Origin of the sequence: Xanthomonas sp. 3793, assembly GCF_024806835.1 — a bacterium.
Taxonomy (GTDB): domain Bacteria; phylum Pseudomonadota; class Gammaproteobacteria; order Xanthomonadales; family Xanthomonadaceae; genus Xanthomonas; species Xanthomonas arboricola_F.
In genome coordinates, this window is sequence record NZ_JANTYU010000001.1 from 1,151,474 (window position 1) to 1,209,144 (window position 57,671).

Sequence of the window (57,671 nt, forward strand, 5' to 3'; positions counted from 1 at the left end):
GAATGCAGCGGCAGCGCCACGCCGATCAGGTTGCCGGCCAGCGCGGTGGCGGCGGCTACGTTGCCCTGCCGCAGCAAGGTGAAATCCTTGTGCGGGGTGACCAGGGTCACCAGCACCACCGAGACGATCAACACGCCCAGGCCGGTGCCGAAATAGGAAAGAAACGCGAGAAAACTCTGCAGATTGATCGGATTCATGACGGGACCGGTTGGGTGAAGGGCGAGCACGCGCTCAGGTGATGTCGAGATCGGCGACGGTGACATCGATGCCGACCGCATAGGTGACGCAGAACTCGTTGGGGCCGGAATCCTCGCCGGTCACCAGCAAAAATTCTTCGCGCTGCAGCTCCGGTACGTCGCGGCTGTAGAGCATGGCGTAATGGGTCAGGTCGCCATCGCGGCGCGGCGGCTGGTAGCGGTACAGCACCTCGTCGTAGGCGATCGGCGGGATGCGCGCACTGTCGTCGGTGGATTGGGTGGCGCGTTCCCAGCGCTTGCCGGCGTACTCGATCTGCGCTGCGCCCAGGTGCGGGTGCTGCATCACGAACTCCTGGAACGCCTGCTTGCTCGGCGGGTTCACCGTCTCGCAGTACACGAACGCCTTCATCGCCTCCAGATCGCCGCCCACGGTCGTGACCTGCAGGAACGCATCGTCATCCAGATAGAACCGGTGCAGCGAATAGCCATCGCCCAGGTTGACGTGGCCATAGCACGGGATGCCCTGATTGCCACCCGGCAACTCGGCGGTCATGGCCTCCGGCGCCATGCGGTACAGCGTGGTATCGATGGCGACCTGGCCGCCCACACGCAGGCCCAGCGGCAGTGCGTGCCCGATGGCGCCGGTGCCAGAGCTTGGCAGCGGCGGCGGTTGCGATTGGCCGAACAACTTGCTGAAGAAACTCATCGTCAGACACCTCGTGGCGATGCAGGAATGGGGGCAGTGGCCGCGCGCAGTGCCTGCCACGCAATTGCGTGCGCAGGTACGCGCTGATCGGCCAGGTAATACAGCATGGCACCACCGGCGACAGTGGTGCGTGCTGGCGGATTCAAGCGCAACGCGCCATCGGGCGCTCGCACGCCCAGCAGCAAGGCGCCGCGCTGGCTGAAATCGGCGGCGAGCCGGCTGTAATCCAGCGCATCGATCTCCACTGGCACGGCAACACTGAACTGGGTGGGGCCATCGTCCACCGACAACAACTCGGCGGTGATGGCGGCACTACCCGGGTCCTGTGCGGCACGCGCCAGGATTTCGGCGGTCATCGGCCGCGTGCACTCGATGGCCGGGTAATGGTGGTTGACCAGCCGCGCGGCGCTGGCCGAGTCGAAATGCGCAACCACATGCGCGCCCGGCGCATGCGCCATCAACGCGAACACTGCCGCCAGGGTCTGGTCGTCGGACGGCGGGTTGACGATCACCCGCGCCGCGCCTGCGATGCCGGCGCGCAGGTACACCTCGGTATGCGTGTACGACTCGGCCGCGACAAAGCGCATGTGGTCGGGCATCGGATTTTCAGCGACGCCTTCGGCGATCAGCACCACGCCTTCGTCGTCGGTGGCGGTGTCAGATAGCAGCAGCTCGAGCAAGCGTGCCGAGGCTGCGCCCTGCCAGCCGATCAGAATGGTATGCCCGCTCAAATCGGCGTAGGCCATCTTGCCCATGTAATGGCGCCTCCAGAACGTGATGAGTACGCCGCTGGTCTTGGCCAGCACCGTGGCGAACAAGGCCACCGCGCCCGGCATCAACACGAACGCGGCGATATAGCGCCCGGCCACCGAGCCCGGCGACAGGTCGCCATAGCCGATGGTGGTGGCGGTGGTCATGTAGTAATACGGAAACGCGTCCAGGCCGACGAGCTTGTGCTCGCCGGCCAGCCACAGCAACACCCAGCTCAGGCCCATGTGGGCCAGCAACGCCAGCGCCACCATGCCCCAACTGACGCGGCGCACGTGGCGCCGCAAGACCCGGAACAGTTTTCCGACGATGATCATGGCGCGTCCTGTGCCGTGGCGTTGCGGATCAGCTGTCGCTGCGCGGAACCTGCTGCACTTCGCGCACCTGGCCGATCAGCGGCGCGCTGCCGCTGGCGGTGTCGTGGCCGAGCTGGGCCGGCTTCTTGAAGCGTGCCAGCACCGCGGCGGCGTTGGATTCGCCTTCCATCAGGCCAGCCGCGGCCAGGCGCCGATTCAGATCGCCATCGCCGGTGGACGATTCCAGCTCTTCGGCCGATTCGATGCGCGCGGAGGTTTCGGCCTGACGCGCCTTGATCCGCTCCAGCGATTCCAGCGCCGAGCCCATCTTGCTGCTGGCACCGGAATGGCGCGCGGCAATGGCGGCCTGCGCCTTCTGCACCGCGTCGGTGGCCTTGACGGTGTCGATCTGCTGGCGCATGCCGCGCAGCTGGTTCTCGGTCTTCTGGATGGTGGCCTTGAGCGTCACCACCGATTGGTCCAGCGACGTCTTGGAGGCCTTGTCGCCGGCGTCTTCGCTTTCCAGCGCGGCCAGCTTGACCGCCACGTCGTGCGCCAGCGCCTCGTCGTTCTTGGCCAGCGCACCTTCGATATAGCGCGTGTACTCGGCCATCTTGCCGGCACGCGCATCGATTTTCTGCTGGGCGAGCTTGCTTTGCGCCATCAGTTTGGTCAGCTCTTCGCGCGAGCGCGTGAGCTGGGCGCCGGCATCGCGCATTTCCTGGTCCAGGATGCGCAGCGCATTGGCGTCGACCGCCTTCTGGCCGGTTTCGTGTGCAGTGCCACGCAGCAGCGTGATCAGCTTTGAAAAGATACTCATGACAACACGCCTTTAGGAAAAGTACGGCTTGAGAGATTCGGCGGCATCCAGCGTATTGGCCGCCAGGGTCTGGATTTCCTCGTCGATCTGGTCGAGGGTGGACGAGGCCGACAGCTCGCCGAAGACCACATAGCTGTCCTTGCCGTCGACCTGCACCAGACCCAGGTTGGATAACGGATTGAGCGGATTGAGCCGCAGGCAGGCGTCGTTGAAGGCCGCGCGATCGCTGACCTGGTCGGCGTTGGCCAGCAGGGTGGAAACGAATACCTGCGAGCCGGAGGCAGCGACCTGGATCTGCATGTCGCCGTGGTCGGCCAGGGTGAGGTTGATGGCCGGCTCCAGCCCGTCGATCAGTTCGACCTCGATCAGCTGGTCGCGGTAGCGCTCGGCCAGCAGGCCGTGCAATTCGACAGTGGTGTACTGCGTCATGGGATGTCCTGTCCTTCGGTCATGGGGCGATGTGATGCAGCAAGCGTCGTGCAATGGGCGGACATACTACAGACTGTCTGCGACCGGCAGAAAGGGCCGGAAGTCAGCGGGTCAGGCAAGCTGCAGGCGGAAGTAGACCACCCGTTCAGTTGGCTCGAAACCGCACGACGCATGCGCGGCCTGGGCATTGCCGTCTTCCAGCTGCGCATCGGAGGCCAGCTCTGCACAGCCCTGTTCCCGGGTCCATTCGGCCGCCGCTGCCACCAGCGCACGACCAAGCCCGCGGCCGCGCCAGGCCGGCACCACGTACCACCCTTCAAGAAAGCCCACCGGCGTGCTGTCGGTGCCATTGACGTAGTCGTGGCGCACCGACACCTCGGCAAACCCCAGCGCCGCATCCGCGTCGTCCACTACCACCAGGTGGCTGGTCGCTGATTGCGCCAGCGCGGCCTGCAGGTCGTCGAGGCCATCGTCGGCATCCGGCCATAACGCCAGGCGCAAGGCCAGCAAAGCCTGTGCATCGGCAGCGACCGCCGCGCGCACCCGCCACCCGGCCTGCGCGCTCATGGGTACAGCATCCGCTTGGTCCAATGGCTCGCCGCATCGGCCTCGTACCGCCAGCGCTCGTGCAGCCGGAACTTGGCCCCATACCAGAACTCGAACGCTTGCGGCACCACCCGGAAGCCGCCCCAGCCGTCCGGACGTGGCACCTCGCGGCCGTCGAAGGTGGCTTCGACCTTGGCGATCGCCGCATCGAACTCGGCGCGCGAGCCCAGCGTCTGCGATTGCAGCGACGCCCACGCGCCGATCTGGCTCATGCGCGGGCGCGAGGCGAAATACGCATCCGATTCGTCCGCGCCGACCAGCTGCACGCCACCTTCGATACGCACCTGGATGCCGGCTTCGCGCAGGCTGCGCCACAAGAACAGCAGCGCCGCCTGCGGATGGGTCTGCAGATCGCGGCCCTTCGCGCTGTCCAGATGCGTGTAGAACACGAATCCGCGCGCATCGAAGGCCTTGAGCAGCACGGTGCGCGCGCTCGGCCGCCCATCCACGTTGGCGGTGGCCACGGTCATTGCGCTGGCTTCCAGCTCCGCGCCGTTCTGCGCCTCGGCATACAACGCGGTAAAGGTGGCAAGCGCTTCTGCGTATAGATCGGGCATGACGGTAGGTGGCAGCAGGACAAGCCCCCATTGTGGGCGCATCGCACGCGCTTGTCGCATGGCCCGGTGGTCGCACCCGGCCGCATGCGCATCGTGATCGGCGCAAATTGCGCCAACCGGCCAGCGTGTGCGGGCCGCACCGATGTCGAGCTGCCTCGCGCGCCCGGTACGCGAGTGCGAAGGCGAATGCTACGATCCCTGCGCATGAACCCCGCACCCAATCTCGTGATGATCGGCCCGATGGGCGCCGGAAAAAGCTGCATCGGCCGCCGCCTGGCCGAGCGCTTCGGGCTGGAATTCGTGGATGTGGATCAGGCCATTGTCGAACGCGTGGGCAGCAGCATCCCGGCGATCTTCGAACAGCACGGCGAAGCGCGCTTTCGGCAGCATGAAGCCGAGACCTTGCAGGCGCTGCTGCAACAGGACAACAAACTCATTTCCACCGGTGGCGGCGCGGTGCTGGATCCGCTCAACCGCGCGCGTATCCAAGAGCGCGGGTTTGTGGTCTACCTGCACGTGAGCGTGCCGGCACAACTCACCCGGCTGGCGCGCGACCGCAATCGCCCGCTGCTGCAACGCGCCGACCGCGAGCAGGTGCTGCACGCGATGGCCGCGCATCGCACCCCGCTCTACCAGGAGGTCGCCGACCTCACCCTGGAAACCGACCACTTCTCCCCCGCCGAGGCCACCGCGCAGCTGGTGCTGCGCCTGGCCGCGCAATGGCGCATGTCGAGTACCCCCGCATGACACTTCCCCGTTCCTCGCGCAGCGTCGATGTCGACGGCGCGCAGCCGTACACCATCACCATTGCACCCGGCCTGCTGGCCGATGGCTCCCGCCTGGCCAGCCATGTCCGCGGCCGCCACGTGCTGCTGCTGAGCGACTCACAAGTGGCCCCGCACTACGCCGCCGGCGTGCGCAGCGCGCTGCTGCAGGCACGCCCGGACCTGCAGCTGGGCGAGTTGGTGATTGCCGCCGGCGAGGCCTCCAAGACATTGGACAACTTAGGCGCGGCAATCACCGCGCTGGCCGAGCTGGGCGCCACCCGCGACGCCTGCGTATTCGCGCTCGGCGGCGGCGTGGTCGGCGATCTGGCCGGCTTCGCGGCCGCCTGCTGGATGCGCGGGGTGGACTGCGTGCAACTGCCCACCAGCCTGCTGGCGATGGTGGATTCCTCGGTCGGCGGCAAGACCGCGGTGGATATCCCGCAGGGCAAGAACCTAGTCGGCGCCTTCCATCCGCCGCGCGCGGTGATCGCCGATACCGACACCTTGCGCACCCTGCCCGCCCGCGAACTGCGCGCCGGCCTGGCCGAGGTGATCAAGTACGGCGCCATCCGCGACCCGCTGTTCTTCCAGTGGCTGCACGCCGAGCGCCGCGCCTTGTTGGACGGCGATGCGGCGGCACTGGCGCAGGCCATTGCCCGCAGCTGCGAACACAAGGCCGAGATCGTGGCGCGCGACCCGCTGGAAAAGGGTGAGCGCGCCCTGCTCAACCTGGGCCACACCTTCGGTCACGCCATCGAAACCGAGCAAGGCTACGGCGCGCCCGGCAACGACAACCTCAACCATGGCGAAGCGGTGGCGGTGGGCATGGTGCTGGCCGCGCGGCTGTCGGCTGCGCTGGGCATGAGCGATGCAAAGGACACCGAGGCGCTGCGCAGCTTACTGCAGGAGTTCGACCTGCCCACCGACATCCCGCCCGGCCTGTCGCCCGACGCCCTGCTGGGGCGCATGCGCCTGGACAAGAAAAATGTCGCCGGCCGCCTGCGCCTGGTGCTGTGGCGCGGCATCGGCAAGGCCGAAGTGGTACCCGATGTGGACGAGGCGGCGGTGCTGCAGATCCTGGCGGGCTGAGGTGGTGATGGTCAGTTGGATGGAGTTGGTCGGTTGAGCTCGGGTCGAGCGCTGCCGCGCCGGGATGACGTTGCACGATTGCGCTCGAACCTCGCCGGCCGGGCGTGAAGTCCGCCAGCCAGCCAATGCAAGCCCGGATTGCCAGCCAGTAACGCAACACCACGGTTGATCGCCGCCCCTGACGCCCACCGTCCCAGAACGCAAAGACACCGCCCTTGTAGAAGCGCACCTGGGCGCGATGGGTCTCGCCGGTAACCCCCGTCGCGCCCGGGTGCGCTCCTACATCACACCTGTGCCTCGATCGGCCGCCCCCATCCGGCCTGCCGTCTTCTCGGCAGCGCAACTGGTTGACAGTCACCAGCCACACTCATCCGACCGCGCGACGCCCGCCTTTGTAGGAGCGCACCTGGGCGCGATGGGTCTCGCCGGTAAACCCCCGTCGCGCCCGGGTGCGCTCCTACCAAACGCCTGCACGCTGCTGCGCGGAGAACGCTCAGCGACGGTCGCGTAGGAGCGCGCCAGCGCGCGAGGGCCTTGCCGACAATCCTGCCGCGCCCGAGCCCCCCTTCACCATCGCATCGGCCTTGCTCGAACAGCCCTGCTGCTGACCGCAGCACGCCGCACCGGCCTCCAAGCAGCTGCCGCACCACTGCCGCCCACCTACCGGCTAGACCTTCGCTACCGGAGCAGCGCAGCGCGCCCACTGCCCCCAGCCTTCAGCACTGCCCGGCTACAATCGGCCGCATGCGCATCCTCCTGCAACACGATTCCGGCGGCAACGAGCCGCTTCGCTACGTCCAGCTGACCTTGCAACCGGACCTGTTCGGTGGCTGGGAACTGCTGCGCGAGAGCGGCCAGATCGGTGGGCGCACGCAACTGCGACGCGACCAGTACCTGCTGCAGGACGAGGCCGACCGGGCCTTCGAAAAGGCCCGCGACACCCAACTCAAACGCGGCTTCCAACTCATCACCGGCGGCGCCGACGCGCCGCGCTGAGGACACACCTCCCATGCTCAAGAACGATCGCCTGCTGCGCGCCCTCAACCGTCAGCCCGTGGACCGCACCCCCGTGTGGCTGATGCGCCAGGCCGGCCGCTACCTGCCGGAATACCGCGCCACCCGCGCGCGCGCCGGCAGCTTCCTGGGCATGGCCAAGAACCCGGACATCGCCTGCGAAGTGACCTTGCAGCCGCTGCAGCGGTTTCCGCTGGATGCGGCGATCCTGTTCTCCGACATCCTGACCATCCCCGATGCGATGGGCCTGGAGCTGTATTTCGTCGAAGGCGAAGGCCCCAAGTTCCGTCACCCGGTGCGCGATGCCGCCTCCATCCATCGCCTGGGCGTGCCGGACATGGAAACCGAGCTGCGCTACGTGATGGATGCGGTGCGCCTGATCCGCCGCGAGCTGGATGGCGCGGTGCCGCTGATCGGCTTCTCCGGCAGCCCGTGGACGCTGGCCTGCTACATGATCGAAGGCGGCGGCAGCAAGGAATACGCGCGCATCAAGGCGATGGCCTTCAACGCCCCGGAGGTGCTGCACCACCTGCTCGGCACAGTGACCGACGCGGTGATTGCCTACCTGTCGGCGCAACGCGCCGCCGGTGCGCAGGCGCTGCAGGTGTTCGACACCTGGGGTGGCGTGTTGTCGCCGGCGATGTACCGCGAATTTTCGTTGCCCTACCTCACCCGCATCGCGCGCGAACTCGAACGCGGCGACGGTGCGCAGCGCACCCCGCTGGTGCTGTTCGGCAAGGGCAACGGCGCCTACGTGAGCGAGCTGGCCGCCAGCGGCGCCGAAGCGGTGGGCGTGGACTGGACCATCGCGCTGGCCGACGCCGCCCAGCGCGCCGGCGGCCGCGTCGCCCTGCAGGGCAACCTGGACCCAGCCACGCTATACGGCTCGCCCGAAGCGATCCGCGCCGAAGTCGGCAAGACCCTGGACAGCTACGCCCAGGGCAACGGCGGCTCGCGCGAAGGCCATGTCTTCAACCTCGGCCACGGCATGTCGCCGGACATGAACCCGGAGCATGTCGGCGTGCTGGTGGAAGCGGTGCAGAGCCTGAGCAAGCGCTGATCCAGGCACGACCGACAGCGCGCGGTCAGCGCTGTCGGTGGCTCGCTCAGACCGATCATTCAAGCAGCCGCAGCTTTTCTTTCAGCCACCGGCAATGATCGGCGGCGCCTGCACGCAGGCCGGCGTTGGACTTTCTGCGGCATGGATGCCGCGCAAGCGCTTACGAGGACATTCTCGCGACGTATCCGACGCAGGTACGCGTGCAAGCACCCGCGTCGCGAGTTGTTGACTGCGTGGCTTCGCCTCGCCCCCTCTCCCGCAGGAGCGGGGCTTGAAGCACGGTCTCGGCCCCCGGATACGACATCGCGCTCCCACTCAGGACTGGCACGCAGCAGGCGCGCTCAGCGGCCGAAGCACACGCGCAAGTTTTTCTGAGTTCGTGCACACCAGCGCGGGGATAATGCGCCGTCCCTTCGACGGCGCTCACCATGTCTCAGCCCGCCCCCGTCCTGCGCGCCTACGCCACCATCAAGCCGCTGCTGTGGCTGGTGTCGCTGGCGATCTTCATGCAGATGCTGGATGCGACCATCGTCAACACGGCATTGCCGTCGATGGCGCACAGCCTGCACGAAAGCCCGCTGCAGATGCAGTCGGTGGTCTTCAGCTACGCGCTGGCGGTGGCGATGTTCATCCCGGCATCGGGCTGGATCGCCGATCGCGTCGGGACACGGCGCACCTTCCTGGCTGCGATCATCGTGTTCACGCTGGGCTCGTTGCTGTGCGCGGCCGCGCAACAGCTGCCGCAACTGGTCGGCGCGCGCATCGTACAGGGCATTGGCGGTGCGATGTTGTTGCCGGTGGGTCGGCTGGCGGTGCTCAAGACGGTGGCGCGCGAGGACTTCCTGCGCGCCATGAGCTTTATCGCCATCCCCGCGTTGATCGGCCCGTTGATCGGCCCGACACTGGGCGGCTGGCTGGTGGAAGTGGCGTCCTGGCATTGGGTGTTCCTGATCAACCTGCCGATCGGCATCGTCGGCTTCATCGCCGCGCTGAAGATCATGCCGGACCATTACGGCGATGCACGCAGGCGCTTCGATCTGGTGGGCTATCTGATGCTCGCCTTCGGCATGGTGGCGTTGTCGCTGGCGCTCGATGGCATTTCCGAACTGGGGCTGCGACATGCGTTTGTGATGTTGTTGGCGATCGGCGGGCTGGCTGCGCTGGCCGGCTACTGGCTGCATGCGGGCAATACCGGCAACGCGCTGTTTCCGTTGGCGCTGTTCAAGGTGGCGAGTTATCGCATCGGCATCCTGGGCAACCTGTTCGCGCGCGTCGGTAGCGGGTCGATGCCGTTTTTGATTCCGTTGTTGCTGCAGGTGGGCCTGGAGATGAGCCCGATGAACGCCGGGCTGATGATGGTGCCGGTGGCGCTGGCCGGGATGGCCGCAAAACGCGCGGCGGTGAAGCTGGTCGGGCGCTTCGGCTACCGCAACACCTTGATGGTCAATACCGTGCTGGTCGGGCTGGCGATGGCCAGCTTCGCACTGATCGATGTAGGGCAGCCGTTGTGGTTGCGGCTGCTGCAGCTGGCCTGCTTTGGCGGTGTCAATTCGTTGCAATTTACCGTCATGAATACCGTCACCCTGCGCGACCTGGATCGCGATCAGGCCAGTCCGGGCAACAGCCTGTTGTCGATGGTGATGATGTTGGCGACCGGTTTTGGCGCGGCGGCGGCCGGCAGCCTGCTGGCCGCCTTCAACACCCATCTGGGCGATACGCATGGCGCTACGGCGGCACTGCATGCCACCTTCCTGTGCGTGGGTGGCATCACCTTGTCGTCGACGCTGATCTTCTGGCAGCTGGCCGAGACGCGGCCGCACCCGAAAGAGGTGGAAGCGGTGGCCGAGTAATCGGCGACATGCCTTCGATCAGGCGCTACGGCATGCATGGCAGCGGCGCCATCAGTGGCGAACATCGCTAGATGTCCTCGCGCGGGCGGCCCCGGCGCAACGCATCGGCGAGGGTGTCGGCCAGCATGTCGCCGGTCAGCGGCTTGCGCAGGAAACTGTCGAACCCGGCCTCCTTGGCGGTGGGCTCGGCGGCTTCATCGGAACGCGCGGTCACCGCAATCAGCGGCATCTCGTAGCCGAACACGCGCAATTGCCGCGCCAGCGCGAACCCGTCCAACCCGGGCAGATCCAGGTCCAGCAGCGCCAGGTCGAACGTGTTGTCGGCAGCTTCGGTCAATGCGGCCAGACCGTGCGGCGCATGCACCACCGAGTGCCCCTGCGCGCGCAGCAGGCCGACGATGACCTCGGCAATGGTCGGGTCGTCCTCCACCAGCAGGATGCGCTGCGGCGCGATGGCCGCGCCGGCACGCGTCACTTCACCGCTGAGCGCAGCGTTGGAGGTGACCCAGCGCAGCGGCAGGTCCACGACAAACCGCGTCCCGGCGCCGAGACGGCTGATCACTTCGATGTGCCCGCCCATCGCCAGGGCCAGTTCCTGGCAGATCGCAAGACCCAGGCCGCTGCCACCGTAGCGCGAGGTGGTCTTGGCGCCATCGCCCTGCTCGAACCGCTGGAACAGCCGCGCCTTCTGGTCGGCATTGATGCCCGGGCCGGTGTCGGCGACTTCGAAACGCAGGCCCTGATACGCCCCCAAGGTGGTCAGCTTCAGACCGACCACGCCGCGCTCGGTGAACTTGATCGCATTGCTGAGCAGATTGAGCAGAATCTGGCGGATGCGGGTAGGGTCGCCGCTGGCGGTGATGTCCCCAAGCAGGGCGACTTCCAGGCTGAAACGCAGGCCGCGTTCCTGTGCCAGCGGCGCCATCAGGGCCTCCACCTCGGCCACCAACTGACGCACCGAGAACGGCTGCAGATCTAGCTCGAGGCGCCCGGACTCGATACGTGCAAGATCCAGCGCGTCGTTGACCAATCGCAGCAGATGCGCGCCCGCGCGCCGGATCGATTCGGTGTAGCTGCGTTGCCTGTGATCGAGCTGGGTCTTGAGCAGCAGCTCGCTCATGCCCATCACGCCGGTCATCGGCGTGCGGACTTCATGTCCCAGCGTGGCCAAAAAGCGGGTCTTGGCCAACGATGCCTGCTCAGCCAACTCCTGCTTGTGCACGGCCAGCTGCCAGGCATTGAAGCGGCGCAGACGACGGCGATAGAGCAAGACCGCCGTGGCGAGCAGACACACTGACAGCAGGCCAAGCGCTGCCAGCCCCCACGGCGACAGCCACCATGGCGGCAACACCTGAAAACGCAAGGTCTGGCTCGCCGACCAGATGCCGTCTGCGGTGCGCCCCTGTACTTCCAACGTGTAATGTCCCGATGGCAGGCGCGAAAACAGGCGCTCGCCAGTGGCGCCGACATCAATCCAGTCCGGATCGTAACCGCTGAGGCGGAAGCGATAACTGGTGGACTCGGGATTGGTGAACGTGGGCATGCGCGCAACGATATGCAGGTCGCGATCGCCGTCCTGCACCTGCAGTGGCGCCTTGTTGGTGACATCCACTTCGCGTTCACCGCGTCGCAGGCTGACGCGTTCGATCAACAACTGCGGGCGGCGTAAATTCGGACGCATCATGGCCGGGTCGAACACCACGACGCCGTCGGATGTCCCTCCCAGGATCTGCCCCGTGCTGGCCTGCACCAGTGTCGCCACCTGCAGGGGCGAGCTCGGAAGTCCATCATGCACGTCGTACACGCGCACCAGCTTGCTGCCCGGATCGACCCGAATCAGCCCACGGTGACTGGAGACCCAGGCCACACCGCCGGCATCGACCACCAGGCCGGTCGGCGACACCCTTGGAAACTCCTGATCCTTTCCCACCGTATCCAGATGCGTGAGCTGGGTGCCGTCCCAGAGATAACGCCGCAATTCTCCCGCCAATCCAACCCAGACGATGCCGCCATCGCCCTGCCGAAACACATAGGTGGGCAGGGACGGCGCGCCGCGTACCGGAACGAACCGATCGGCCTGCGGGTCCCAGCGCCAGAGACCGGCATTGTTGCTCAGCCAGATCTGTCCATCCGGTCCGACACGCATGTCCAGGACGCTCAGCGCTTTCAGCCCGTGACTGGCATAGTCGATCGTCCTGAGCAGCTTGCCCTCGCTGCTCCACAGTTGCACCCCATACGTCAGCAATGCGACCCAGATGCGACCCTGCGCATCTTCGGCCATCCTACCCGGTCTGCCCGCGATTTCGGGGTCGGCTGCGGGATCTTCCATGTGCTCGAGCAGCGGCCGACGCCTGACCTCGCGGGTTTGCGGGTCGTATCGAATCAGCGTCCCCTGTACACCGATCCAGACAATCCCCTGCCTGCTTTCAATGATGGTGTCGGGAACGCGTTCCGGATCGACCGGGACCAGATATGGCTTCACTCGGCCGGTGGCTGGATCGAAGTGCTCAAGAGCACCTCGCGTGCCGACCAGCCAGATTGCGCCCGTGATCGAAGGCGCTGTCGCAACCACCGAGGGATTGGCGAGGGACTGCGGGTCATCTGCACGATGCGAGAACAGCGCGAAGGTGTCCCAACGCGGGGGCAGATGCCACAGCCCGCCCTCGAGGCTGGCAAACCACAGTCCTCCTTCGCGGTCCTGGTAGGAAGTGATCCAGTTCCGGTTGACCAGACCGTGCGCTGAAAAACTGTAGACCGGCACTCGTTCGATCGCACCGCCGTCGACGCTCATCCCCAGGCCGGTCTTGGTATCCAGCCAGTAGCGCCCGAGTCGATCGCGCAGCAGCACGCCTTTGACCTCCGGCGTGGCCGTGACGCTGTGCCAGGGGCGCGGCGTGGACCGCCCGACGGTGTTGAACTGAACTGTATTGCCCTCAATATCGGCAACCCACAGCACCTTGCCGTCGGGCTCCTGGTACAGCCGGTTGACTGCCTGGGATGGCCCCGGGAGCGGCACGCGTTCCATGCGTCGGCCATCCCAGTGCACAAGTCCGCCCCAGGTGCCGATCCACAAGGAACCGTCAGGCGCAACTTCGATACCGACGACGTTGTCGGACGGCAGACTATCCGGATCGTCTGGCCTGGCGGAAAAGTGCTGCATCCGCCCGTCGGGCCGATACCGATACACCCCTTGCTTCGCAGTGCCGATCCAGACCTCGCCGTCTGGCGTCTGTGCCAACGCCCACACCATCATGTCGCGCAGTTCCGGAAAATGCGGATCCTCCAGCCGCTTGAATGTGCGCGTATTGGCTTCCAGATAGCCAACGCCGCCATCCTCGAAGCCCATCCACACCCGGTCCTTGGTATCGACGCAGACGGTCCAGACCACGTTGCTGGCCAGGCCATCTTCCATTCGCCAGATACGGTAGTTGCGGCCATCGAATCTGGCCAAGCCGTCATCGCTGGCAAGCCACAGATACCCCTGTCTGTCCTCGGCCAGTTCATTGATCGTGTCGGACGGCAATCCGTCTGCGATCGTCAGCTGGATGGGTACCGGGGTCGCTGGCGTACGCGCCTTTACGGGAAGCACTGCCAGACACAGGCACACCCAGAGCACAGCGAGCAGCCAATGGGGCAAGCGGGATAGAGAGCGCACCGGATCAGTTTCACGACAAGTCGGCGCATAGTGCGGGCCACGCGCAATGCGGGCAAGCCCGTATCTGCGCATACGGCTGCGCATGCACCCCGTCTCCAGGATGCGTGCGGTAGCGTCGTTGCAACACCCGCCCTGTGCCGCAGTGGTCGCGACCAGCGAGCGCAAGACTGACAGTGTGCCGACAGGGCTTTGGTGCCCTGGCCAAATCATCACGGCCTTGAATGACGGTTCAAACAGCCCCCTCCCTGGCGAACGCGCTGCATCGCAGCCAATCAGCGTTCGCTCAGTCAGGGGCATCCGCGCTGCCTGTCAGCGCTTGCTGCGCAACGCCTCGGCGATGGTGTCGGCCAGCATGTCGCCGGTCAGCGGCTTGCGCAGGAAGCAGTCGAACCCGGCCTCCTGCGCACCTGGTTCCGCGGCTTCATCCGAACGCGCAGTCACCGCAATCAGCGGCATCTCGTAGCCGAACACGCGCAGTTGCCGCGCCAATGCGAATCCGTCCAGCCCAGGCAGATCCAGATCCAGCAATGCCAGGTCGAACGTATTGTCGGCAGCTTCGGTCAATGCGGCCAGGCCATGTGGCGCATGCACCACCGAGTGCCCCTGCGCGCGCAGCAGGCCGACGATGACCTCGGCGATGGTCGGGTCGTCCTCCACCAGCAGGATGCGCTGCGGCGCGACCGCAGCACCGGCACGCCCCGCTTCGCCGCCGAGCGTCGCGTTCGAAGCTACCCAGCGCAGCGGCAGATCCACCACGAACCTCGTCCCGGCGCCAAGCCGGCTGATCACCTCGATGTGCCCGCCCATCGCCAGGGCCAGTTCCTGGCAGATCGCCAAGCCCAGACCACTGCCGCCGTAGCGCGAGCTGGTCTTTGCGCCATCGCCCTGCTCGAAGCGCTGAAACAGACGCGCCTTCTGTTCGGCATTGATGCCCGGCCCCGTGTCGGCCACCTCAAACCGCAGGCCCTGATAGGAACCGAGCGTGGTCAACTTCAGGCCAACCACGCCGCGCTCGGTGAACTTGATCGCATTGCTGAGCAGATTGAGCAGGATCTGCCGAATGCGGGTCGAATCGCCGCTGGCAGTGATGTCGCCAAACAGGCCGATTTCCAGGCTGAACCGCAGGCCGCGCTCCTGAGCCAATGGCGCCATCAGCGCTTCGACCTCGGCCACGAGCTGGCGCACCGAAAATGGCTCCAGATCCAGTTCCAGCCGCCCGGATTCGATGCGCGCCAGATCCAGCGCATCGTTGACCAGCCGCAACAGATGCGCGCCCGCACGACGGATGGAATCGGTATAGCTGCGCTGCTTGGTATCCAGCGAGGTCTTGAGCAGCAACTCGCTCATGCCCAGCACGCCGGTCATCGGCGTGCGCACCTCGTGGCCGAGCGTTGCCAAAAAACGCGTCTTGGCCAGTGACGCCTGCTCGGCGACTTCTTGCTTGTGCACCGCCAACTGCCAGGCATTCAGGCGTCGTAGACGGCGGCGGTACAACAAAATGGCCGCAACGACGACGCACACGCTCAACAGGGCCAGCAAGCCCAAGCCCCACGGCGACAGCCACCATGGCGGCAATACTTGAAAACGTAAGGTCTGGCTCGTCGACCAGATGCCGTCTGCCGTCCTCCCCTGCACTTCCAGCGTGTAATGCCCGGAAGGCAGGCGCGAAAACAGGCGCTCGCCACCGGGCCCGACGTCGATCCAGTCCGGGTCGTAACCGCTTAAACGAAAGCGGTAGCTGGTTGACTCCGAATGCGTGAAGGTCGGCATGCGCGCGACGATATGCAGATCGCGATCGCCGTCCTGCAGTTGTAGCGGCTCCACACCGGTGACATCCAGTCCGCGCTCGCCACGGCGCAGACCTACGCGCTCGATCAGCAGCGGCGGCTGGCGTGTATTCGGACGCATCTGGGTTGGATCGAACAGCACGACACCATCAGGTGTTCCGCCCAGAATCTGCCCGCCAGTTGCGCGTACGAGTGTGTTTTCCTGAAACTGCTGATTGGGAAGTCCGTCATGAACCCCGTAGACCCGCACCATTTTGCTGGCGGGGTCCACTCTGATCAGACCTCGCGCGCTCGATACCCAGGCCACGCCGGCACCGTCCACCACAAGTCCATTAGGCGCCACCATGGGAAACTCTTGTGCCCTGTCGATCGTGTCCAGATGTTTGAGTTGCGTGCCATCCCAGAGGTAGCGCCGCAACTCACCCATCAACCCGATCCAGACAACGCCCGAGTCGGTGAAACGGAACACATAATTCGTTGAAGCAGGTGCACCTCGCACCATGACGAAAGTATCGGCTTTCGGATCCCAGCGCCTTAAACCAGTCGTATTGGCAAGCCACATTTGCCCATCGGGACCGAGCCTGAGGTCATAGACGTTAGCGGTCTCAAGGCCATGACTTCCGTGCGCTATCTCCCGAATGAGCCGTCCCTCGCCGTCGCGAATCTGCAGTCCGGCATTGGTCAGATAAATCCACAACCGACCCTGCGCATCCAGCGCCAGGCGTTCCGGATTGCCGTAATTCATCGATGCCGACCCGGTAGAAAGCGGCCAGCGCTTCCGTTGTTTGGTGCGCGGATCATAGCGGACCAGCGATTCAGGAAGACCTATCCAAACGTAGCCGCTTCGACTTTCGACCAGGGACGTTGGCCAGCGCAATTCATAGATTGGTTGCAAATGACGTTCCACCACCCCGCTATTTGGATCTAAACGCTCAAGAACGCCACGCGTCCCGGCAATCCACACTCCGCCAGATGCGGAAACTGCCGAAGCCTTTACGAACGGATTGGAAATCGATTGACGATCGTCGGTGTGATAAGACAGTACCGCGAAAGTATTCCAATTAGGAGGCAAATGCCAAAGACCACCATTAAGGCTGGCAAACCATATGCCACCCTCACGATCCTCGTAGGCGCTGGACCAACTCGGCTTTATCAGCCCATGGGCAGAAAGGCTGTAGATCGGTACGTTAACGACATCCTTACCATTCGATATCCCTAGACCGGCCATCGTATCCAGCCAATAGCGCCCGGCCCGATCACGCAGTAACACACCTATAACACGTTGCTCTTTTTTATTTTCATACCAAGGCTGCGTTACAAATTGCCTTTTTGAATTCAGCCGATATAGCTGGTAATTTCCGTCAGTGACCCAAAGAGTTCCACGCGAATCCAGTCGCATCCCGTTAGAATATTGCATGTTTCCAGGCAGCTTTACACGCTCAAAGTTTTTACCTGTCCAGCGCGCCACGCCTGAGTTGCCTCCAATCCATAACGACCCGTCAGGCGTGACACGCAAGGCGGCGATGTTGTTTCCCGGCAAGCTCTTCGCATCGTCTGCCACAAACGTAAAGCGCTGCATACTGCCGTCCGAGCGCCGCCGATACAGGCCGTTTCTTGAAGTTCCAAACCATAGATCGCCGTCGGGCGTCTGCGCGATCGCCCACACGGTGCTGCGTCTGAGCTCAGGAAACTGTGCGCTCTCCAACGGTTTGAATAGGCGTCGTTTTGCGTCCAGAACACCCACGCCACCATTATCCAAACCGACCCACACCCCGTCGTCTGCATCGACTCCTAGGGCCCAGACAAAATTGTCTGTCAGCCCGTCTTCCATCCGCCAGATGCGGTAACTCCGCCCATCGAACCTGGCCAGACCATCGGCCGTTGCCAGCCACAGGTAGCCGTTTCTATCCTCGGCAAAGTCATTGACCGTGTTGGAAGGAAGTCCGTCGGCCACGGTGAGCTGGATCGGCACAGGAGTCGTCGGCACTGCCGCAGAGGCAAGCACGGGCACCGCTGTGATCAACAGGACCAACCACAGTGCAGCAAGGGTGCGACTGAAATTGGAACAAAAACGCAGACGTGGCATAAAAATTTCACCGCAGGTCGCAGCATAGTGCGGGCCACATCGAGCATGAGCAAGTAGGCATTGCCTCACTCGGAGACGCCCGATGCAGCGCCATCGGCGAGTGCCGCGCACGCACTCGCCACGTCGCGCGCAGCCGCGATCGCTTCCAGCAGCAAATCGGCGGTGACCGGCTTGCGCAGGAATCCGTCGAAGCCGGCACTGCGCGCCAGGCGTTCGGCATCGCCATCGGCGCGTGCGGTGACCGCCAGCAACGGGAAGCCGTGACCCAGCCGGCGCAGCTGCAAGGCAAGTGCAAAGCCGTCCAGGCCCGGCAGATCCAGGTCCAGCAGCGCGATATCGAAGCCGCCATCGACCGCTTCGGACAACGCCGCCAGACCGTGTGCGGCATGCACCACGCGATGGCCGCGCCCGATCAATAGCCCGCTGATCACCTCGGCCACGGTCGGGTCGTCTTCCACCAGCAGGATGCGCAGCGGCGCGCCGGCCGGGGTGCGTGTTTCGCCGGCAGCACTGCGCGGGGCCGATCGGTCGATCGGCAACGGCAGATCCACGGTGAACTGGGTGCCGACACCCAATCGGCTGCGGACACGGATCTGGCCCTTCATCGCCACCGTGAGTTCCTGGCAGATCGCCAGCCCCAACCCGCTGCCGCCATAGCGCGAGCTGGTGCGCGCACCCTCGCCCTGTTCAAAGCGCTGGAACAGACGCTTCTGTTGCTCGGGCCCGATCCCTGGACCGGAATCGCGGACCTTGAAACGCAGGCAGTCGCCATGCCGACTGACGGTGAGCCCCACTTCACCGCGCTCGACGAACTTGATCGCATTGCCGAGCAGGTTGATCAGGATCTGCCGCACCCGCGTGGCGTCGCCCAACACTGACAGGGTGGCGGGCAGCTGATTGCGGTAATGAAACCGCAGCCCACGCGCCTCGACGATGGGCCGCATGAAATCGGCCAGTTCCTGAGTCAGCTGCGATGGATCGAAGGGCTGCGGCACCAATTCCAGCTTTCCCGCTTCGATCCGTGCCAGATCCAGCGCATCGTTGACCAGCCGCAGCAGATGCGCGCCGGCCTTGCGGATCGCATCGACGTGGCTGCGCTGTTTGGCATCCAGCGGCGTGGCCAGCAGCAGCTCGCTCATGCCCAGCACACCGGTCATTGGCGTGCGCACCTCATGCCCCAGCGTCGCCAGGAAGTGCGACTTGGCAATCGAGGCCTGCTCGGCAAGTTGCTGGCGCTGCTGCGCCAGCACCCACTCCTGCTGTCGGCGCACGCGTCGCCGCCATCCCCATACGCCCAGACAAAGCAGCAGCACGCCCAACAGCACCGCGACCAATTGCGCCGGCGTACTCAGCCACCACGGCGGACGCACCTGCAGGTGCAGGGACGGTGCGGCGATCCAGTCGCCGTCGCCGGTACGCGCCTGCACGTCGATGCGATAGTCGCCTGGCGGCAGCCGCGACATCACGCGTTCGCCGGTGGCGCCCTGCTCCACCCACCCCGCGTCGTAGCCCTCCACACGGTAGCGATAGCGCGCCGAGGCAGGATCCACGAACGACAACAACCGCGCGCTGATGCGCAGATCGCGATCGCGCGCCTGCAGCACGATCGTGCCCTTGTGCGGCAGCGGCTGCGGGTGCTCGGCATCGTTGCGGCGGACCTGCACCGATTCGATCACCAGCCGCGCCACCGGTGCCGGCGCAAAGGCCTGCGCGGGATCGAACAACACGATGCCGCTGGTGGTCAACGCCAGCACCTGCCCGCTCGGGCCGGTGACCGGGGGACGCATCGAGAATTCGCTGTCCGGCAGGCCGTCGCGCTGCCCGAACATGCGCACCTGCCGCTGACCGCGCCGGTAGGCGTACAGGCCACGCGACGTGGTCGCCCACACGGTGTCCGTGCCGCCCAGCGCCAGCCCACGGATCTCGGTGGAGGGCAAGCCCTGTGCATGCCCCACCCGCTCCAGCAGCCGCGCGTGGCTGCCATCCCAGCGGTAGCGCTCGATCGCGCCGTGCCGCCCGGCCCAGAATTCGTGCGGCGTTACGAACGCCAACGCATAGACTTCATGTACCGCGTCGGCGCCGCCGATCACCCTGCGAAAGCGCTCGCCCTGCCACACCCACAGCCCGTCGCCGGCGGCCACCCATGCCGAGCCATCCGGCCGAACCAGCAGTTGCTGCACCATGCCGCCCACCTCGCTGAGGTCGGTACCGAAGCGGAATGTGGCCAGCAGGCGACCATCTGCCGCACGCCGCTGCACGCCGCCTTCGACGATCGACAGCCAGAACTCGCCATCGATGCCCGGCGTCATCAGTTCCACGCGATGGATGTCGGAGGTGCCGAACTGCATCGCCAACGCGTGTTTTTCGCCGGTCCTGGGTTGATAACGCAGCACGCCGTCACTCAGAGCCACCCACAGGCTGCCATCGCCGGCCGGCAGCACCGACTGCACGCTGCGGCCCCCCAGCACATCGCTGTGCAGCACGGGAACGACCTCGCCCTGATCGCCGACGCGATACACCCCTTCGCCGGTCGTCACCAGGAAGCTGTCGCCGTCGGCGGATGCGTTCATCAGGTACAGACTTTCCAGCGGCTTGCCCTGCGCCTGCAGGATCGTGGAGAAGCGCCGCCAATCCGGCGGCAGATAGGCCAGGCCCTGCGAAATCAGCCCCAGCCACAAACCGCCCTGACCGTCCTGCATGACATCGAGCACGCCGCTATGGGCGGTCAGAAAGCCGCTGCCACGATCGCCCTCCATGACGCGCAGTTTGGTCTCGCCCGGCGCAACGCGGAAAAACCCATCGGCTGCACCCACCCAGTAACCGCCATGCACGTCGTGCACCACGGTACCGGCACGCACGCCGGAGGCTCCTTTCCAGGGTGCGGGCTCGAGCACCCCGGCCGGTGTCACCCGATACAGGCCCTTTCCGCTTCCCACCCACAGCGTGCCATCGGGATCCTTGCTGAGCTTCAACACCATCGCGCCCAGTCTGTCCGGCGCGATGCGCACGAAGCGATCACCGTCGCGCATCACCAGCCCACCTGCGGTCCCGATCCACAACCGGCCGCGTGCATCGGTAAGCATGCTCATGATGGTGTCGCTGGGCAGTCCGTCCGCTGCATCGGGCGTGGCACGGAAGACGGTGATACGGCCATTTTCCTCGCGGCGACACAGGCCACCGCCGCTGCTTCCGATCCATAGCGCACCCTGCGCCTGCGCCAGCGCCCAGACCTGCCCGACGCAGGCGTGCGCAACGTCCGGAAAGCTGGTGAATGCCGCACGGTCTGCGTCGAGCATGCTCAGTGGCGAGTCGTTGACGCCCAGCCACACCCGGTCGCGATCGTCGACCAGCAGCGTTTCCACCTCGTTGCCGGGAATCGAGCGCGCGTTGTGCGGGTCGTGCTGCCACACCTGCAGGCCGATACCGTCGTAGCGCGCCAGGCCGTCGCTGGTCGCCGCCCAGACATAGCCCTGCCGATCCTGCGCCAGTGCCAGCACCATGCGCGAAGGCAGGCCTTCGGCCGGGGCGAACCGACGCATCCGCGGCGTCTCGATCTGGTTTACCGCCGCTGCCTCCACGCCGATCAACAGCGCCATGACGGCAAGCACGAACAGCCCTACCTGTTTCATCGTCGTCCTTGTCCCAGCCACCTGCGCGGTCGCGCGCACTCCCCGGCCGGACTGCACTGTACCTGCTCCCGCACACTTGCCCCTAGTCGACAGCGCCCTCGCCCCTGTTCCGCAAGTCCGCAGCGTCGGATAGCACCCGTGCCAGGGCGTTGGCCAGCAGCTCGCCGGTGACCGGCTTGCGCAGGAAACCATTGCAGCCAGCCGCCATCGCCTGCGGCTCGGCATCGGCGTCGGCCCGTGCAGTGACCGCCACGATCGGGAAGTGCACCCCGCGTGCGCGCAATTGCGCCACCAGTGCAGCACCGTCGAGGCCGGGCAGATCCAGATCGCACAAGCCCGCGTCGAAGCTGCGTGTGCTCACCTCGGCCAGGGCGGCCAACCCGTGCAGGACATGGGTGACCTGGTGCCCGCGTGTCTGCAGCAAGCCCACGATCACCTGCGCCACGGTCGGGTCGTCTTCGATCAGCAGCAACTGCAGCGGCGCCTGATCCCGGGCAGCGGCCGCAGGTGCCGGAGTGGCTACCGCCGCAGGCAACGTCGCAACCCAACGCAACGGCAACTCCACCACGAAGCACGCGCCCTGCCCCAATTCGCTGTCGACCCTCACCACCCCGCCCATCGCCGCAGCAAGCTCGCGGCAGATCGCCAGGCCCAGCCCACTGCCGCCATGCCGGGCCAGGGTCAGTGCGCCTTCGGCCTGTTCGAAGCGCTGGAACAGGCGCCCACGTTGCTCGGCGCTCATGCCGGGACCGGTGTCGCGCACCTCCAACCGAATGCCTTGTGCGGGGCTCTGCGGCAACGCCGACACGCGCAATTGCACGCTGCCGCGTTCGGTGAACTTGACCGCATTGAACAGCAGATTGAGCAAAATCTGCTGCACCCGGCTGGCATCGCCATACAGTGCCGGCGGTAGCGCGTCGTCCAGTTCGCATTCGAAGGCCAGCTGCTTCTGCTCGGCACTGGGACGGACCAGTTCGACCGCCTGCCCGATCAGCAGGCGCAGATCGAAATCGCGATTGTCCAGCGGCAGCTTGCCGGCTTCGATCCGCGCCAGATCCAGCGCATCGTTGACCAAGCGCAGCAAGTGCTTGCCGGCCGACTGGATCGCGCCGGCATAGCCTTGCTGGCGCGCATCCAGCGGTGTCTGCAGCAGCAACTCGCTCATCCCCAGCACACCGGTCATCGGCGTGCGCACCTCGTGCCCCAAGGTCGCCAGAAAGCGCGTCTTGGCCAACGACGCCTGCTCGGCGAGCTCGCGCTTGTGCTGGGCCAGCTGCCACTGCGCCCGCATGCGCACGCGATGGCGGTAGGCCGCGGCGAGCAGTGCACTCAGCAGCAGACCGAGCATGCAGGTCAACGCAATACCGAGGTCGCTACGCCACCAGGGTGGCAGCACCGAAAACCGCAACGATTGCACCTGCGATGCATTGCCGAGCGGATCGACACCCTGCATTTCAAGCACATAATCGTCCGGCGGCAACGAGGAGAATTCGCGCATGCCCGCAGCGCCATGCTCCACCCAATCGGTGTCGAAGCCTTTCAATCGCGTGCGGTAGCGGTTGGCCATCGGGTCGATGAAAGACAGCAGGCGCATATTGACGCGCAACTGGCGATCGCTCGGCACCAGCGCAAAGCCACCGCCGATCGGCAATGCGCGACGTCGGTCGCCCTGCTGGACGCTCACCGCTTCCAACCGCATCTGCGGGGTAAACGAGGGAACATCCGGCGCATTGGTGTCGATCATCAAGGTGAATCCATCGGCGGTCCCGCCCACCAGCACACCGTTGTTGGACATCAGCAGACAGCTGCGACTGAACTCCTGGCTGGTCAACCCGTCGCGCGCACTGAAACTGCGGATCTTGGCAGGCGTTGTCCGCGGGTCGATGCGCCACAGGCCACGTGCGCCGGACATCCACACACGACCAAGCGCGTCCAGCTCGAAGCCGTAGGCATCCATGGCGGGAAATCCTTCGGCAGCGCGAATGCGGCTTACCCGTTTCCAGACGCCATTACGTTGCGCCCAGTGCTCGATGCTACCGGGGCGGTAAAGCCAGATGCGATTGCGATCCTTGACCACAAAGCGCTGGATGAAGTCGACATCCAGCCCCGGCACCAGCATGAATCGATGCGTTTCGGCATGCCAGGCATACACGCCACCGGTAGCGCTGATCCACACGCGCCCATCCGGCCCCATGTTGATCTGGTAGTACGGCAATTCCTTCAGGCCATGCAGATCGTTCGAGGAGATCGTCTCCAGAACGCGCCCACTGACGAGGTCGCGTCGCTGGATCACTTGCTCGAACGCTGCCCACACGGTGCCATCGCCAGGCTCCCCGATCCAGAGCGCCGCCTCGGCGGGTCCATCCCCGATGAAATGCGTCAGCTCACCGGTCGCCAGATCCAGGCGCGACAGTGCATGCTGATTGTTACCGAGCCAGAGCTGCCCGCGACGGTCTTCCAGCGCAGAGGTGACTTCCATCTCGCGCAGATCCGGATGCTGGACTCCGGTCTGCACCAAGGCGCCTGACGAGGTGTCGTAGCGCAACAACCTGCCACTGCCATCGAACTGCCACAGGCCACCAGAGCGATTGGCCGGCGCAAGACTGCAGGAGATGCCTTTGCCCTGATCGTTCACCTGCTTGAAGGCTGCGGTCCGACGCCAGTCTTCGCGCAGGTAGGCGAGCCCACGGCCATGCAGGGGCACCCAGATCCCTCCGTGCGGACTTCGCCAGATCGTGGTGACATGCCGATTGGAAACCAATGGTTGGTCACCGTTGTTGACCGGCGCCGGTGGATGACCGGCACGGGTGTGCCATAGCCCCTGCTCGGTGCCGAGCCAGAATTCGCCATCTCCGGCGTCGGCCACCGTCCAGACCCGATTTCCTGTCGCAAACATCGAGGCCCACGCGGGTGTATGCCACCCCCCGGAGGAATCCATGTAGCGCAACCCGGTATCCGAGGAGGTCCATAGCCGTTGCCCTACCCACTGCAGCGCATTGATACCGCTGGCGTCGCCATCCGGTCGCACGCGATGCAGGGCCAGCCCGTCGTAGTACGCCAAACCGCCGAGCGTCCCGATCCACATGCGCTCCCGGTCGTCCAGGGCCAGGGCGTAGACCGGATTGGGGTCTAGCGGATCTTCCATCCTGGACAGATCCAGTGAGCTGAAATTCCCCTTGGCGTCCAGGCGCAAGACATTGCCGGTCGACATGCCGAGCCAGATCTCATCGCCCCGGCCGGCAATGGCATAGATATCTCCCGACCCCAGCGCGGGAACGTCGTCGGGCAGATATGCGGTGAATTTGCTGCGATCGGCGCTCAGCATCGCCAGCCCGGCGCCCGCCACTGCCAGCCAGATGCGATCCTGGTCGTCGATATACATCGCCTGCAAGGCATTGCTGCGCAGCGAGTAGCGATCGGTCGGGTCGTTACGCCATACCTTGAACTCGGCACCGTCATACCGAACCAGGCCATCGGTGGTGGTCATCCACAGATAGCCCGCACGATCCTGTGCGATTGCGGTAATCATGGTCGAGGGCAGCCCTTCGGCCGCGCCCACGATGCGAAAGCGCGGGATGGCGGGCACCTCGGCCAGGGCCGGCACTGCCATCAGCGCAACCAGCAACCCCAGTAACAGACCACGCATGCGGGAATCCTTTCCACGTCCAGCCGGCATGCTCGCAATGGATCGTTGCAAGCGCAAGCCGCGCGCGCGGCACCGGGATGTGTCTAGAATCCGCCCATGACGCCCTTCGCCCGCCTGCTGCTGCTTCCCGCCCTGGCACTGACCAGCCTGGCCGCCTCCGCCGCACCGGTGCGCTATGCGCTGGATCCGGTGCACACCCGCGTGCTGTTCGCGATCGAACATGCCGGCTTTTCCAAGGCCCTGGGCACCGTGTCGGGCAGTAGCGGCACGCTGGTGTTCGACCCGGACGACTGGGCGTCCGCACGACTGGACGTGACGGTGCCGCTGCACCGCGCCGACCTGGGCGATGCCAAGTGGAACCAGGCCACCCTGGCACGCAACCTACTCGACGCCGAGCGTTTTCCCGACGCGCATTTCGTCTCCACGCGCGTGGAGGCCAGCGGCGAGAACCACGCCAAGGTCACCGGCAACCTGACCCTGCACGGCGTCACCCGCCCGGTGACCCTGGACGTCACCCTGAACGCGCTAAAGCGCCACCCGCTGCCGCCGTTTCGTCGCACTGCCGGGTTCTCGGCCACCGCCACGCTGAGCCGGGCGGAGTTCGGGATCGATGCATGGAAATCGATGATCGGCGACACCGTGGAACTGCGCATCGAAGCCGAAGCCGTGCGCGAAGGCCGTACCGACGACGACACAGCGCCGCCGCAAGCCGAACCCACTACCCCTGACGCAGCTGCCAGCCCGGAATCGCGAACATGACCCTGAAAAACATCGAGCGCTGGGGCGGTGTCAGCCAGGCCCTGCATTGGCTGATCGCCTTGCTGATTCTGGTGCTGGGCATCGTTGGCCTGACCATGGGCGAACTGCCCAAGACACCGAAATACTTCTGGGTCTACACCGCGCACAAATCGGTGGGGCTGACCGTGCTGGCGCTGGTGATCGCGCGGCTGGGTTGGCGCCTGTACGCCGGCGCGCCGCCACCGGTGGCCGGCACGCCGCGCTGGCAGGAGCGCATTGCCGGGCTGACCCACTGGCTGCTGTACGCCATGATCTTCGCCATGCCGCTGTCGGGCTGGTTGTACGACTCCAGCAGCGGCCTGCGCCCGTTCCGCTGGTTCGGCCTGTTCGCAGTGCCCAAGCTCAGTGGCCCGGACGAGCAGCTACGTGCCACCTCCCACGCCATCCACGAGTGGGGCTTCTGGTTGTTGATCGCCGTGGTGCTGGCACATGCCGGCGCGGCGCTGTATCACCACATTTTCCAGCGTGATGCCACATTGGCGCGGATGTTGCCGCGCGGTTGGCTGTCCTCCAAACCCTAAGGATTCCCCATGTCGTCCAAGTTGTTCGCCTCTCCCCTGCTGGTCGCCGCGTCGCTGGTCGCCACCTTCGCCACCGCGCCGGTGCTGGCCGCCGACTACGTCCAGGCCCCCGGCTCGACGCTGGTGTTTGCCAGCAAGTACGACGGCGAAGTGTTCACCGGCAAGTTCCCCGGCTTCGATACCACGCTGAGTTTCGATCCGGCCAATCTGGCCGCAGCCAAGCTCGATGTGCGCATTCCGCTGGCCAGCGCGATCAGCGGCAACAACGATCGCGATTCGACCTTGCAAGGTCCGGACTTTTTCAACGTCGCCAAGTTTGCCACCGCACGCTATCGCGCCGACAAATTCCGTGCGCTCGGCGGCAATCAATACGCGGCCGACGGCACCCTGGAACTGCGCGGCGTCAGCAAGCCGGTCACGCTGACCTTCACCTGGACGCCGGGCGCGCAGCCCGTCTTGGCAGGCAAGGCGGTGGTAAAGCGGCTTGACTTCGGCGTGGGCGGCGGCGACTGGGCCGACACCAAGACCATCCCCAACGAAACCGCGATCAGCACCAAGGTCGTGTTGAAGGCGAAGTAAGGCCATAGGCCGCAACCGGACGCGGCCACTGAGCGGCGGACTACCTCGTCGGGTCCGCCGCTTTTTTATGCCTGGTGATTGAATGACACCGCGCGACAGCTAGACTCGGCACTCGCCCAAAGGACGCCGACGATGCGCACACACGGCACGTTGACCCGCTGGAATGCCGATCGTGGCTTTGGCTTCATCACGCCTGCCCAGCCAGGCGATGACCTGTTCGTGCATGTTTCCGCGTTCCCACGCGGCCTCGAGGCGCCGCGCATCGGCGAAGTGATCTCCTTCGAAACCGAGCATGGTCCGGATGGTCGTCCGCGCGCGGTGCGCGTCGTGCGTGCCGGTACGCACGCGCCCAGGCATGACGCCCCCGCGCGACGCAACACGGCACGCACGACGCCGGCAAAAGGACAACTCGGGCTTGGCAAGGTCTTGCTCATGATGCTGGTGCTCGGTGGCGGGGCGTTCGCCTACCAGCAGCGCGATTACCTGATCGATGCGTTTACTCCGGCACCGGCACCTGAGCAGACGTCGCCGCAGGAGCGGCACGTAGTGGCCGCTCCTGCATCTGCTCCCACCTCTCAATATCGCTGTGGCGGGCGCACGCATTGCTCACAGATGACCTCCTGCGAAGATGCCACGTACGTGTTGCAGCATTGCCCAAATACGGCAATGGACGGTGATCACGATGGAGTGCCCTGCGAGCAGCAGTGGTGCCGTTAAATCAATGCGGCCGACACCTTGAACGGGCGGCCGACAAGAATAATTTGTTAGCCGCACCTTGTTGGATGTGGTCAAAAGCACAGGTCAAACGTTTAGTGAGTCGAGAGCGCGATGCCCTCACCGCACCAGACAGTTTGCTGGCTGCTTTACCGAAAACCCTGCACACCGACCATTTTGACTGGTCCTTTCCCGCACACCGTCGCGGGACCTTACGCGGCATGGATGCCACGTAAGAGCTTACAGGGACGTGCTTGCAGCGTGTCCCGTGATGGTGGGCGGGCAAGGACCCTGCAGCAAACTCGCGGCGTCGCGGGCGCGGTGCCCTCACCGCTCGCGGGACACGCCGTGAATCCGTCCGTGGAGGCTCGGTGGCGGCATCCATGCCGCCAACGGTCCCGCAATCGGCGAGGACACCGCACCAGACAGATTGCTGGCCGCTTTACTGAAAATCCTGCACACCGACCATCTCGACAGGCCCTTGCCCGCCCACCGTCGCGGGACCTTACGCGGCATGGATGCCGCGTAAGAGCCTCCATGGACGGATTCACGGCGTGTCCCGCGATGGTGGGCGGGCAAGGGCCCTGCAGCCAAGTGACAGATCGGCCGCCCTGCAGCGTCGGCCCAGATCATCCACTTCGCACCAGACCGGCGCGAAGTCGTTTTCGGCCACCCTGAATCCAAATCTGGCGGGTACCTGGTGCGCACACGCTGCATCATCGCGTGCCGGCATTCAACCACTCGCGCAAACGCCGGCTGTCGAACGGCCAGTCCAACTCGCGCCCATCCGCATCGCGCAGCACTGGCACGCGCTCCCCGTAAGCGGCTTCAAGCGCCGCATCGTCGTCGATGAAGACGCTACTGAACTCGCCCGCGCGCGCCTGCGCCAGCACCTCCACCGCCTGGTCGCACAGGTGGCACTCGTCGCGCTGATAAAGAGTCAAGGCCATTGGAAGGTCCCATGCTGCGCTGCAGCCATGCTGCAATCGCCGACCGACTAGAATAGCCGCCTTTACGCTCACCTCTCCGGCAAGCATGGCTGTCAGCACGTTCGACCTGTTCAAGATCGGCATCGGTCCGAGTTCCTCCCACACCGTGGGGCCGATGCGCGCCGCAGAACGCTTCGTGCATCGCTGGCTGCTCGATGCCGGTCGCCTGCAGGACGTGGTGCGCATCCGCGCCGAAGTCTTTGGCTCGCTGGCCCTGACCGGCCGCGGCCATGGCACCGACAAGGCCGTGCTGCTCGGACTGGAAGGCCACCGCCCCAACCTGATCGACCCGGACATCATCCCCGCCACGCTGGAGCGCATCCGCTCCAGCAAGCGCATCGCCCTGATGGGGCAGCACGAAATCGGCTTCGACGAGAAGCGCGACCTGCCGATGAACAAGCGACAGAAGCTGCCGTACCACACCAACGGCATGCGCTTCACCGCGTACGCCGCCGACGACAGCGTGATTGCCACGCGCGATTACTACTCGGTGGGCGGCGGTTTTGTGGTTAACCAGGACGATGCCGCCGACGACCGCATCGTGGCCGACGAGACACCGCTGCCCTACCCGTTCCTCAGCGGCGACGAACTGCTCGCGCAATGCGCGCGCAGCGGCCTGAGCATCGCCGCGCTGATGTTCGAAAACGAAAAGAGCTGGCGCAGCGAAGACGAGATCCGCAGCGGCCTGCGCGAACTGTGGGCAGCCATGCAGTCCTGCGTGGAGCGCGGTATCCGCCAGGAAGGCACCTTGCCGGGTGGCCTGAACGTGTCGCGGCGCGCACCGGCGCTGTACCGCGAACTGTCGTCCAAACCGGAAGCGGCCATGCGCGACCCGCTGACCACGCTGGACTGGGTCAATCTCTACGCGCTCGCCGTCAACGAAGAGAACGCGGCCGGTGGCCGCGTGGTCACCGCCCCCACCAACGGCGCGGCCGGCATCATCCCGGCGGTGCTGCATTACTTCGACCGCTTCTGCCCCGGCGCATCCGAACAGCGCATCTTCGATTTCCTGCTCACCGCTGCGGCCATCGGCATTCTCTACAAGGAGAACGCCTCCATTTCCGGTGCCGAAGTCGGCTGCCAGGGCGAAGTGGGCGTGGCCTGCTCGATGGCCGCCGGCGGTCTGGTCGCCGCGCTGGGCGGCAATCCGGGGCAAATCGAGAACGCTGCGGAAATCGGCATGGAACACAACCTTGGCCTGACCTGCGATCCGATCGGCGGGCTGGTGCAAATCCCATGCATCGAACGCAATGCGATGGGTGCAGTGAAAGCCATCAACGCCAGCCGCATGGCCATGCGCGGCGACGGCAAGCACAAGGTCTCGCTGGACAAGGTCATCAAGACCATGCGCGACACCGGCCGCGACATGCAGGACAAATACAAGGAAACCAGCCGCGGCGGCCTGGCGGTGAACGTCATCGAGTGCTGAGTCTGCCGGTGGCATGATGCGATCAGAACGCATCGCACCACGCCAGGTTGATCCAGCAATTGGTGCCACGGCTGCAGCGCCTAACCGGCCTGCGCCTGCGGCAGAAAACAAGCCCGCATCGCCATGCCATTCCGCAGAAGCCCCCCCCTTCTCCCGCCTGCGGGAGAAGGTGCCCGAAGGGCGGATGAGGGCAAGTCAGCCCACCACACCCCCTAGCCGTCGCACCGCCCGGATCCACGCCTCCACCACGGTGCGTCATGTAGCCTTTCGGCACGGACCCCGGATGGAGAACACGATGCGACATCTCGCCTGTGCACTCGCACTGACCCTGGCCTGCGGCCCGCTGATGGCCCAACAGGCCAGCTACGGCCCGCGTCTTGAAGGCTTTGATTACCCCTACCCGGTCAAGACGTACGCGTTCACCTCGCAGCAGCAGCCGCTGGAAATGGCGTACCTGGATGTCGCACCCACCGGCAAGCCGAACGGACGCACCGCCGTGCTGCTGCATGGCAAGAATTTCTGCGCGGCCACCTGGGAATCCAGCATCGCGGCCCTGAGCAAGGCCGGCTACCGCGTGATCGCGCCGGACCAGGTGGGCTTCTGCAAATCCGGCAAACCGGCTGCCTATCAGTTCTCGTTCGCGCAGCTGGCCAACAATACCCACGCATTGCTGAAATCACTGGGGATCAACCGCGCAGTGGTCGTCGGCCACTCGATGGGCGGCATGCTCGCGATCCGCTACGCACTGATGTACCCGCAAGCCACCGAACACCTCGCCCTGGTCGACCCGATTGGACTGGAAGACTGGAAGGCCGAAGGTATTCCATGGCGCAGCGTGGATGCCTGGTACGACAACGAGCTCAAGAGCAGTTTCGAGCGCATCAAAAAATATCAGATGGACGTGTACTACGCCGGTCAATGGAAGCCCGAATTCGAACGCTGGGCGCGCATGCAGGCCGGCATGTCGCTGGGCAACGGCAAGCAGGCGGTCGCCTGGAATCAGGCGCTGACTTACGACATGGTGTTCAACCAACCGGTCGTGTATGAGCTGCCCAAGCTGACGGTACCGACCACGCTGTTCATCGGCCTCAAGGACCGCACCGCGATCGGCAAGGACACCGCACCGCCGCAGGTCAAGGCGCGCGTCGGCGACTACACCAAGCTGGGCAAGCAGGCAGCTGCGGCCATTCCGAAGGCGACCCTGATCGAATTTGCCGACCTGGGGCACTCGCCGCAGGTACAGGACCCCGCGCGTTTCAATGCCGCACTGCTGAAGGCCATCGCGCAGTAATTGCAACAGCGCACGGCAATCGGCTGCCGTGCGTTACTTCCCCTGCCAACGCAGCAGCCCGGGCACTGCCGGTTGCGGCCATCACGCAGCGTTTGAAGACGACCACGGCAGGCAAAGCACAGGCCGCAGCCATCATGGGCAACTCACCGTGACGCGAGCGAGCACGTTGCCCCGCGGAGAACGCACCCACCCCTGCCAGGCGATGAAGCGCAGACAGTGCGCAGACAGCTTCCCGGTCCGACCGCCACCAATCATGACGACCGCACCAATCAGCGCTAAGCCCGCGGCAGAACCAACGCTTCTGCCGCGCAACGCAAACATCAACCCGCCACGATCCGCAGCACATCGTCCAGCAACGCGGCTGCCGTGACCTCCGCACCTGCACCCGGGCCCTGGATCAACAACGGCTGCTCGCGGTAACGGTCGCTGCTGATCGCGACACGGTTGTCGGTTCCGGCGCCGCCAGCCAAGGGATGCTCCAGCGCCAGCTCGCGCAGTCCCACGCTTGCGCCATGCGCGTCCACCCGGCCTACAAAACGCAGACACCGCCCCGCTGCGCGTGCCTGCTGCCAGCGCGCGCTTACGACCGCATCCAGTTCGCCCAGGCGTGCATCCAGTTGGCCGATCGGCACGCTGGTGAGCCCGGCAGGCACCAGCGACTCCACGTGTACCTGTTCGGCCTCCAGTTGCCATCCGGCCGCACGCGCCAGGATCAGCAGCTTGCGCCGCACATCCTCGCCGGACAGGTCGATCCGCGGATCCGGCTCGGTGTAACCCGACGCCACCGCTTCGCGCACGCAGTGCGAAAACGCGCCGCTGCCGTCATAGCGATGAAACAGCCAGGCCAACGATCCCGACAGCACACCCTCGATCGAATGGATATGGTCGCCGCCTGCCACCAAGGCGCGAACGCTGCTCAGCACCGGCAACCCGGCGCCGACGGTGGCGCTGTCGCCATAATGCGCGCCAGTGGCATGGCGGGCGGCAAGCAGCGCCTGCGCACGCGACAACGCCGTGCCCTGGCCCAGCTTGTTGGCGGTCACCACATGCACGCCGCGGCCCAACCACTCCACGTGCCAATCGGCCACCACATCGCTGGCCGTGGCATCCACCAGCACATCGCCAGCACGCAACGCGACGGTTTCGGCCCACGGCTGCAGCACGGCCTGCCCACGCGGCGCGGCGTTGGCCTGCAGCAATGCCTGCTCCGCGCTCACGCCGCAATCCTGGGCGATCCGCGAATTGGCCAACCAGTCGAAGCGCGGCAACTGCAACTGACGCTCCTGCAGCGCGGTGTAGCGCGCCACGAACGCACGCCCTACCGTCCCGGTGCCCAGCAAGGCCAGCCGTGGTGTCGGCGTCACTGCTGCCACCGAAGCCCGGCGCGAAACAGGCAGCACAGTGCTCACGCGTCGACCTGCTTGCGATTGGTGGCGGTCAGGGTCGCTTCGGCACGCGCCAGACCGGCGCGCAGGTCGATCAGCAAGTCTTCGGCCGATTCGATCCCGATCGACAACCGCAGCAGCCCGTCGGAAATCCCGGCCGCCGCACGTGCTTCGGCGGTCATTGCCGCATGCGTCATCGAGGCCGGATGCGCGATCAGGCTTTCCACGCCACCCAGCGACTCGGCCAGGGTGAAGTAGCGCAACCCATCGACGAAGGCGCGTACCGCCGCTTCGCCACCGTTCAACTCGAAACTCATCATCGCGCCGAAGCCCTTCTGCTGACGCGCCGCCAGGGCATGGCCCGGATGCGTCGCCAGGCCGGGGAAATACACCTGATTGACTGCCGCGTGCCCGTCCAGCAGCGCAGCGATCGCGTCGGCATTTTCTTGGTGCACGCGCAGGCGCGCATCCAGCGTGCGCAGGCCGCGCAAGGTCAGGAAGGCATCGAACGGCGAGCCGGTCAGGCCCAGCGCATTGGCCCACCACACCAGTTGCTGATGCAGCTCGGCATCGCGCGCCACCACCGCACCGCCCACCACATCGCTATGGCCGTTGATGTACTTGGTAGTGGAATGCAGCACCAGATCCGCACCGAATTCCAGTGGCTTCTGCAGTGCCGGCGACAGGAAGGTGTTGTCCACCACGGTCAACGCACCCACCTTCTTCGCCGCTTCGATGACAAAGCGCAGATCGGTGATGCGCAGTAGCGGGTTGGATGGGGTTTCGATCAGCACCAGCTTGGGCGACTGCGCCAATGCATCGGCCAGCGAACGCGGGTCGGTAAGGTCGGCGGTGATCAGCGCGAAGTGGCCCTTCTTGGCCAGCGCATTGAACAGGCGCCAGCTGCCGCCGTACGCATCGTGCGGCACCACCAGCGTATCACCGGGCTGCAGCACGGCGTTGAGCACCAGGTTGATCGCGCCCATGCCGGTGGAGGTGATGACGCCGCCGGCGCCGCCTTCCAGTTCGGCCAGGGCCTCGCCGAGCAGATCACGGGTGGGATTGCCGCTGCGGGTGTAGTCGTATTGACGCTTGTTGCCGAACCCGTCGAAGGAGAAGTTCGACGACAGCACGATCGGCGGGGTCACCGCGCCGTAGGCGGTATCGCGGTCGATGCCTGCGCGCACGGCGGCAGTGGCGGCGGTACAGGGGGCGTCGGCGGGGTCACGATAGCTCATGCGATTTCTCCGGTAATGCGAAGGGCAGTAGTGAGGATCGCGTCGATGCGATCGATTTCTTTCAGGAAGGCGTCGTGGCCGTACGGCGAACGCAGCACACGCAGGCTGCCGCGCGGGCCCAAGCCTTCGACCAGGCTGACCATGTCGGCCAGCGGCACCAGGCGATCGCCCTCCACCGCCACCACGACGGTGGGCACGCTGACCTGCGCCGGGTCGATGCGATGCAGGTCGATGGATTCGGACAGGCGCAAGTACGCGGTGACCGGCGTGCGGGCCACGTATTGCGCGCCGGCGGCATCCAGATAGTCTTCGGCTGCAACGCGCACGCGGCCATTGATCACTTCCGGCGGCGCATCGAAGCGCTCGCTGAATTCTTCCGGCGTGCGATAGCTGAGCATGGCGAATTGCCGCGCCAGCGCCAGCCCGTGATTTTCCGCGCACTGCAGCTGGCCCAGCGCCACCGCACGGCGCTGCAATGCGCGCCACGCGGCGGCATACGGATGCGCGCGATGCGCCCCGCTCACCGCAATCAAGGTGCCGACCCGGCCGGCATGACGGGTGGCGAATTGCAGCCCGACCAGCGCGCCATACGAGTAGCCGACAAAGCCGTGCAGCCGCGCGATTCCCAGCGCGTCGAGCAGCGCGGCGATGGCATCTGCCTGGTCGGCGGTGTCGATCGGCGCATCCAGCGTGCCGTCGGCGCCTAGGAAGTCGAAGGCCAACAGACGACGCGATGACGGGTCCAACGCGCGGCCCGCACCGACCAGGCCATCCACCCAGCCCTTCTCGGGGAACACAGCACTGGCCGCCAGGTGCCGATGGGCCGAGATGCCGCCGGCGACGAACACCACCGGCGCATTGGCAGCGCCGATCAATTCGTAGCGCAGGCGCACCTCGCGCATGCCGGCATGGCGCATCGGCAACGACACGGCGATGTCGCCGCGCAACGCGATCACGCCGTCGATGTCGGCGGCGGGAGTGTCTAGGTCATCAGTGGTCGTTGGCGATGCTGTAGTCACGAGGCTCATGGCGATATCCGGGGTGGATCGGCCATCGAGCTTCGCGGGAGCTCGCGTTCGACGTGCGCAAGGCACGATTCGAACCATCTTTCGGCGGACGCGAAGGTCCCCGCAGGATTTGGCACCAAACGCGGGCGCTTGCGCGCTCCGCTGGCTGCCCCGGCATCAAAGGGCCTGTCCCTCCGCCGGTCTCGATGGTGAGGCTAAGATGCCACCGCACTTTTGCGATGTCAATCGCTTCATGCGGATGGAGAGATATATTTTCATCCGATACCACCGGACACTGTGATGCACCGCATACTTGCGGCTCCGTTCGCTCAAGCCAATCGCGTGCATCACCGCGTCTTCCGCTCTCTTTCGCCCGTAATGCTTCCGGTGTTGGTCGCCGCCCTGCTGGCAGGTGCGCCGCCCGCCGCTGCGCAACAGCGCTGGCATTGGAACGGCGGCGCGGCACCGGCCGCGTCGCGCACCCTATCGACGCCAGTCGCCTCTGCCACAACGGGCACCAGCCCGGCCCTGCAACTGGAATGGCAGGCACCGGTCTATCTGGCATGGGTGACCAACCCGCTGTCCGGGCCTGCGCAGGTCCGGCTGAGCGCTCCACCCAACGAGGATTACCGCGCCGTGCCGCAACTGCCGCTCACGGTGCTGATGGCTGCGCACGAGCGTCGCCTGCTGGCACGACTGTACCCGGCCAGCAACCAGCGCACCCTGGGTGGGCTGGGACTCAAGCTCGACATCGTGCCTGGCGATCCTCAGGCGCAGCCGCAGCCGGCGGGCTATCAGCTGCCGTTCCGCGATGCGCCGGTGCAGGTGGATCAGGGCTTCGGCGGCCAGTTCAGCCATGCCGATCTACCCAACTGGTATGCGGTGGACTTCGCCCTTCCCCAGGGCACGCCGGTGCTGGCCGCGCGCGAGGGCGTAGTCATGGAGATACGCAAAGACGTCGCTGAAAGCAGCGTCCACGACCCTGGCGCGGGCGGCGGCAACCTGGTGCGGGTGCTGCACGCCGACGGCAGCATGGCGCTGTACGCCCATCTGGTCCCGAACGGCGTGGCAGTGCACGCCGGCCAGCGGGTCGGCGCCGGCGAACGGCTCGGCGCCTCGGGCAATACCGGCTACAGCACCGCCGCGCACCTGCATTTCTCGGTGCAGCGCAACGCCGATCTGCAACTGGTGTCGGTACCGTTCCGGATGTGGGGCCCGCGGGGCGAGCTGCACTTCCCCTCGCCGGCCCCTTAGCACTGACGTCCCGGCGCCCCGATGCCACCTGGCCGCCGGTCCGCAAAGGCCCGTTGCGCCGAAGCCGCTATAATCGTCGGCTTCCTCAGTTTCCGCAGGCGTCCGACCGGGCGCGCACCGCCCATGTCCGAAGTCTCCAACGAAGCCGCGCGCCGCCGCACCTTCGCCATCATCTCCCACCCCGATGCGGGCAAGACCACGCTGACCGAGAAGCTGCTGCTGTTCGGCGGTGCGATCCAGATGGCCGGCTCGGTGAAGGGCCGCAAGGCCGCCCGTCACGCCACCTCGGACTGGATGGCGCTGGAAAAGGAACGCGGCATCTCGGTCACCTCCTCGGTGATGCAGTTCCCGTACGAGGGCAAGATCGTCAACCTGCTCGACACTCCCGGCCACGCCGACTTCGGCGAGGACACCTATCGCGTGCTGACCGCAGTGGACTCGGCGCTGATGGTGATCGACGTGGCCAAGGGCGTGGAGGAACGCACCATCAAGCTGATGGAAGTCTGCCGCCTGCGCGACACCCCCATCATGACCTTCATCAACAAGCTCGATCGCGAAGGCAAGAACCCGATCGATCTGCTGGATGAAGTGGAAACCGTGCTGGGCATCCAGTGCGCGCCGGTGACCTGGCCGATCGGCATGGGCCAACGCCTGAAGGGCGTGGTGCATCTGATCAGCGGCGAAGTGCACCTGTACGAACAGGGCCGCAACTTCACCCGCCAGGATTCGACCATCTTCCCGTCCCTTGAGGCGCCCGGCCTGGCCGAAAAGATCGGCGAGCAGATGCTGGCCGAGCTGCGCGACGAACTGGAACTGGTGCAGGGCGCCAGCAACGCCTTCGATCTGGCGGCCTACCGCGCCGGCCAGCAGACACCGGTGTTTTTCGGCTCGGGCGTCAACAACTTCGGCGTGCAGCCGCTGCTGGACTTCTTCATCGAGCACGCACCGCCGCCGCAGGCGCGCGACACCACCGGACGCCGCGTCGAGGCGACCGAAGCCAAGCTCAGCGGCTTCGTGTTCAAGATCCAGGCCAACATGGACCCGCAGCATCGCGACCGCGTGGCCTTCATGCGCGTGTGCTCGGGCAAGTTCGCCGCCGGCATGAAAGCGCTGCACGTGCGCAGCGGCAAGGAACTCAAACTCGCCAACGCACTGACCTTCATGGCCAGCGACCGCGAAATCGCCGCCGAAGCGTGGCCGGGCGATGTCATCGGCATCCACAACCACGGCACCATTTCCATCGGCGACACCTTCACCGAAGGCGAATCGCTGTCGTTCACCGGCATCCCCAACTTCGCGCCGGAACTGTTCCGCCGCGCACGCCTGCGCGACCCGCTCAAGCTCAAGCAGCTGCAGAAGGGCCTGGCGCAGCTGTCCGAGGAAGGCGCCACGCAGTTCTTCCGCCCGTTGATGAGCAACGATCTGATCCTGGGCGCGGTGGGCGTGCTGCAGTTCGACGTGGTGGCCTACCGGCTCAAGGACGAATACGGCGTGGATGCGATCTTCGAACCGGTGAGCGTCACCACCGCGCGCTGGGTGCATTGCGACAACGCCAAGAAGCTGGAGGAATTCCGCGAGAAGAACGCCGGCAACCTGGGCGTGGATGCGGCCGGTCAGTTGGTCTATCTCGCACCGACGCGCGTCAACCTGCAGCTGGCGCAGGAACGTGCGCCGGATGTGCGCTTCTCGGCAACGCGCGAACACGCGCACGCCAAGGCAATCGACTGACATAGACCAGGATCGCTAAGGAAGCGCAACGGCTGGCGATGCGATTTGCGTGCAGTTACGGTACCTTTTTGGCATGAACGCAGACGCCTCCCCCTCGACCGACCTGCGCGACGAAATCGCCAGCGCCGTGACCCACGGCCTGGGTGCCATCGCCGCCCTGGCAGGCGGTTCGGTGCTGATCACACTGGCCGCCATCTATGGCGATGGCTGGCAATTGGCCACCTCCATCGTGTTCAGTGCCACGCTGGTGTTGCTCTACGTCGCCTCCACGCTGTTCCACGCAATCCCGCATCCGGGCGCCAAAGCGCGCCTGCAGGTGCTGGATCACTGCGCGATCTACCTGTTGATCGCCGGCACCTATACGCCCTTTACGCTGATCAATTTGCGTGGCACCTGGGGCTGGGGATTGTTCGCCGCCATCTGGACGATCGCCGCCGCCGGGGTGCTCTTCAAACTGTTCTTCACCGGCCGCTTTCGCTTGCTGTCGACGGTTCTCTACCTGGCCATGGGCTGGCTGATCATCGTGGCCATCAAGCCTCTGCTGGTTGCGGTGGACACGTGGTCGCTGTGCTGGCTGCTCGCTGGCGGGCTTTTCTATACCTTGGGCACCTACTTCTATCAGCGCGACACGCAACGCTACTTCCACGCGATCTGGCACCTGTTCGTGCTCGCCGGTAGCGCCTGCCACTTCGTTGCGGTGGTCGAACAGGTCATGTGATCGAATGGTGCCGGCCCGTTCGCACGCCGTGCACAAGTCATCGCCAACCATGCGCACGTGAACAACGTGACCCATGCTGCCGATTCCCACGCCTCCCGTACGCTGCGCCGTCGACGCTGGCTGATCGGGCTTGGCGGTGTTGCCGCCGTCCTGGCGATCTTCGTGTTGCTATTCGACTGGAACTGGCTACGCGGCCCGGTCGAACGCATCGTCAGCGCCAAGACCGGCCGCGAGTTCCGGCTGGGACATCTGGATGTGGACCTGGGCCGCACCACCACGGTTCGCGGCGAGCGGCTGCAGCTGGCGAATGCCGCGTGGTCCAAGCGCGGTGCGATGGCAGAACTGAACGCCGCCGAGATCGACGTCGAGCTATGGCCCCTGCTGCGCGGCAAGGTACGGCTGCCGGAAATCCGCCTCGATCAGCCCACCGTCCTGCTGGAAGCCGGCAACGACACGCACCCGGGTAACTGGGTGTTCGACGATCAGGATGGCAATGGCAGCATGCCGCGGCTGGGCCGGTTGCTGGTGACCAAGGGACGGCTGCGCTACATCGACGACGACGCGCGTTCAGATATCGATGTGGCCATCAATAGCCTGGCGCCTGCGCGCAGCGATCAACGTGCAGCACCAATCGGCATCGACGGAAAGGGTCGCTGGAAGGGTTACCCGTTCACGCTGAAAGGCAACACAGCCTCGCCGCTCGAGCTGAGCCAGAGCGAGCATCCCTTCCGCATCGATCTACGCGGCAGCGCCGGCGCCACCCGCACGCATGTGCGCGGCACCCTGACCAATCCGTTCCAGTTCCGTGTCTTCGATCTGCAGATGGCGCTCAGTGGCCAGGACATGCAAGACCTTTACCCGCTGACCGGCGTCGCCATGCCCTCCACGCCACCGTACACACTCGATGGGCGGCTGCGCCGCGATGGCCAGGTGTGGCGCTACGAGAAGTTCACCGGCACCGCCGGCGACAGCGATCTGTCCGGCACGGCCGAGGTGGACCTGCGCAACAAACGCCCGTTGCTGCGCGCCGACCTGGCATCCAGGCGGCTGGATTTCGACGACCTGGCCGGTTTTGTCGGTGCACCGCCCAAAACAGGCGGCGACGAATCGGCCAACGCACAACAGAAGAAACAGGCAGCGCAACTTGCCGCCAGCGCGCGGATCCTGCCGACCACGCCCTACGACCTGACCAAACTGCGCGCGATGGATGCACAGGTGCGCTGGCGCGCGCAGCGCATCAATGCGCCGTCGTGGCCACTGGACGACATGGATGCGTCGCTGACGTTGAAGGACGGTCTGCTGCAGCTGGACCCGCTGAATTTTGGCGTGGCCGGTGGCGACATCCGCTCGGCCATCCGCATGGACGCGCGCAACCCCGTCATCGTCACGCAGCTGAAGGCAGGCATTCGCGGCATTCGGCTGGATCGGCTGTTTCCGGATGCCGCGCTCGCCAAGCAGGCTTCAGGCGCAATCGGCGGCGCGCTGGATCTGCGTGGCCGCGGCAATTCAATTGCCGCCATGCTCGGCAGCGCGGACGGCTCGATCGGCGTCGGCATGGGCCGCGGCCATGTCGGCAACCTGATCATGGAACTGGCCGGCCTGGACATCGCCGAATCGCTGAAATACCTGTTCACCACCGACCGGCAGATTCCGGTGCGTTGCATGTTCGGGGATTTCGCCGTCAAGGACGGGCTCATGCAATCGCGCGCCCTGGCCTTCGACAGCACCGACACCATCATCGTCGGCGAGGGCAACATCAGCTTGAAGGACGAAACCCTGGATCTGCTGCTGCGCCCGCGCCCGAAGGACCGCAGCATCCTCAGCCTGCGCTCGCCGCTGCGCGTGGGCGGAACCTTCAAGGATCCGTCGTTTCATCCCGACTACAAGGCGCTCGGCCTGCGTGGCGCAATCGCGATCGGCCTGGGCATGATCGCCCCGCCCGCCGCCCTGCTGGCCACCTTCGAACCAGGGCCGGGCAAGGACAGCAAATGCGGCGGCAAGTACGCCAAGTAACTGCTCGCGCCGCCCTCAGCTGGCGATATAGCGCTGCAGTTGATCGATGTCGCGCTGCTGCATCTCGATCACCGCCTTGACCAGGTCGCCGATCGAGATCACGCCCTGCACGCGGCCGTTTTCGACCACCGGCAGATGCCGGAAGCGGCCATCGGTCATCAACTGCATGCAGCGCTCCACGGTCTCCGACGGCGACACCGTCACCACCTGCGTACTCATGATCTCCGCCACGCTGGTGGTGGCCGACGAGCGATCGTGCAACACCACCTTGCGCGCGTAATCGCGTTCGGACACGATGCCGACGAGCCGCTCCCCGTCCATCACCAACACCGCACCGATGCCCTTTTCGGCCATCAGCCGGATCGCCTCGATCACTGCGGCATCGGCGGCAACCGCGAACACCTCAACCTGTTTGGTCCCCAACAGCTGTCGTACGGTCTGCATGGCCCGCTCCGCGCTTGGTCTGGTCGTCGCAGACTACTCCCACCGCGCCGCGGTGGGTATCGACCAGGTACAGCGGGCGCTGCTTGGCCTCGTCGTACAACCGGCCCAGGTATTCGCCGATCAACCCCAATGCAATCAACTGGATACCGCCCAGAAACAGGATCACCGACATCATGGTCGGCCAGCCGGCCACCGGGTCGCCGATCAGCGCCGCCTTGACCACCACCCAGGCCCCGAACAGAAATGCCACCAGCGCGGTCATCAGCCCCAGGTAGGTCGCCGCGCGCAGCGGCACCGTGGAAAAACTGGTGATGCCGTCCAGCGCGAAATTCCATAGCCGCCAGACCGTGAACTTGCTGTTCCCGGACAAGCGCGGCTCGCGTCGGTACGGCAACGCCACCTGACGGAATCCCACCCAGCCGAACAAGCCCTTCATGAAGCGGTGCCGTTCGCGCAACTGCTGCAGGGCCTGCACCACTCGTGGCGAAAGCAGCCGGAAATCGCCGGTATCGGCCGGGATCGGCGTGCGCGACAAGCGCCCAATGACGCGATAGAACGCGTGTGCGGCGCCGCGCTTGAGCCAGCCCTCGCCCTCGCGAAAGATGCGCGTCCCAAAGATATTGTCGTAGCCGGCGCGCCAGAGAGCGACGAATTCGGGAATCAGTTCCGGCGGATCCTGCCCGTCTGCGTCGAGCAGCACCACCGCGCCCGGCAGCACATGATCCAGGCCTGCGGATACCGCCACTTCCTTGCCGAAATTACGCGATAGCCGAAGCGCACTGACCTGCGCATCGTCCTGCGCAAGTGCCTGCAGGACGTTCCAGGTGTCGTCGGTGCTGCCGTCATCGACATACAGCACACGCGTCTGCAAGCCATGCAAGCCCGCCAGCACCGCGCACAGGCGCGGATGCAGCAGCGGAATGCTGGTTTCTTCGTTGAAGGCCGCGATCACGACCGTGATGCGTTCGGTGACGGCCGGCAGTTGGGCGTCGTCGATGGTCCTCACCTCACTGCGCCTGCAGATACGCAGCGCCGCCCAGCTGGCGCGCCTGCCGCTGGATCCAGGCGGTGCGTCGCTGCACGTAGGCGCCGGGCCGGCGCGCATCGTAGCGGCGCGGAGAGGGCAATACTGCGGCCAGACGCGCCGACTCGGTGGGCGACAGGCCTGCCGCATCCTTGCCCCAGAACTGCCGCGCCGCCGCCTGCGCGCCATAGACCCCGTCGCCGAATTCGGCCACGTTGAGGTACATCTCCAGAATGCGCTGCTTGGGCCACAACAGCTCGATCAACACGGTGTACCAGGCCTCCAGGCCCTTGCGCACCCAGCTGCGCCCCTGCCAGAGAAAGACATTCTTGGCTACCTGCTGACTGATGGTGCTGGCCCCGCGCACGCGCCCGCCACGCGCATTGTGATCGCGTGCCTTCTCGATCGCCTGCAGATCGAAGCCGTGGTGCACCGGAAACTGCTGATCCTCGGCAGCGACCACCGAAATCGGCAGGCTGGCGGCGATCTGATCGTAATCGCGCCACTGCTGATGCAGGGAAAAGCTCCCATCCCCCTCGCCCCAGGCTTCCAGGTAGCGCCCGACCATCATGCTGCTGATCGGCGGGTCGACCACCCGCAGCGCCAGCACCTGCAGCACGCTCGCCGCAGCAAACAGCAGCGGCGCCGCCAGGATCCAGCGCAGCCAGCGCCGCCGCCGCGGTGGTGTCACCTGCTTGCCATCCAATGCATCCGTCCCCATTAGTTCGCTTCGACCTTCAATCACGATGCCTGCCGCATTATCCGGCAACCAGCGTCCCTTACGTCCGATGTCTCCATGACCGATCACGACCAGCTTTCCCGTTTCCTGCTGCCTGCCGCCGGCGTGCGTGGCGTCCATGTGCGTCTGACCAAGGCCTGGCACGATGTCCAGGGCGCGGCCGAGTACCCGCCTGCCGCGCGCCAGCTGCTGGGCGAAGCGGCAGTGGCGGCTGCCCTGTTCACCGGCCACACCAAGGTCGACGGGCGCCTGTCGGTGCAGCTGCGCGGTAACGACACCCTGCGCACACTGTTTGCCGAATGCACCGCTGCGGGGACCTTGCGCGGCATCGTGCAACTGGCCGAGGGTGCCGACGCGCCCACCGACCTGCGCGAGCTGGGCGAGGCCGCGCTGCTGGCGATCACCATCGAAAACCCCGGCCTGGACCCCCGCGAACCGCAGCGCTACCAGAGCTTGGTGGGCATGCAGGCCCCGGATCTGGCCGAAGCCTTCGAAACCTATTTCCAGCAGTCCGAGCAGTTGCCGACCCGCCTGCTGCTGGCCGCCGGCCCGGATCAGGCCGCCGGCCTGCTGCTGCAGAAACTGCCTGGCGATGAAGGCGACAACGACGGCTGGACCCGCATCGGCGCCCTGTTCGACACCCTCGGTGCGCCCGAGCTGTTGTCGGTGGCCGGCGAAGACCTGTTGCACCGCCTGTTCCACGAAGAAGACCCGCAGTTGCTGGGCGGCAAACCGCTGAGCTTCGGCTGCTCCTGCTCTCGCGAGCGGGTTGCGTCGATGCTGGAATCGCTGGGTGAGGAAGAGGCGCGCGCAGCCGCCGAGGAGACCGGCGAAGTGGAGGTCCGCTGCGAGTTCTGTGGCCGCGAGTATCACTTTGCGTTGACCGAGTTGACCGTACTTTTCAGCAAGGCGCAGCCCTCTCAGCAGGCGCCGGAACGGTTGCAATAGATAGCATTGGCGGTGCGTTGTGGGGAACGCGACCACTTGTTAAATAATCATAAACGCCCTAGCATTCCCATTGCCCGCTCTCGGGAACTTAACAACTGCCCCTGGGTCTGAACTCTGGTATGCGACACCTTCTGCGCCTTCCGCTCGCTTTGCTGGTTGCCCTTGCGGCAGCCACGGGTGTGCATGCGCAGTCCACGTCCCAGCAGTTGCGCGAGAGCACCATCCTGCCGGTGTGGAACAAGGGCAGCGGCAAGGTGGAGGCCTTTCTGTATCTGGAACCCACTGGCGAGCAGAAGGCCGGCGCGCGTTGGCACTTCGGCCGCAATTCGCTGGATGCCGCGTTCGGCCTGACCTCGGGCGATTCGCTGGGCCTGCTCTGCAATAGCAGCCGCGGCACCAACATCAGCGGTCTCGCCAGTCACTGCCTGCTCGCCGGCATTGGCGACGATGAAGAAGACAGCGCCGCCGCATCGCGCCGGGTTTCCGGAACGCTGGGCTTCAATCGCGCCGGCGGCCGTGTAGGCGTCACCGCCGGCACCGGTCGCGACACGCTGCCAGCGTGGTTGATCGGTGCCGGCAAGGCACCACTGACCCGCGTCGAGCAGAACGATCTGACCGTGTTCGGCCAGAAGAACATCGGCCGCGAAGGCTTTGTTTCGATCGGTGGCACTTACGCCCGTGCGCGCCTGGTCCCGCTGGCCGACGTCTCTCCGGCCATCGCCGACCAGTGGGACAGCAAGACCCTGAGCGTCGGCGGCGGCTATGGCGCCTTTAGCGCCAATGTCATCGGGCGGGTCGTCGATGTTCCCGGCCAGCCGGAAAAATGGGAAGGCCTGGGCCTGGGCCTGACCTGGCGCACCCCGTGGAGCGGACAGTTGACGGTCGGCGCGGAGAACGTCATCTCGCGCGGCAAGAACCCGTTTGCGCCGAATAACGAGAGCAACAGTGACGGCACCATTCCTTATGTGAGGTATGAGCAAGACCTGTAATCTACTTCCGTTTTGAAATAATAACGCCACCGTCACATACGGTGGCGTTTTCGTTCATGGCGACAAAAGTTAACGGGACTTTAATTTTTAGGGACGGCCATATACCATCGGTTCACCCTGACGCCTTGGGACCGCATCTTCGGACCCGCTTGCCAGGCCAACCTAACCGTTACACGGAGAGAGAGCCCATGAAGTGCACGTCAAGCAAACTGCGTGACGCCGTCGTACTTGCGCTTGTTGTCGGAGGAGCTTATTCATCGACCTCCTTCGCACAGGACACATCCGCTGGCACAACAACCAACCTCGACAAGATTGAAGTGACCGGATCACGCATTAAGCGCGCTGATCTGGAGACTTCCAGCCCCGTATTCGTGATTGATCGTCAAACGATCCAGAGTTCCGGTGCGGCGACTGTCGGCGAATTTCTTCAGCGCACGCCGGCCATTGCTGGCGCAGCCACCAATCCTCAGGTCAACAATGGCGGTGGTGCAGGCGCGGCTACAGTTGATCTGCGCGGACTTGGTGTCAACCGATCACTCGTCTTGGTCGACGGTAGGCGCTGGATTGGCACCGTCAGCAACGCGAACGGCGCGGTGGACATCAACTCCATCCCTTTAGGTCTCATTGAGCGCGTCGAGGTGCTGAAGGATGGCGCATCGGCCATCTACGGCTCTGACGCAATTGGCGGCGTCGTCAACTTCATTCTCCGCAAAAATTTTGACGGCGTTGAAGCAAGCGCCTATTACGGAACATCGTCACGCGGTGACGCGTCGACTGAACGGTATGACGCCGTTTTTGGCATGACAAGCGATCGTGGCAGCCTGATGCTTGGCGCAAGCTACGATAAAGCCGAAGAAGTACGTGCGGCAGATCGCACCTACTCAAGCCAGCCTTATCAACTTTACGCTGGCGAAAAAGGCATTGGTGGGACGAGCCGTATTTTGACTGGCCGCTATGTCGTGCCGCGTGGGAATGCTGCTGGCGTCAATCTAGCTGACCCCAATTGTGGCGCTGGCGCGAACGTTACTCTTACGCGAATCGATGGGCGTCCTGGCTCGTCACCTTCGGACTTCCGTTGCTTCAATCCGCAAACCGATGTTTACAACTACCAGGCCGATGGAAATTTGACGCTGACACCGCAGGAGCGGACCAGCCTCTTCATGAACGGCACGTACAAGCTCAGTGACAACGTCGAAGCCTTTGTACTTGGCTCGTGGCTGCGGACCGAGTCCTCCTTTGCGCTGGCACCTCTGCCGTTCGACGGCCGACCTGCAGTGGACGACGTTCCGATCAGCGCCGATAGTCTTTACAACCCCTTCGGAGTCGATATTACCGACGCGCGCCTGCGCCTTCGTGATTTCATCCCCACGCGCACGACCCGCTTCGTAACGGAAACCTACCAGATCACCGGAGGCCTTCGCGGAGCGTTTGGTGACAGCAGCTGGAGTTGGGATGCATCGTACGGGTACGGCCGCTCGCCACAGTCATCCTCGGTGAAAGGGTATTTGTTCAGCCCTGGCCTCACTGCGGCACTGGGCCCGTCCATGATCGATCCAGCAACCGGAAATCCTATTTGCGTCCGGACGCCAGGCAACCCAGCCACGGCCATCAATGGCTGCTTGCCGGTCAACTTCCTGGGACCGGCACCAGATGCAAGCACGGCTGCAGGACAGGCTCAGTTGACTGCGCTTGGTCTGATCAATCCAACGATTACCAACACCAACGAAAACACCCTCAAAGTTTTCAACGCCAACGCGACAGGCGACCTGTTTGATATCCCCGCAGGAACCGTATCGTTGGCCGTTGGCGTGGAGCGACGCGAGGAGTCAGCAAGTTCGACCAGCGATTTCCTCACGATCATTCCGCCGGGTGAAACTGTCTGCTTGACCACGCAGGAAGCATGTACGTTTGGTGATATTTCTGGAAAGTTTGACGTCAACGAAATCTACGCCGAGGTACTGGTCCCACTGTTGACCGACGCGCCTTTCGCAGAGAAGCTCAATCTGACACTTGGAACCCGTTACTCGGATTACTCCAATTTCGGCGGCACCAACAACTCGAAAATCGGGCTGGAATGGAAGCCGTTCTCCGATCTGTTGATCCGCGGCACCTATGCAGACGTCTTCCGCGCACCTACGATTGGCGACCTGTTTTCACCCACAGCACCAAGCGCAAATAGCTATGTCGATCCTTGTAACGGTTACTCGGGGCAGGCGACGGCCGATCCGCGCGCCTGCGCAGGTGTCGCGCCTGACGGCTCCTTCCGTCAGAGCAACAACCAGGTCACCTCTTTCCAGGTCTCCAACCCGAACCTCCAGCCGGAAGAAGGCGACGTTTTCACGTATGGTTTCGTGTATAGCCCGAGCTGGCTCGAAGGCTTCAGCGTAACCGCCGACTACTGGCGCGTAAGCCTGGATCAGTTCATCACCAATCTTCCAGAAACCGTGATGCTGAACCAGTGTTACCAATTCGGCCGCTACTGCGACACCTTCATTCGCGACGAAGCAGGCGACGTTGCGCAAATGACGAACGTGATCGGCAACTTTGGTGAGCTGCGGACCAGCGGCGTCGATCTCGGGTTCCGCTATACCACTCAGGAAGCTGCGTGGGGCAAGCTTTCGTGGAATCTCGATACAACATACATCCGTCAGTACGACGTTCGTCTGTTGTCGGGAGACCCGACCAGCGACGTCGGAGCATTCCCGGGTATTCCGGAAAGCAAGGGACTCGCCGGCACGTTCGTTGATTCCGCGTCGTCGGGGTTCGGTAATATCGCGCGCTGGCGCGCGCTTAACGATTTGACCTGGACTTATGGCAACCTGAATGCAAGCCTGACAACACGGTATGTCCACCACGTCAACGAAGCACCGGATGTTGCAGAAGTAGGTACAGACGGCTATGTGGCCAAACGTCAGGTACCCTCCTACACCCAGACGGACTTCCAGCTTGGGTATCGCCTTGAATCGTTGAACAACAGTACGATTCAAATCGGTGTTCGCAACCTGGCGGATCGTCAGCCGCCACTGGTTTATTCCGGCTTCAATGCCTCCACCGACTTGCGGACCTACGATGCCATCGGCAGGTACTACTGGATGCGCTGGACTGCACGATTCTGATCTGAAAAAGGAAAAGGAGGATGCCGCTTCTGCGGCATCTTCCTCTTCAGGTCACCTTCGGCATTTCATTCGAATAAAAGACAATAGTTTGTCCGTACAGTTGTGCGCCAAGCTGGTCGATTCTTTTCAGGCGCTCAGCGAATTTCATGAGAGAAATGGCCAGGGCATTCGCCAGGGCCTGGAGGAAAGTGCCTGGACGGAGTTGGACATCTCCAAACTGTCCGATCGCGCCTTTCTGGGATTCTTCCGTTCGCTGATCAGCGAGGAGCTCAAGCGCTACAACACTGAAATAGATCTGGACATTGCTGTCCCTGATAGCCCGCTACTCAGCCCATTGATTCTCAAGCGCTATCGCGCGGGAAGCGATGAACGCTTCCAGACACATTTCGATTCCATAAACAACGTATGCGATCGATACCTTGTTTTTCTGTGGTATCTCAACGATGTCTCGGAAGGTGGAGAAACTTGGTTTCCAGGGTTGAACTATGGCGTCGAACCGAGAGCCGGCAGGCTTTTGATGTTTCCACCATATTGGATGTACGCCCACCAGGGCAGGCCGCCGCATAGTGGAGACAAATACATACTTTCCACCTACCTGCGCTTCCCGCAACGCTGACTAAGCGTAGCCATAACGGCGACGCCATGGCGCTAGAAGGCTTAGCGTGCGCTGCGAAAAATGGTGCCGGTAATTCTCCCACCGCCCAATTGCTCGATCATTGATCGGCTCGATAACCTGGGCGTAACTCGGCGTATTGATTCGGGTGGATCGCAACCTGGCAAGCTCCTGGAAGTTCGCCATGACGTCGTCCCACTCAGACTCCAGAAAATCTAACAGTGCAGAGACATGCGCAGGCATGTTTTTCACCAGATCTTCGTAGCGAAGCTCGTAGACATTGGCATTTGCTAATGCTCTGTGACGCTCCCAATGAGACATCACCTCTACATACGTCTCTGCGGACGCCTCCAGTGTTGCAAATGAAAGTGCGCCTCCACGCATGCCAAATGCCTGCATGTAGCAGCTCAGCACGCAATCGTGGGGGTCCCGCAAGAGGAAGATATACTTGGCTCGCGGAAATATTCGCGAAATATAAGGAACTCGCGTGAGATTCAAAGGATACTTATCCACCAGACCCGGCTTTATAGAAATGTACCTGGCGGCCACCGCATAATAAAAATCTCTCGCCCGACTGATCTGATCGTCAGAAAGTGCGGCCAGCCAGTCGTCCAGTTGCGGCTCGGCAAAAGGCTTACTCGAACGCAGGCTGGCGATGGCCTCCTCTAACGCCGGACGCTCATCCAATACCGCAAAACCCGGGTGCGCATCCAGTATGCGCTCCAGCAATGTAGTTCCTGATCGCGGGAAACCCACTAGAAATGTCGGATCTCCCGAACGCTCGCCCTTTCTCAAGTCATTCCAAGCCAAAGGAACAGGCTTCTTTAAAGATTCCTCCAACCATCTCAGGGCGTTATCAGCTTCCTGCTCTGGAAAACGCTGGTTGTACGCCGCAACAGCACGCACATGCGCGCGATTCAACGCAGCCATTGCTTCATCATAGCGACTGCCTGCATCGGCATTCTTGGCGCGCTCGAACTCCAGCAGCGCCCCAATTGCTCCACCCCCAACCATTGCAATGCCGGAAGCCAGGCATTTTTCAGCATCTTCGTATTTCTTTTGTCGGCGCAACAGTCGACCCAATGCAAGCGCCTTCATCGGCGAAATTTCGCCCGCAGTAACGCTTTTGTGCTGCAGATGACCTTCCGCCTCCTCCAGGCGATTAAGTCTTTCAAGCAAAAGAACGAGCTGTATCCGCAACTCACTCGTTGAGTGCGCATCATCCAGAAGATCCTTATACAGCGCCAACGCGCGCTGCTCTTCACCGCAGTTCGCAAGCAACCAAGCGAAGCTCTCACGCTGCGCGCGTGACATCCCACAATGCTCAAGATGCGAAAGACAGGATTTCATCTCGTCGAATCGCTCAAGCTCCATCAAGCATTGCGAATAAGCTAGAACAACATCACATGCTTCCGGCTCCTGCTGCCAGGCATACCGAAGACTTCTCTCTGCTTGCTGGTACTTTTGCAGATAAAGGAGCGCCAGTCCTTTACCTAACTGACAAGCCACTTCATCCCCAGCGCCTCGCCTTACAGCCTCTTCGAAAGCCGCCAGCGAACCCGAAAAGTCCTCCAGCTCAAGCAGTAGATTGCCGATATTTATCAGATATGCAGGCTCGCCAGGCCGGAGACTTGCCAAATGCCAATACGCATGACAAGCATCGAGCAGCAAGTTGCCATTATGCAACTCCTCTGCAAATCGCGACCAAGCAGCGATACTTGATAGATCAGGCACGACCTCGTCACGAATCCAGGTCCGCATTCTTTCTTTGTGATCAGACAGCAACGTAACCATCGCCAAATGATCTCACATCCGGCCATTAAGACGACGTACGGGCTTCACGCATCACGGTGGAGCGAATACCGCGTCTATCCGCGCTGCCGCACCGCGCCTGGTGCTGATCCGCGCCGACCAGGAAGACGGACGCTTCATCCCAGACGCCAGAACCCCAACCGGACTTGGGACTCCACCTGATTTTTACAATGTCTGATACTCGTATGGAAGCGCATAAACAGCTACGCCCCCGAAGTCGGGGGCGCAGCCTAAGTCAAGCATTCAAACTGCTTATCAGAAACGCTGGGTGTAACGCATGTACAGGAAGCGACCGATGTCGAAGCCGCCGAAGTAAGAAACGTTTGCGCTCGGCTGGCTATACAGGGTCGGACCAACGCGGTCGAATACGTTATTGGCACCGGCAGAAATCGTGGCGTTCCACGGAGCATTCCAACGAACCTGGACGTCGTTGAAGACGGTCGCGCCGCGCTCATTGGTCGGGTTACCAACCGAAACGCCCTGATTGTTCGGAGCGCGATAGTTGGGATCGCTGCACTCGTCCGGGAACAGGGACGCACTCAGGCAGCTTTCCTTCAGACCGGAGAAGTAACGCACCGTCCAGCTTGCACCGAAATCACCCTTATCCCAATTGAATGCCACATTGGAACGGACGCGGAAGTGGGTACCCGTGGTGGTCCCCGCCCAGCCCACACCCGTGAACGGGTTCGGATTGGTAACGGAATTACGGGTGGTAACCAACTCGTCGCGACTGGTGTAGGTAGTCGTCCACTTGACGCCGAAGGTTCCGGCCGTGTCGGTGGCCAGGCGGTAGCCCAGATCCAGATCGTAGCCCTCAACTTCACGGTAACCCGCATTGATCGAGGTGCGGTTCAAGGTGTTGACGATGCCCGTAACCGGATCACGAGTGAACGCGTTGCAGCGCTCGGCAATGCCGTTGATGTAGCAGTCGTTGAGAATCAGATTCGCCGTATCACCGATGATGGTGTTCTCGACACGGATCTGCCACCAGTCAAGCGACACGTTCAGGCCATTGACGAAGCCAGGGCTCCAGACAAAGCCCAATGTCTTGGACGTGGAGGTCTCCGGGGTCAGCTGATCGTTGGAGCCGGACAGGAAGGCCAGAGGCGTCTGCGACGAGGCTGCCGTGGTCGGCACGAAACCCTGCGCTTGCTGACGGAAGGTCGCCGCGTTGACGGGCAGCGCGGCAGCACAGCGTGCGCGCACAGCTGCGCTGGTGCGAGAAGCACCGAACTGGACGTCGCAAGGATCGGTGTACGAATCGAAGCTCTGCGAACCGCCGCCGTAAAGGTCGGAGATGGTCGGCGCACGGAAGCCCTCGGCCCAAGTGCCGCGGACCAGCAACGACTGGAACGGCTTCCACTTGAAGCCGAACTTGCTGTTCACGGTGTCGCCGAAAGTGTTGTAGTCGGAGTACCGGGAGGCCAGGCTCAGACTCAGCTCCTGGGCGAAGGGCAGATCAGCCAGGATCGGCACGTTGAGCTCGGCATAGACTTCTTCCACCTTGTAGCTGCCACCGGTGGGGAAGTTCGCCAGACCCGAGGTGTTGCCCGACTGCGCCAGCGCGTCCGGGCTGAACTCGCCCTCTTCCTTACGCTGTTCAGCGCCCACGGCAAAACCGAGATCGCCAGCCGGCAGGGTGAACAAGCTACCCGACAAGTTGGCCGAGATGACCTTGGTCTTGGTGTCCGCAGTTGCGTGCGTGGTGGGGATCAGGAAGTCCTGCAGGGCCTGGTTGCCCGTAAACGCACCCGGACCGGTCAAGCCAGCGGCGATGAACGGGTTGAACGGCACGCACTGCGCCAGAGCAATCGGAGCGGCAGCCGAGCCGCACTGCGCAACGCCGGATGCATTGATGAAGGACGGACCCACAGCTGCACGCAACGAGGTCAGGTTGAGATCACCGTAACCGCTCTGCACCAGCTTGTTGTTGTTGTACAGGTAGCCCACATCCCAATCGAAGATGCGGTCGCCAACATTGAACGAGCCATCGAATGCACCCGAGAAGCGATACGTGGTCAGCTCGGCGCGCGTGGTGCGCGGCACTTCGGTCGTCCGGCGCCACCAGTTCGGAATTTCACGATTGAGCGGATTGAACGCGCTATCCACCGATATCGGCGAACCGAAGGCGAGTGCCTGGTACGGGTAGCCCGCGATCTGGCGCTCGGAATCACGATTGCTGTACAGCACGTTGGTACGGAAGCGAACGTTGTCGGTCAGGTCGTACGACCCATCCACGAACAGCGAGCGGCGCTCCTGCGGAGTACGCAGGTCGGTCCAGCGGTTGGTGTTGGTCTTGTCCTGGGTAACGGTCTGGTCGGTGTTCTGGACGCGGTAGTCGGCCGGGTTGTCCGGGTTGCCGCCATCGCGCACCAGGACGCGGACTTCGCGGTTCGGATTGGTTGCTGAGGCGGCCGGGTAACGGACATTGGGAAGCGCATCCGCTGGGCGGCTGACGAATCCACCGAACTCGCCGACGGCGGTCCAGCCAAAGTCCGGATGATTGGACGAACGCGGGAATTCCGAGTACGGACGGTCAGAAGCAGCAACCTTGTTTTCCTTGGCATATTCGATGCCAACGGTCAGCGTTCCACGCTCGCCGGTCACGCCCATCACGAAGTCGGCATTGGTCGTTTCGCCATCGCCCTGCGAGTACTGGCCGTAGTAAACGCTGCCGGTTGCGCCATCGAAATTGGTGCGGGTGATGATGTTGATGACACCGGCGATCGCGTCGGAACCGTAGATCGAAGAGGCGCCGTCCTTCAGCACTTCGATGCGATCGATCGAGGAGACAGGAACGGTGGAGATGTCCTGCAGGCCGTCGGTGGTGATGCCCAGACGCTTGCCGTTGACCAGGACCAGCGTACGCGCTGCACCCAGGTCACGCAGGCTGATGTAGGTACCACCGACTGCTTCGCCGGACGACAGCGGCGAGGCGCGGCTGATCGGCGGCGTGCCGACTGCGCTGATGTTCTGCAGGATGTCGGCGACTGACGAGAAACCCTGCTTCTCGATGTCGGCGCGGCTGACGGTCAGAATCGGCTGCGCGGTTTCGGTATCCACCTGGCGGATGCGCGAACCGGTGACTTCGATGCGATCAAGATTGGTCGCGCCGGTGTCCTGGGCGAAGGCGATCGTAGGCAGTGCCGAGGCCGAAGCGCCAACCGCGATGGCGAATGAAATCGCGTCGCGAAGCTTGCTGGTCTTGTGAATCATTGAGCTCTCTCTCTCCAAGATCTGGTAATGGCGTGATGAACAACCGTTCGAGGGATCGAAAAAGCGAGCCCAAAACGAAGGTAGAACGGATAGTAGCTATCAATTTGGAGAAATTAAAGATGCGTTAACAAGAAATTGTCTTCTCGTGAATTTAGCCTCAAACTGTGATACCAGGTATATTATTGAGACCACTAAAGTCATACACCTGCATGCCGATAACGCTGCAAATGCGTGCCCTACACCTGCAGGCGAACACAGGCATTAGCGGGCGCAGGCAAGACTGCACGGCAACCTGGAAGGGCGCCATGCATGCATTTACACATATGTAAGTGAACTGGAAGCCGCAGCTCCCGGGCCAGGATCGCTCAGCCAGGAATCAATGTCTGGATCACATGCTCGACGTAGGACTCGAATTCTTCGCGGGCCTGCTTGGGTTGCTGCAGTTGCAGCGAGAGCTGCAGGAAACCGACATAGGCCGCGTAGGCCAGGCGCGCGCGGTGCTGGGCGTCGGTACGGGACAGGCCGGCCTGGCGGAACGAGGCGATCAGGTAATCGAGGCGGCGCTGCGAGACGCGGTCGATGACCGGGCGCACCGCCGGATGGTCGAGTGCCTTGAGCAACTCGCTGTAGATCACGTGCGGCGTGACTTCGTGGGCGACCAGTTGGAACAGCGCGCGCAGGCGTGCGCTGGGGTCGGGAACGTCTTCCAGGCTGCCGAACACTTCCTTCTGTTCGAAGATTTCCCAGCGCTCCAGGGCCGCCTGCAACAGCGCGTCGCGCGAGGGGAAATGCCAGTAGAAGCTTCCCTTGGTAACGCCTAGCCGACGCGCCAACGGCTCGACGGCGACGGCTCCCACACCCTGTTCGGCGATCAGGTCCAGCGCGGCCTGCGCCCAGTCGTCCGCGCTGAGGCGGTTGCCGCGACCGGAACTGGCACGGGGTGTGGTCGGACTGGATTCGGTAGTGTCGTTCATGGCGCGATTTAACCATACGCCTGAGTCAGTTGCAGTATGTATCACAAAAATGACAGACAACTGCCACGATTCAACGGCTTAACCATCCATACCAGAGAGTATTGACAGCGGGCCGGCAGCCTCCATACCATTAGGTATGGTCACCTCTCCTTCTACGCTTGCCCCTCTTGCGGCCATGTCGCGCATCAGCGCTGGCGATGTGGAGTTGGCTGTGTCGGTACGGGGCCAGCAGCACGCACCAACCGTGGTGCTGGCGCATGGGTTTGGGCAGACGCGGCACGCCTGGGAAGCGACGGCAACCGCGCTGGCGCAGGCCGGCTACCGCGCACTTTCCTACGATGCGCGCGGCCACGGCGACTCGAGCGTCAATGCGGTCGACCTGCCCTATTCGCCAACACAGTTCACCGACGACCTGATCGTGTTGGCAGGCGAGCAGCCGCAGCCGCCGGTGCTGGTGGCGGCCTCGATGGGCGGCCTGTTCGGGCTGCTTGCCGAGGCGCGTTGGCCGGGGCTGTTTCGCGCGATCGTGCTGGTCGACATCACGCCGCGATGGGACACCACGGGCGTTGAGCGCATCCTGCGCTTCATGACCGCGCATCCGGATGGATTCGCTTCGCTGGATGCGGCCGCCGATGCAATCGCCGCGTATCTGCCGCATCGCCCGCGCAAGACCGCACATCAATTGCAGGCATTGCTGCGTCAGCGTGCAGACGGCTGTTGGCACTGGCACTGGGACCCGCGCCTGGTCGACGAACTGGCTGGTCAGGATGCGCAACTGCAGCAGCACGCCCTGGTGGAAGCCGCAGCGCAGGTGCGCTGCCCGATGCTGTTGATCAGCGGCGGGCGCAGCGATCTGGTCACCCCGGACAACATCAGCGAATTCCTGTCGATCGCCCCGCACGCGCAGCACGTGCAGCTGGCCGACGCCACGCACATGCTGGCCGGCGACGACAACACCACCTTTACCGCCACCGTGTTGCATTATCTGGACGCACTGCCCTCGGTTAGCACCATTGCAGCGTCCAACATCACCGAGCATGTCACTGGAGCAAGACCATGAGCATCGTTGCACCGTTCCTCCTCGTCATCCTGGCGGCGGGCATCGCTGCCTATCACCGCATGCGCCTTGCCACCTGGGTTGCGATCAGCGCCTGTGTGCTGGTGGCCTGCTGGCTGCTGGATGCCAATCTCACCGCGACCATCGTCGCTGCGGTACTGGTGGTGCTGGTCTCCGCGCCGGTGCTGCTGCCATTCCTGCGCAAGCCGCTGCTGACCACGCCGCTGATGGCGTTCTTCCGCAAGGTGCTCCCGCCGCTGTCACAGACCGAGCGCATTGCGCTGGAAACCGGCTCGGTCGGCTTCGAGGGCGAGCTGTTCACCGGCGACCCGGATTGGCAGAAGCTGCTCAATTATCCCAAGCCGCAGTTGACCGCCGAAGAGCAGGCGTTCCTGGATGGGCCGGTGGAAGAACTGTGCAAGATGGTCAACGACTGGGAAATCACCCACGTCCACGCCGACCTTCCGCCGGAGCTGTGGGACTTCATCAAGAAGAACAAGTTCTTCGGCATGATCATTCCCAAGCAGTACGGCGGCCTGGGCTTCAGCGCGCTGGCGCACCACAAGGTGATCCAGAAGCTGTCCTCGATTTCCAGCGTGGTCAGCTCCACCGTCGGTGTGCCGAACTCGCTCGGACCGGGTGAGCTGCTGCTGCACTACGGCACCCCGGAACAGAAGGACTATTACCTGCCGCGTCTGGCGGTGGGTGCCGAGGTGCCGTGCTTCGGCCTGACCGGCCCGTTCGCCGGCTCGGATGCGACCTCGATCCCGGACTACGGCATCGTCTGCAAGGGCGAGTGGAACGGCGCCAACGTGCTCGGCGTCAAGCTCACCTTCGACAAGCGTTACATCACCCTTGCACCGGTGGCCTCGTTGATCGGCCTGGCGTTCCGCGCCTACGATCCGGATGGCCTGATCGGCGACAAGAAGGACATCGGCATCACTCTGGCGCTGCTGCCGCGCGAAACCCCCGGCGTGGAGATCGGTCGTCGCCACTTCCCGTTGAACTCGCCGTTCCAGAACGGCCCGATCCATGGCGAAGAAGTGTTCATCCCGCTGAGCCAGCTGATCGGCGGCGTGGAGATGGTGGGCAAGGGCTGGAACATGCTCAACGAGTGTCTGGCGGTGGGGCGTTCGATCACCCTGCCCTCCACCGCCAGCGGTGGCGGCAAGTACGCAGCTGTGGTGACCGGCGCGTATGCGCGCATCCGCAAGCAGTTCGGCCTGTCGGTCGGTCGCTTCGAGGGCGTGGAAGAGGCGCTGGCGCGCATTGGCGGCAAGGCGTATGCCATCAGTGCGCTGGCACAGGCCACTGCCGCAGCAGTCGACCGTGGTGACGTGCCGTCGGTGCCGTCGGCGATTGCCAAGTACCACTGCACCACCATGGGCCGCGAAGTGGTCAGCGACATGATGGACGTGATCGGCGGCAAGGGCATCATCCTGGGGCCGCGCAACTTCGCCGGCCGCGCCTGGCAGGCCGCGCCGATCGGCGTGACCGTGGAAGGCGCCAACATCATGACCCGCAGCCTGCTGATCTTCGGCCAGGGCGCGATCCTGTGCCATCCGTGGGTGATGAAGGAAATGAAGGCGGCGCAGGATCCGGATACGCGCCGCGGCCTGGAAGAGTTCGACCAGAGCCTGTTCGGACATATCCGCTTCGGCGTTTCCAATGCCGTGCGTTCGTTCTGGTTCGGCCTGACCGGTGCGCGCATCGGCGCAGCGCCAGGCGATGCATACACGCGTCGCTTCTTCCGCAAGCTGGATCGCTACTCGGCCAACCTGGCTTTGATGGCCGATGTGTCGATGCTGATGCTGGGCGGCAAGTTGAAGTTCAAGGAATCGTTGTCGGGTCGACTGGGCGATGTGCTGAGCCATATCTACATGACCAGCGCGATGCTCAAGCGCTACCACGACGAAGGCGCACCGGCCACCGACCAGCCGCTGCTGGCCTGGGCGTTCCACGACAGCGTGCACAAGATCGAAACCGCGCTGTCGGCAGCGCTGCGCAACTTCCCGATCCGCCCGGTGGGCTGGCTGATGTGGGTGCTGATCTTCCCGCTGGGCCGTCGCGCCGAAGCGCCGGGCGATCGCCTGGGCCATCGCGTGGCATCGAT

Annotated in this window: 42 protein-coding genes and 1 riboswitch (2 of these 43 running past the window's edge); of the genes, 21 read left to right on the forward strand and 21 right to left on the reverse strand. The window is 64.2% G+C overall.

Features of this window, described 5'->3' with window-relative positions; genetic code table 11:
• The 7 genes from FHY18_RS04885 to pdxH all read right to left on the reverse strand — a co-directional run.
• Positions 1-197 carry the start of a DUF350 domain-containing protein gene (locus FHY18_RS04885; protein WP_039420735.1) on the reverse strand. The gene continues 208 nt to the left of window position 1, outside the view, so 197 of the gene's 405 nt are visible here — the first part of the coding sequence; its start codon is at positions 195-197; its stop codon lies off the left edge, out of view.
• Positions 198-231: 34 nt separating this feature from the next.
• Positions 232-909, reverse strand: a complete 678-nt coding sequence (locus tag FHY18_RS04890; protein ID WP_259152502.1) for a YjfK family protein — start codon at positions 907-909, stop codon at positions 232-234.
• Positions 906-1,988 (reverse strand): ion channel, encoded by a 1,083-nt coding sequence (locus tag FHY18_RS04895; protein WP_259151925.1) that lies wholly within the window; start codon positions 1,986-1,988, stop codon positions 906-908. The genes FHY18_RS04890 and FHY18_RS04895 overlap by 4 nt, the downstream gene beginning before the upstream one ends.
• A 28-nt stretch (positions 1,989-2,016) precedes the next feature.
• Complete coding sequence (locus FHY18_RS04900) at positions 2,017-2,787, reverse strand: PspA/IM30 family protein (protein ID WP_259151927.1); 771 nt, start codon at positions 2,785-2,787, stop codon at positions 2,017-2,019.
• A 12-nt stretch (positions 2,788-2,799) separates the two neighbouring features.
• A complete protein-coding gene (locus FHY18_RS04905) occupies positions 2,800-3,216 on the reverse strand; it encodes a YjfI family protein (RefSeq protein WP_259151929.1) in 417 nt (138 codons plus the stop codon).
• Positions 3,217-3,327: 111 nt separating this feature from the next.
• Entirely contained in the window at positions 3,328-3,783 is a 456-nt protein-coding gene (gene aac(6') / locus FHY18_RS04910) for an aminoglycoside 6'-N-acetyltransferase (RefSeq protein WP_259151930.1), read from the reverse strand.
• Positions 3,780-4,379, reverse strand: coding sequence for a pyridoxamine 5'-phosphate oxidase (gene pdxH, locus FHY18_RS04915; protein ID WP_259151932.1), 600 nt, complete (start codon positions 4,377-4,379; stop codon positions 3,780-3,782). The genes aac(6') and pdxH overlap by 4 nt, the downstream gene beginning before the upstream one ends.
• 204 nt (positions 4,380-4,583) lie before the next feature.
• On the opposite strand from pdxH, the gene FHY18_RS04920 reads away from it, so the two are divergent.
• The 5 genes from FHY18_RS04920 (at position 4,584) to mdtD (ending at position 10,159) form a co-directional block, all read left to right on the forward strand.
• Positions 4,584-5,126: a shikimate kinase gene (locus FHY18_RS04920; RefSeq protein ID WP_259151934.1), complete on the forward strand. Its 543-nt coding sequence runs from the start codon at positions 4,584-4,586 to the stop codon at positions 5,124-5,126.
• Positions 5,123-6,235, forward strand: coding sequence for a 3-dehydroquinate synthase (gene aroB / locus FHY18_RS04925; protein WP_259151936.1), 1,113 nt, complete (start codon positions 5,123-5,125; stop codon positions 6,233-6,235). The genes FHY18_RS04920 and aroB overlap by 4 nt, the downstream gene beginning before the upstream one ends.
• Before the next feature lie 744 nt (positions 6,236-6,979).
• Entirely contained in the window at positions 6,980-7,231 is a 252-nt protein-coding gene (locus tag FHY18_RS04930) for a WGR domain-containing protein (RefSeq protein WP_039414382.1), read from the forward strand.
• A 13-nt stretch (positions 7,232-7,244) separates the two neighbouring features.
• Entirely contained in the window at positions 7,245-8,309 is a 1,065-nt protein-coding gene (gene hemE, locus FHY18_RS04935) for a uroporphyrinogen decarboxylase (protein ID WP_259151940.1), read from the forward strand.
• A gap of 428 nt (positions 8,310-8,737) precedes the next feature.
• Positions 8,738-10,159, forward strand: coding sequence for a multidrug transporter subunit MdtD (gene mdtD, locus FHY18_RS04940; RefSeq protein WP_259151942.1), 1,422 nt, complete (start codon positions 8,738-8,740; stop codon positions 10,157-10,159).
• 67 nt (positions 10,160-10,226) lie between these two features.
• Here the strand turns inward: mdtD and FHY18_RS04945 are convergent, their stop codons facing one another.
• From FHY18_RS04945 to FHY18_RS04960, 4 genes are all read right to left on the reverse strand, one after another.
• Positions 10,227-13,775: a two-component regulator propeller domain-containing protein gene (locus tag FHY18_RS04945; protein ID WP_259152503.1), complete on the reverse strand. Its 3,549-nt coding sequence runs from the start codon at positions 13,773-13,775 to the stop codon at positions 10,227-10,229.
• A gap of 348 nt (positions 13,776-14,123) precedes the next feature.
• On the reverse strand, positions 14,124-17,687 hold the full coding sequence (locus FHY18_RS04950; RefSeq protein ID WP_259151943.1) for a two-component regulator propeller domain-containing protein: 3,564 nt from the start codon (positions 17,685-17,687) through the stop codon (positions 14,124-14,126).
• A gap of 65 nt (positions 17,688-17,752) precedes the next feature.
• Entirely contained in the window at positions 17,753-21,316 is a 3,564-nt protein-coding gene (locus FHY18_RS04955; protein ID WP_259151944.1) for an ATP-binding protein, read from the reverse strand.
• Between the two features lie 82 nt (positions 21,317-21,398).
• The gene (locus FHY18_RS04960; protein WP_259151945.1) at positions 21,399-24,962 is read right to left on the reverse strand and encodes a hybrid sensor histidine kinase/response regulator; all 3,564 of its coding nucleotides are present in this window, start codon (positions 24,960-24,962) and stop codon (positions 21,399-21,401) included.
• A gap of 96 nt (positions 24,963-25,058) precedes the next feature.
• Here FHY18_RS04960 and FHY18_RS04965 point away from each other — a divergent pair, with 96 nt between their 5' ends.
• The 4 genes from FHY18_RS04965 (at position 25,059) to FHY18_RS04980 (ending at position 27,577) form a co-directional block, all read left to right on the forward strand.
• Positions 25,059-25,721 carry a YceI family protein gene (locus FHY18_RS04965; RefSeq protein ID WP_259151947.1) on the forward strand — a complete coding sequence of 221 codons (663 nt, stop codon included), beginning with the start codon at positions 25,059-25,061 and terminating at the stop codon, positions 25,719-25,721.
• Positions 25,718-26,281: a cytochrome b gene (locus FHY18_RS04970; RefSeq protein ID WP_259151948.1), complete on the forward strand. Its 564-nt coding sequence runs from the start codon at positions 25,718-25,720 to the stop codon at positions 26,279-26,281. Before FHY18_RS04965 ends, FHY18_RS04970 begins: the two co-directional genes overlap by 4 nt.
• 9 nt (positions 26,282-26,290) lie before the next feature.
• Positions 26,291-26,860 carry a YceI family protein gene (locus FHY18_RS04975; protein ID WP_259151949.1) on the forward strand — a complete coding sequence of 190 codons (570 nt, stop codon included), beginning with the start codon at positions 26,291-26,293 and terminating at the stop codon, positions 26,858-26,860.
• Positions 26,861-26,992: 132 nt separating this feature from the next.
• The gene (locus FHY18_RS04980) at positions 26,993-27,577 is read left to right on the forward strand and encodes a cold shock domain-containing protein (protein ID WP_259151950.1); all 585 of its coding nucleotides are present in this window, start codon (positions 26,993-26,995) and stop codon (positions 27,575-27,577) included.
• 713 nt (positions 27,578-28,290) lie between these two features.
• Here the strand turns inward: FHY18_RS04980 and FHY18_RS04985 are convergent.
• A complete protein-coding gene (locus tag FHY18_RS04985; protein WP_259151951.1) occupies positions 28,291-28,524 on the reverse strand; it encodes a glutaredoxin family protein in 234 nt (77 codons plus the stop codon).
• Between the two features lie 85 nt (positions 28,525-28,609).
• Here FHY18_RS04985 and FHY18_RS04990 point away from each other — a divergent pair, with 85 nt between their 5' ends.
• Both FHY18_RS04990 and FHY18_RS04995 read left to right on the forward strand, forming a co-directional pair.
• Positions 28,610-29,992: an L-serine ammonia-lyase gene (locus FHY18_RS04990; RefSeq protein WP_259151952.1), complete on the forward strand. Its 1,383-nt coding sequence runs from the start codon at positions 28,610-28,612 to the stop codon at positions 29,990-29,992.
• Between the two features lie 295 nt (positions 29,993-30,287).
• Positions 30,288-31,283, forward strand: coding sequence for an alpha/beta hydrolase (locus FHY18_RS04995; RefSeq protein ID WP_259151953.1), 996 nt, complete (start codon positions 30,288-30,290; stop codon positions 31,281-31,283).
• A gap of 320 nt (positions 31,284-31,603) precedes the next feature.
• On the opposite strand, the gene FHY18_RS05000 is transcribed toward FHY18_RS04995, so the two are convergent.
• The 3 genes from FHY18_RS05000 to FHY18_RS05010 are packed head-to-tail and all read right to left on the reverse strand — an operon-like array spanning position 31,604 to position 34,934.
• Positions 31,604-32,692 (reverse strand): homoserine dehydrogenase, encoded by a 1,089-nt coding sequence (locus FHY18_RS05000; RefSeq protein WP_259151954.1) that lies wholly within the window; start codon positions 32,690-32,692, stop codon positions 31,604-31,606.
• Positions 32,689-33,906 (reverse strand): O-succinylhomoserine (thiol)-lyase, encoded by a 1,218-nt coding sequence (locus tag FHY18_RS05005; protein ID WP_046964866.1) that lies wholly within the window; start codon positions 33,904-33,906, stop codon positions 32,689-32,691. Before FHY18_RS05005 ends, FHY18_RS05000 begins: the two co-directional genes overlap by 4 nt.
• The gene (locus tag FHY18_RS05010; RefSeq protein ID WP_259151955.1) at positions 33,903-34,934 is read right to left on the reverse strand and encodes a homoserine O-succinyltransferase; all 1,032 of its coding nucleotides are present in this window, start codon (positions 34,932-34,934) and stop codon (positions 33,903-33,905) included. Before FHY18_RS05010 ends, FHY18_RS05005 begins: the two co-directional genes overlap by 4 nt.
• A 71-nt stretch (positions 34,935-35,005) precedes the next feature.
• A riboswitch (SAM riboswitch) is annotated at positions 35,006-35,126 on the reverse strand.
• Between the two features lie 165 nt (positions 35,127-35,291).
• Here FHY18_RS05010 and FHY18_RS05015 point away from each other — a divergent pair.
• From FHY18_RS05015 to FHY18_RS05030, 4 genes are all read left to right on the forward strand, one after another.
• Positions 35,292-36,167 carry a M23 family metallopeptidase gene (locus tag FHY18_RS05015; RefSeq protein WP_259151956.1) on the forward strand — a complete coding sequence of 292 codons (876 nt, stop codon included), beginning with the start codon at positions 35,292-35,294 and terminating at the stop codon, positions 36,165-36,167.
• A gap of 123 nt (positions 36,168-36,290) precedes the next feature.
• Complete coding sequence (locus FHY18_RS05020; protein WP_259151959.1) at positions 36,291-37,895, forward strand: peptide chain release factor 3; 1,605 nt, start codon at positions 36,291-36,293, stop codon at positions 37,893-37,895.
• Positions 37,896-37,968: 73 nt separating this feature from the next.
• Positions 37,969-38,613 (forward strand): hemolysin III family protein, encoded by a 645-nt coding sequence (locus tag FHY18_RS05025; RefSeq protein ID WP_259151960.1) that lies wholly within the window; start codon positions 37,969-37,971, stop codon positions 38,611-38,613.
• Between the two features lie 66 nt (positions 38,614-38,679).
• Entirely contained in the window at positions 38,680-40,626 is a 1,947-nt protein-coding gene (locus FHY18_RS05030) for an AsmA family protein (protein WP_259152504.1), read from the forward strand.
• 15 nt (positions 40,627-40,641) lie between these two features.
• Here the strand turns inward: FHY18_RS05030 and FHY18_RS05035 are convergent, their stop codons facing one another.
• The 3 genes from FHY18_RS05035 to mtgA are packed head-to-tail and all read right to left on the reverse strand — an operon-like array spanning position 40,642 to position 42,815.
• Positions 40,642-41,070, reverse strand: a complete 429-nt coding sequence (locus FHY18_RS05035; protein WP_259151961.1) for a CBS domain-containing protein — start codon at positions 41,068-41,070, stop codon at positions 40,642-40,644.
• Positions 41,030-42,076: a glycosyltransferase family 2 protein gene (locus FHY18_RS05040; RefSeq protein WP_259151962.1), complete on the reverse strand. Its 1,047-nt coding sequence runs from the start codon at positions 42,074-42,076 to the stop codon at positions 41,030-41,032. Before FHY18_RS05040 ends, FHY18_RS05035 begins: the two co-directional genes overlap by 41 nt.
• 1 nt (position 42,077) lies before the next feature.
• The gene (gene mtgA, locus FHY18_RS05045; protein ID WP_259151964.1) at positions 42,078-42,815 is read right to left on the reverse strand and encodes a monofunctional biosynthetic peptidoglycan transglycosylase; all 738 of its coding nucleotides are present in this window, start codon (positions 42,813-42,815) and stop codon (positions 42,078-42,080) included.
• A 75-nt stretch (positions 42,816-42,890) separates the two neighbouring features.
• Between mtgA and FHY18_RS05050 the strand changes: the two genes are divergently transcribed.
• From FHY18_RS05050 to FHY18_RS05065, 4 genes are all read left to right on the forward strand, one after another.
• On the forward strand, positions 42,891-43,781 hold the full coding sequence (locus FHY18_RS05050) for an Hsp33 family molecular chaperone HslO (RefSeq protein WP_259151965.1): 891 nt from the start codon (positions 42,891-42,893) through the stop codon (positions 43,779-43,781).
• Positions 43,782-43,933: 152 nt separating this feature from the next.
• Positions 43,934-44,770: a hypothetical protein gene (locus FHY18_RS05055; protein WP_259152506.1), complete on the forward strand. Its 837-nt coding sequence runs from the start codon at positions 43,934-43,936 to the stop codon at positions 44,768-44,770.
• 188 nt (positions 44,771-44,958) lie between these two features.
• Positions 44,959-47,886 carry a TonB-dependent receptor gene (locus FHY18_RS05060; protein WP_259151966.1) on the forward strand — a complete coding sequence of 976 codons (2,928 nt, stop codon included), beginning with the start codon at positions 44,959-44,961 and terminating at the stop codon, positions 47,884-47,886.
• Positions 47,887-47,974: 88 nt separating this feature from the next.
• Positions 47,975-48,502, forward strand: a complete 528-nt coding sequence (locus tag FHY18_RS05065) for a 2OG-Fe(II) oxygenase (protein ID WP_259151967.1) — start codon at positions 47,975-47,977, stop codon at positions 48,500-48,502.
• Here the strand turns inward: FHY18_RS05065 and FHY18_RS05070 are convergent, their stop codons facing one another.
• The 3 genes from FHY18_RS05070 to FHY18_RS05080 all read right to left on the reverse strand — a co-directional run bounded on the left by FHY18_RS05070 (position 48,503) and on the right by FHY18_RS05080 (position 54,501).
• Positions 48,503-50,293 carry a sulfotransferase gene (locus FHY18_RS05070; protein ID WP_259151968.1) on the reverse strand — a complete coding sequence of 597 codons (1,791 nt, stop codon included), beginning with the start codon at positions 50,291-50,293 and terminating at the stop codon, positions 48,503-48,505.
• Between the two features lie 273 nt (positions 50,294-50,566).
• On the reverse strand, positions 50,567-53,527 hold the full coding sequence (locus FHY18_RS05075; protein ID WP_249050268.1) for a TonB-dependent receptor: 2,961 nt from the start codon (positions 53,525-53,527) through the stop codon (positions 50,567-50,569).
• 365 nt (positions 53,528-53,892) lie between these two features.
• Complete coding sequence (locus FHY18_RS05080; RefSeq protein ID WP_259151969.1) at positions 53,893-54,501, reverse strand: TetR/AcrR family transcriptional regulator; 609 nt, start codon at positions 54,499-54,501, stop codon at positions 53,893-53,895.
• A 136-nt stretch (positions 54,502-54,637) separates the two neighbouring features.
• On the opposite strand from FHY18_RS05080, the gene FHY18_RS05085 reads away from it, so the two are divergent.
• Positions 54,638-55,561 (forward strand): alpha/beta hydrolase, encoded by a 924-nt coding sequence (locus FHY18_RS05085; RefSeq protein ID WP_259151970.1) that lies wholly within the window; start codon positions 54,638-54,640, stop codon positions 55,559-55,561.
• On the forward strand, positions 55,558-57,671 hold the 5' portion of the coding sequence (locus FHY18_RS05090) for an acyl-CoA dehydrogenase (protein WP_259151971.1). Its footprint extends 361 nt past the window's final position; only the first 2,114 of its 2,475 coding nucleotides appear in the window; it begins with the start codon at positions 55,558-55,560; its stop codon lies beyond the right edge, outside the window. Before FHY18_RS05085 ends, FHY18_RS05090 begins: the two co-directional genes overlap by 4 nt.

Bases quoted from the DNA above. Each gene is read 5' to 3' on its own strand.
- FHY18_RS04895 (WP_259151925.1), bottom strand. From the start codon at position 1,988: ATGATCATCGTCGGAAAACTGTTCCGGGTCTTGCGGCGCCACGTGCGC.
- mdtD (WP_259151942.1), top strand. From the start codon at position 8,738: ATGTCTCAGCCCGCCCCCGTCCTGCGCGCCTACGCCACCATCAAGCCG.
- FHY18_RS05010 (WP_259151955.1), bottom strand. From the start codon at position 34,934: ATGAGCCTCGTGACTACAGCATCGCCAACGACCACTGATGACCTAGAC.
- FHY18_RS05050 (WP_259151965.1), top strand. From the start codon at position 42,891: ATGACCGATCACGACCAGCTTTCCCGTTTCCTGCTGCCTGCCGCCGGC.
- aroB (WP_259151936.1), top strand. From the start codon at position 5,123: ATGACACTTCCCCGTTCCTCGCGCAGCGTCGATGTCGACGGCGCGCAG.
- FHY18_RS04985 (WP_259151951.1), bottom strand. From the start codon at position 28,524: ATGGCCTTGACTCTTTATCAGCGCGACGAGTGCCACCTGTGCGACCAG.
- hemE (WP_259151940.1), top strand. From the start codon at position 7,245: ATGCTCAAGAACGATCGCCTGCTGCGCGCCCTCAACCGTCAGCCCGTG.
- FHY18_RS04965 (WP_259151947.1), top strand. From the start codon at position 25,059: ATGACGCCCTTCGCCCGCCTGCTGCTGCTTCCCGCCCTGGCACTGACC.
- FHY18_RS05070 (WP_259151968.1), bottom strand. From the start codon at position 50,293: ATGGTTACGTTGCTGTCTGATCACAAAGAAAGAATGCGGACCTGGATT.
- FHY18_RS05085 (WP_259151970.1), top strand. From the start codon at position 54,638: ATGGTCACCTCTCCTTCTACGCTTGCCCCTCTTGCGGCCATGTCGCGC.
- FHY18_RS05005 (WP_046964866.1), bottom strand. From the start codon at position 33,906: ATGAGCTATCGTGACCCCGCCGACGCCCCCTGTACCGCCGCCACTGCC.
- FHY18_RS04955 (WP_259151944.1), bottom strand. From the start codon at position 21,316: ATGAAACAGGTAGGGCTGTTCGTGCTTGCCGTCATGGCGCTGTTGATC.
- pdxH (WP_259151932.1), bottom strand. From the start codon at position 4,379: ATGCCCGATCTATACGCAGAAGCGCTTGCCACCTTTACCGCGTTGTAT.
- FHY18_RS04995 (WP_259151953.1), top strand. From the start codon at position 30,288: ATGCGACATCTCGCCTGTGCACTCGCACTGACCCTGGCCTGCGGCCCG.
- mtgA (WP_259151964.1), bottom strand. From the start codon at position 42,815: ATGGGGACGGATGCATTGGATGGCAAGCAGGTGACACCACCGCGGCGG.
- FHY18_RS05035 (WP_259151961.1), bottom strand. From the start codon at position 41,070: ATGCAGACCGTACGACAGCTGTTGGGGACCAAACAGGTTGAGGTGTTC.
- FHY18_RS04900 (WP_259151927.1), bottom strand. From the start codon at position 2,787: ATGAGTATCTTTTCAAAGCTGATCACGCTGCTGCGTGGCACTGCACAC.
- FHY18_RS04975 (WP_259151949.1), top strand. From the start codon at position 26,291: ATGTCGTCCAAGTTGTTCGCCTCTCCCCTGCTGGTCGCCGCGTCGCTG.
- FHY18_RS05020 (WP_259151959.1), top strand. From the start codon at position 36,291: ATGTCCGAAGTCTCCAACGAAGCCGCGCGCCGCCGCACCTTCGCCATC.
- FHY18_RS04980 (WP_259151950.1), top strand. From the start codon at position 26,993: ATGCGCACACACGGCACGTTGACCCGCTGGAATGCCGATCGTGGCTTT.
- FHY18_RS04970 (WP_259151948.1), top strand. From the start codon at position 25,718: ATGACCCTGAAAAACATCGAGCGCTGGGGCGGTGTCAGCCAGGCCCTG.
- FHY18_RS05075 (WP_249050268.1), bottom strand. From the start codon at position 53,527: ATGATTCACAAGACCAGCAAGCTTCGCGACGCGATTTCATTCGCCATC.
- FHY18_RS04990 (WP_259151952.1), top strand. From the start codon at position 28,610: ATGGCTGTCAGCACGTTCGACCTGTTCAAGATCGGCATCGGTCCGAGT.
- FHY18_RS04950 (WP_259151943.1), bottom strand. From the start codon at position 17,687: ATGCCACGTCTGCGTTTTTGTTCCAATTTCAGTCGCACCCTTGCTGCA.
- FHY18_RS04930 (WP_039414382.1), top strand. From the start codon at position 6,980: ATGCGCATCCTCCTGCAACACGATTCCGGCGGCAACGAGCCGCTTCGC.
- FHY18_RS04920 (WP_259151934.1), top strand. From the start codon at position 4,584: ATGAACCCCGCACCCAATCTCGTGATGATCGGCCCGATGGGCGCCGGA.
- FHY18_RS05080 (WP_259151969.1), bottom strand. From the start codon at position 54,501: ATGAACGACACTACCGAATCCAGTCCGACCACACCCCGTGCCAGTTCC.
- FHY18_RS05025 (WP_259151960.1), top strand. From the start codon at position 37,969: ATGAACGCAGACGCCTCCCCCTCGACCGACCTGCGCGACGAAATCGCC.
- FHY18_RS05060 (WP_259151966.1), top strand. From the start codon at position 44,959: ATGAAGTGCACGTCAAGCAAACTGCGTGACGCCGTCGTACTTGCGCTT.
- FHY18_RS04960 (WP_259151945.1), bottom strand. From the start codon at position 24,962: ATGCGTGGTCTGTTACTGGGGTTGCTGGTTGCGCTGATGGCAGTGCCG.
- FHY18_RS04905 (WP_259151929.1), bottom strand. From the start codon at position 3,216: ATGACGCAGTACACCACTGTCGAATTGCACGGCCTGCTGGCCGAGCGC.
- FHY18_RS05015 (WP_259151956.1), top strand. From the start codon at position 35,292: ATGCTTCCGGTGTTGGTCGCCGCCCTGCTGGCAGGTGCGCCGCCCGCC.